38 protein-coding genes, 2 tRNA genes, 6 rRNA genes, 4 pseudogenes and 1 other annotated feature are annotated in these 57,671 nt (G+C 37.9%); of the genes and pseudogenes, 6 read left to right on the top strand and 44 right to left on the bottom strand.

The window, feature by feature from the left end:
• Position 1: 1 nt before the first annotated feature.
• The 12 genes from LBYS11_RS00245 to LBYS11_RS23895 all read right to left on the bottom strand — a co-directional run bounded on the left by LBYS11_RS00245 (position 2) and on the right by LBYS11_RS23895 (position 12,505).
• A complete protein-coding gene (locus LBYS11_RS00245; protein WP_233732265.1) occupies positions 2–952 on the bottom strand; it encodes a hypothetical protein in 951 nt (316 codons plus the stop codon).
• Complete coding sequence (locus LBYS11_RS00240) at positions 930–2,087, bottom strand: acyl-CoA dehydrogenase family protein (protein ID WP_103117236.1); 1,158 nt, start codon at positions 2,085–2,087, stop codon at positions 930–932. Before LBYS11_RS00240 ends, LBYS11_RS00245 begins: the two co-directional genes overlap by 23 nt.
• 6 nt (positions 2,088–2,093) lie before the next feature.
• A complete protein-coding gene (locus LBYS11_RS00235) occupies positions 2,094–2,798 on the bottom strand; it encodes a hypothetical protein (protein WP_066037890.1) in 705 nt (234 codons plus the stop codon).
• Positions 2,799–2,824: 26 nt separating this feature from the next.
• On the bottom strand, positions 2,825–3,751 hold the full coding sequence (locus LBYS11_RS00230) for a 3-oxoacyl-[acyl-carrier-protein] synthase III C-terminal domain-containing protein (protein ID WP_066037889.1): 927 nt from the start codon (positions 3,749–3,751) through the stop codon (positions 2,825–2,827).
• Positions 3,748–4,575 carry a hypothetical protein gene (locus tag LBYS11_RS00225; protein WP_103117235.1) on the bottom strand — a complete coding sequence of 276 codons (828 nt, stop codon included), beginning with the start codon at positions 4,573–4,575 and terminating at the stop codon, positions 3,748–3,750. The genes LBYS11_RS00230 and LBYS11_RS00225 overlap by 4 nt, the downstream gene beginning before the upstream one ends.
• A gap of 10 nt (positions 4,576–4,585) precedes the next feature.
• Positions 4,586–4,843 (bottom strand): phosphopantetheine-binding protein, encoded by a 258-nt coding sequence (locus LBYS11_RS00220; RefSeq protein WP_083225391.1) that lies wholly within the window; start codon positions 4,841–4,843, stop codon positions 4,586–4,588.
• Between the two features lie 18 nt (positions 4,844–4,861).
• Positions 4,862–6,133: a diaminopimelate decarboxylase gene (gene lysA, locus LBYS11_RS00215; protein ID WP_066037887.1), complete on the bottom strand. Its 1,272-nt coding sequence runs from the start codon at positions 6,131–6,133 to the stop codon at positions 4,862–4,864.
• 15 nt (positions 6,134–6,148) lie between these two features.
• A complete protein-coding gene (locus LBYS11_RS00210) occupies positions 6,149–7,525 on the bottom strand; it encodes an ATP-binding protein (protein ID WP_103117234.1) in 1,377 nt (458 codons plus the stop codon).
• A gap of 13 nt (positions 7,526–7,538) precedes the next feature.
• The gene (locus LBYS11_RS00205; RefSeq protein WP_066037885.1) at positions 7,539–8,471 is read right to left on the bottom strand and encodes a ketoacyl-ACP synthase III family protein; all 933 of its coding nucleotides are present in this window, start codon (positions 8,469–8,471) and stop codon (positions 7,539–7,541) included.
• Between the two features lie 536 nt (positions 8,472–9,007).
• Complete coding sequence (locus LBYS11_RS24105) at positions 9,008–9,331, bottom strand: 4'-phosphopantetheinyl transferase superfamily protein (protein ID WP_369823979.1); 324 nt, start codon at positions 9,329–9,331, stop codon at positions 9,008–9,010.
• Between the two features lie 151 nt (positions 9,332–9,482).
• Positions 9,483–10,784 carry an efflux RND transporter permease subunit gene (locus LBYS11_RS23900; RefSeq protein ID WP_103117232.1) on the bottom strand — a complete coding sequence of 434 codons (1,302 nt, stop codon included), beginning with the start codon at positions 10,782–10,784 and terminating at the stop codon, positions 9,483–9,485.
• Positions 10,781–12,505 (bottom strand): efflux RND transporter permease subunit, encoded by a 1,725-nt coding sequence (locus tag LBYS11_RS23895; RefSeq protein ID WP_103117231.1) that lies wholly within the window; start codon positions 12,503–12,505, stop codon positions 10,781–10,783. The genes LBYS11_RS23900 and LBYS11_RS23895 overlap by 4 nt, the downstream gene beginning before the upstream one ends.
• A 484-nt stretch (positions 12,506–12,989) precedes the next feature.
• Here LBYS11_RS23895 and LBYS11_RS00185 point away from each other — a divergent pair, with 484 nt between their 5' ends.
• From LBYS11_RS00185 to LBYS11_RS00170, 4 genes are read left to right on the top strand one after another with little or no spacing between them, the layout of a single operon-like run.
• Positions 12,990–14,270: a sensor histidine kinase gene (locus LBYS11_RS00185; protein ID WP_158651936.1), complete on the top strand. Its 1,281-nt coding sequence runs from the start codon at positions 12,990–12,992 to the stop codon at positions 14,268–14,270.
• Positions 14,271–14,277: 7 nt separating this feature from the next.
• On the top strand, positions 14,278–14,901 hold the full coding sequence (locus tag LBYS11_RS00180) for an accessory gene regulator ArgB-like protein (RefSeq protein ID WP_233732263.1): 624 nt from the start codon (positions 14,278–14,280) through the stop codon (positions 14,899–14,901).
• Positions 14,898–15,017: a cyclic lactone autoinducer peptide gene (locus LBYS11_RS24100; RefSeq protein ID WP_083225389.1), complete on the top strand. Its 120-nt coding sequence runs from the start codon at positions 14,898–14,900 to the stop codon at positions 15,015–15,017. Before LBYS11_RS00180 ends, LBYS11_RS24100 begins: the two co-directional genes overlap by 4 nt.
• 11 nt (positions 15,018–15,028) lie before the next feature.
• The gene (locus LBYS11_RS00170; RefSeq protein ID WP_103117228.1) at positions 15,029–15,745 is read left to right on the top strand and encodes a LytR/AlgR family response regulator transcription factor; all 717 of its coding nucleotides are present in this window, start codon (positions 15,029–15,031) and stop codon (positions 15,743–15,745) included.
• 230 nt (positions 15,746–15,975) lie between these two features.
• On the opposite strand, the gene LBYS11_RS00165 is transcribed toward LBYS11_RS00170, so the two are convergent.
• The 5 genes from LBYS11_RS00165 to LBYS11_RS00145 form a co-directional block, all read right to left on the bottom strand.
• Positions 15,976–18,387: a heavy metal translocating P-type ATPase gene (locus LBYS11_RS00165; RefSeq protein WP_103117227.1), complete on the bottom strand. Its 2,412-nt coding sequence runs from the start codon at positions 18,385–18,387 to the stop codon at positions 15,976–15,978.
• Positions 18,388–18,468: 81 nt separating this feature from the next.
• The gene (gene copZ, locus LBYS11_RS00160; RefSeq protein WP_036121975.1) at positions 18,469–18,675 is read right to left on the bottom strand and encodes a copper chaperone CopZ; all 207 of its coding nucleotides are present in this window, start codon (positions 18,673–18,675) and stop codon (positions 18,469–18,471) included.
• 31 nt (positions 18,676–18,706) lie between these two features.
• Entirely contained in the window at positions 18,707–19,039 is a 333-nt protein-coding gene (locus LBYS11_RS00155) for a metal-sensing transcriptional repressor (protein WP_048390994.1), read from the bottom strand.
• A 66-nt stretch (positions 19,040–19,105) separates the two neighbouring features.
• Positions 19,106–20,059, bottom strand: a complete 954-nt coding sequence (locus tag LBYS11_RS00150) for a cation diffusion facilitator family transporter (protein WP_004233977.1) — start codon at positions 20,057–20,059, stop codon at positions 19,106–19,108.
• A gap of 20 nt (positions 20,060–20,079) precedes the next feature.
• Positions 20,080–20,403, bottom strand: a complete 324-nt coding sequence (locus LBYS11_RS00145) for an ArsR/SmtB family transcription factor (RefSeq protein WP_199768319.1) — start codon at positions 20,401–20,403, stop codon at positions 20,080–20,082.
• 234 nt (positions 20,404–20,637) lie between these two features.
• Between LBYS11_RS00145 and tadA the strand changes: the two genes are divergently transcribed.
• The gene (gene tadA / locus LBYS11_RS00140; RefSeq protein WP_081010911.1) at positions 20,638–21,153 is read left to right on the top strand and encodes a tRNA adenosine(34) deaminase TadA; all 516 of its coding nucleotides are present in this window, start codon (positions 20,638–20,640) and stop codon (positions 21,151–21,153) included.
• A 95-nt stretch (positions 21,154–21,248) separates the two neighbouring features.
• On the opposite strand, the pseudogene LBYS11_RS00135 reads toward tadA, so the two are convergent.
• From LBYS11_RS00135 to pdxS, 7 genes and pseudogenes are all read right to left on the bottom strand, one after another.
• Positions 21,249–22,490 (bottom strand): annotated as a pseudogene (locus LBYS11_RS00135) (amidohydrolase); the annotation flags it as partial.
• Positions 22,491–22,557: 67 nt separating this feature from the next.
• Positions 22,558–22,842 (bottom strand): hypothetical protein, encoded by a 285-nt coding sequence (locus LBYS11_RS23345; protein WP_233732259.1) that lies wholly within the window; start codon positions 22,840–22,842, stop codon positions 22,558–22,560.
• Complete coding sequence (gene brnQ / locus LBYS11_RS00130; RefSeq protein WP_103117225.1) at positions 22,842–24,173, bottom strand: branched-chain amino acid transport system II carrier protein; 1,332 nt, start codon at positions 24,171–24,173, stop codon at positions 22,842–22,844. Before brnQ ends, LBYS11_RS23345 begins: the two co-directional genes overlap by 1 nt.
• A 108-nt stretch (positions 24,174–24,281) precedes the next feature.
• Positions 24,282–25,616, bottom strand: a complete 1,335-nt coding sequence (locus LBYS11_RS00125) for a sigma 54-interacting transcriptional regulator (protein WP_103117224.1) — start codon at positions 25,614–25,616, stop codon at positions 24,282–24,284.
• Positions 25,617–25,757: 141 nt separating this feature from the next.
• A complete protein-coding gene (gene serS, locus LBYS11_RS00120) occupies positions 25,758–27,038 on the bottom strand; it encodes a serine--tRNA ligase (protein WP_103117223.1) in 1,281 nt (426 codons plus the stop codon).
• Between the two features lie 75 nt (positions 27,039–27,113).
• Positions 27,114–27,333, bottom strand: a binding site (T-box leader).
• A 49-nt stretch (positions 27,334–27,382) separates the two neighbouring features.
• Positions 27,383–27,945, bottom strand: a pseudogene (pdxT, locus tag LBYS11_RS00115) (pyridoxal 5'-phosphate synthase glutaminase subunit PdxT).
• 1 nt (position 27,946) lies between these two features.
• A complete protein-coding gene (gene pdxS, locus LBYS11_RS00110) occupies positions 27,947–28,831 on the bottom strand; it encodes a pyridoxal 5'-phosphate synthase lyase subunit PdxS (RefSeq protein WP_103117222.1) in 885 nt (294 codons plus the stop codon).
• Positions 28,832–28,933: 102 nt separating this feature from the next.
• Here pdxS and LBYS11_RS00105 point away from each other — a divergent pair, with 102 nt between their 5' ends.
• Positions 28,934–30,352, top strand: a complete 1,419-nt coding sequence (locus tag LBYS11_RS00105; RefSeq protein WP_103117221.1) for a MocR-like pyridoxine biosynthesis transcription factor PdxR — start codon at positions 28,934–28,936, stop codon at positions 30,350–30,352.
• A gap of 15 nt (positions 30,353–30,367) precedes the next feature.
• On the opposite strand, the gene asnB is transcribed toward LBYS11_RS00105, so the two are convergent.
• The 20 genes and pseudogenes from asnB to dnaA all read right to left on the bottom strand — a co-directional run bounded on the left by asnB (position 30,368) and on the right by dnaA (position 57,671).
• Positions 30,368–32,206: an asparagine synthase (glutamine-hydrolyzing) gene (gene asnB, locus LBYS11_RS00100; RefSeq protein ID WP_103117220.1), complete on the bottom strand. Its 1,839-nt coding sequence runs from the start codon at positions 32,204–32,206 to the stop codon at positions 30,368–30,370.
• Between the two features lie 99 nt (positions 32,207–32,305).
• Entirely contained in the window at positions 32,306–33,637 is a 1,332-nt protein-coding gene (locus LBYS11_RS00095; protein WP_081010913.1) for a D-alanyl-D-alanine carboxypeptidase family protein, read from the bottom strand.
• Between the two features lie 141 nt (positions 33,638–33,778).
• Positions 33,779–35,242 carry an IMP dehydrogenase gene (gene guaB, locus LBYS11_RS00090; protein ID WP_004233999.1) on the bottom strand — a complete coding sequence of 488 codons (1,464 nt, stop codon included), beginning with the start codon at positions 35,240–35,242 and terminating at the stop codon, positions 33,779–33,781.
• A gap of 271 nt (positions 35,243–35,513) precedes the next feature.
• Positions 35,514–35,629, bottom strand: a 5S ribosomal RNA gene (rrf, locus tag LBYS11_RS00085).
• Positions 35,630–35,699: 70 nt separating this feature from the next.
• Positions 35,700–38,627: ribosomal RNA gene (locus tag LBYS11_RS00080) — 23S ribosomal RNA — on the bottom strand.
• A gap of 181 nt (positions 38,628–38,808) precedes the next feature.
• A 16S ribosomal RNA gene (locus LBYS11_RS00075) occupies positions 38,809–40,360 on the bottom strand.
• The 16S, 23S and 5S rRNA genes sit together here, the layout of an rRNA operon.
• Before the next feature lie 302 nt (positions 40,361–40,662).
• Positions 40,663–41,556 (bottom strand): patatin-like phospholipase family protein, encoded by an 894-nt coding sequence (locus LBYS11_RS00070; protein ID WP_048395942.1) that lies wholly within the window; start codon positions 41,554–41,556, stop codon positions 40,663–40,665.
• Positions 41,557–42,162: 606 nt separating this feature from the next.
• Positions 42,163–42,287: pseudogene (locus tag LBYS11_RS00065) on the bottom strand (IS200/IS605 family transposase); the annotation flags it as partial.
• 123 nt (positions 42,288–42,410) lie between these two features.
• Positions 42,411–42,526 (bottom strand): 5S ribosomal RNA (gene rrf / locus LBYS11_RS00060).
• Positions 42,527–42,596: 70 nt separating this feature from the next.
• A 23S ribosomal RNA gene (locus tag LBYS11_RS00055) occupies positions 42,597–45,524 on the bottom strand.
• A gap of 90 nt (positions 45,525–45,614) precedes the next feature.
• Positions 45,615–45,690: transfer RNA gene (locus LBYS11_RS00050), tRNA-Ala, on the bottom strand.
• Positions 45,691–45,702: 12 nt separating this feature from the next.
• Positions 45,703–45,779: transfer RNA gene (locus tag LBYS11_RS00045), tRNA-Ile, on the bottom strand.
• Between the two features lie 94 nt (positions 45,780–45,873).
• A 16S ribosomal RNA gene (locus LBYS11_RS00040) occupies positions 45,874–47,425 on the bottom strand.
• A gap of 391 nt (positions 47,426–47,816) precedes the next feature.
• Positions 47,817–48,899 (bottom strand): HD-GYP domain-containing protein, encoded by a 1,083-nt coding sequence (locus tag LBYS11_RS00035; protein WP_103117219.1) that lies wholly within the window; start codon positions 48,897–48,899, stop codon positions 47,817–47,819.
• Positions 48,900–49,040: 141 nt separating this feature from the next.
• Complete coding sequence (gene gyrA / locus LBYS11_RS00030; protein ID WP_066038361.1) at positions 49,041–51,506, bottom strand: DNA gyrase subunit A; 2,466 nt, start codon at positions 51,504–51,506, stop codon at positions 49,041–49,043.
• Between the two features lie 25 nt (positions 51,507–51,531).
• Positions 51,532–53,466 carry a DNA topoisomerase (ATP-hydrolyzing) subunit B gene (gene gyrB, locus LBYS11_RS00025; protein WP_048395198.1) on the bottom strand — a complete coding sequence of 645 codons (1,935 nt, stop codon included), beginning with the start codon at positions 53,464–53,466 and terminating at the stop codon, positions 51,532–51,534.
• Positions 53,467–53,559: 93 nt separating this feature from the next.
• Positions 53,560–54,675 carry a DNA replication/repair protein RecF gene (gene recF / locus LBYS11_RS00020; RefSeq protein ID WP_048395200.1) on the bottom strand — a complete coding sequence of 372 codons (1,116 nt, stop codon included), beginning with the start codon at positions 54,673–54,675 and terminating at the stop codon, positions 53,560–53,562.
• A gap of 3 nt (positions 54,676–54,678) precedes the next feature.
• On the bottom strand, positions 54,679–54,903 hold the full coding sequence (gene yaaA, locus LBYS11_RS00015) for a S4 domain-containing protein YaaA (RefSeq protein ID WP_004233303.1): 225 nt from the start codon (positions 54,901–54,903) through the stop codon (positions 54,679–54,681).
• Positions 54,904–55,016: 113 nt separating this feature from the next.
• Positions 55,017–56,152, bottom strand: a pseudogene (gene dnaN / locus LBYS11_RS00010) (DNA polymerase III subunit beta).
• A 169-nt stretch (positions 56,153–56,321) separates the two neighbouring features.
• The gene (gene dnaA, locus LBYS11_RS00005) at positions 56,322–57,671 is read right to left on the bottom strand and encodes a chromosomal replication initiator protein DnaA (protein ID WP_004233307.1); all 1,350 of its coding nucleotides are present in this window, start codon (positions 57,669–57,671) and stop codon (positions 56,322–56,324) included.

The raw sequence follows: 57,671 nt of genomic DNA, 5'->3' as shown, positions 1-57,671 counted from the left end.
CTTACCACTTAATGCTTGTTATAATAGGAAGTTCATTAAATTGAAGAATTGCAAAAGAAGTACTTAGATCTCGGTTCGCCGATATTATAAGTATTTTCTCCTCTTTGTTTAATTTTTCTGTAGATAATAATTCGAGAAATGTGTACCAAACATCACCGCTTTGATAATCTTTGGTACTATTTATTTGCCGAATATAAAGGGCATCGTATTCTTCGTAAACCATATGACTAAATAAATTTTGTACAATAACCCTTTTAAGTTGATGTTGTTGTGAAACTAATTCAATAATTTGATTAATAATTTCGGAAAAGATAATCTCGCTATTATTACTATTTAATTCATTATCAGAAGTGAAATAACTTCCTATTTGAAGGACTTGAATCGGTCCATAACCTTTTGAAAAGTGCATACCCATAGCAAAATCTGCAAAAGGTGAATAACCTTCACAATAACGATTTTTTTCAATAATCAACTGTTCTCCCAATAAAAGTATCCCATCTTCCTCTTCATTTAATGAAAGTTCTAGAATTTCTAAACTTTCTATCGAAGCTATTGAACTTAAATGAGAAATACCAAAATAATTTTTCGGTTTTATATCAGACCACTCTAAAATTCTTGGTAAGGCTTGTATTTCTGGTTGACGATCAGAGAATGAATTTGAAAGCAGTAAACATTGGTAGTTGTTCACTTTTGGAAAGAGTTCTATATGGCATTGATGTATCATTTCTGATAAGGTTACCTGTTGATTGTTAATTTTAATTGAGTATGATACGACAGATTCTTTAGGAACATTATTGTAGTAAGCTTCAATTTGTAAATGAGGCTCTAATCTTAAATAATCGGATATCTCTTCTCCATCTATATAATAATTATCTTGATCTATATTGAGAAAAGCTAAAGATGATAATGATAGATTTAAATTACATATGTTATACATAAGAAATATTTCCATTCATGTAACTTTGAAAAACATTTAATTTTAATATATTGGAAGTACCTTCCATATTTTCAAACGCAAATGCATCTCTAAACCATTTATTTAAATGTGGATGGTCAAATAAGGATCCTTCACCAAACAAATCAAGGGCGTATTGAGTGATTTTCTTTACTAATGCCGTTGCTCTAATTTTAGCAATTGAACCAATATAGCCATTTTTAGGATTAATATCTAATTCTATTGCTGCTTGTCGAATAAGATTCCTTACCGTTATGAGCTCATTTTGAAAATGTTCTAATTTTAGTTGTTGATCTAAGGATAAATTTTTCTTATTAGTTATCATATAATCATAAACTGCTTGTGATACACCCAGTGCCATAGCTGCTACTGTGGGACGCATCTTATTAAAAACAGTAATAGCTCCGTGCATACCTCTTTTTAATGGGCTTAAGTGTCTCCCAATAATCTGACTCTCATTTATACACACATTTTGGAACATTAACTTACTAAGCTTCGGACCGCGAAGGCCTAATGTACCCAATGATTCTGCCGAGAAACCATCTTGTCCCTTTTCAACCAGGCACATTTCAATTCCTAAAGGGCCAGTTGTGGTACGTGCAAAAACAACGCCGATATCTGCCCGAGTACCGTTTCCTATGAAATATTTCTCACCATTCAACATCTTCTTTCCACTGTTTCCATCTATTTTCTTTAAATTTGTTTCTATATTCATGGCATCTGATCCCTTTTTAGGCTCAGTTAAGGCAAAAAATGTCCAAGATGGCTTTTCAATCAAAGTACTGTAATACTTCTCTTTTTGCTCCTCATCAGCAAAATCTTGGATAATTATCCCCGATAAGGAAGGTCCTGGACAACCAACAACTACACCTGCGTCTCCATAGGAAAGCCACTCTGTTCCAATGACCCTCTCAATGCAAGATAAACCGTAGAACTTTGTATTATTTACGATAAATGGACGATCATTATATTCCGGAGGAATCATCATGCGTGATAATAATTGAACACTGTCCAAATTGGTAAATTCACCTAGTCTATCTGGTTCTTTATCTATAACAAGACCAATATCCCTAAATTCTTGAGAATATGATTTAATAGCTAGTTCAAAAGCATCTAATCTCTCTCTGTTCAAAGCTTTTCACTCCGTTTCTACAAACAGATTTTTGATGACAAAAGACAAATAAATTTTTCTGCTTACTGTTTCTAATAGGACTCCATGACCTCCAGTAAGATTAATCAAAGTATTCATACATTCATCTATTTCACTATGGAGAAATGCATAAAAAGAGTTATCTTCTATTGCCCTATCTCCGTTGATATAGTTGTTAACAATAGAATATAATTTAATAATTGCTTCTGAAAACTGTCCTTTCACCATTTGATATTGGATAATCGGTAATTTCCCTGAAAAGCGGTTGCTCAAAAGGTTTTTATCATAATTTAGGCAATCCAAAGCAATCCGTAACCGCATTATCAAAGCAAAGTGGTTTTTTGTTAAAAATATACTCTCTATCTGAGATATATTCCGTGTATCCTGTTTAATCGGGACATCTATTTTAAATAAGCTAATCTTTTCATATCCTAGAATAAAATCGTTAATTTTTTCAAATTTAACTTCTGCCATTTTGTAGAGAGTATTTCCCCTAAGGAGCTGAGTTGCTGGATTCTCTAAAATAGTATTGGGGGTAATAAAATAATTGCTGGATGATACAATGACAGGGTTAGTGTAGCTTTTTGAATACCATTCAAAAGTTTCAATAGGACTTAAACCGCGTGTTTCTTCAAAAAAGCGATTCATATAGTTCAATAAATCCTCATTCTTCGATGATAAAAAAGTAGTCATTACTTATCTCCTTCTATAATAAAATCTTAATGTTCAAATAGAGCTGATCCAACAAAACAACCTAGTCCTACACTTATCATTAAAAATTTATCTCCCTTTTTTAATCTATTTTTTGATTGTAAATACGCCAAATTTATAAAACAATCAGTTGTATAGGTATGTCCAATGTCTGGAAGTAAATCTAGGATAATATTTTCAAAAGGAAAATGGGTTAATTTTGAAAATCTCCTCCAAGTCATTTTGTTAACATTATAAGGAAGAATATATTGAACTTCATCGAGAGATACATTCACCTTTTTTAAAGTTTCATGAACTGCTTTAATAATAATTGAAACATATTCCTCATTAAAGAGAGCTGTTTTTTGCGGATTTTCAAAAAATCCCTGATTAAATCTAGTGTCTTTATAAAGACCTATGGACAATAATTTATTTGTTTCAAAATTCTTTTGTAGAAGAATCGCAACAGCTGAGTCTCCTATAAGGGTAGAACCTTCAATATACCTTAATCGATTAGTCATATTGGATTGATCGCCCAAAATTATGAGTACATTGTTAACATTTTCTTTCTTTGTAAAATATAAATTTGCAAGATCCATCGCATAAAAGGAAGAAGCACAAGCCTCTTGAGTAATTCCAAATTTTTTTACGTTATTTAAATTAAATGGCTTAAGCACCTTATTTAATAACCCATAATCGTGAGGCACTTGAGCAAGTAAAGAATGGGCATATAATATTAAATCAATGTTTTCATTCAGCTTTAGATCTAATAAGGCATACCCAAGTGTCTCATCTAATCTTTGTCCCTCTTCTACAATAGGAACTTGTTGAATGTTGTGTAATCTTTTCATTAGCTTAATTTCTCTGTCATTGCCACCGCAATACTCTACTACTTCTTCAATATTTTGTCTTAGATTCGGGATATATGTCCCAATTTTTGCAATACCAAGATTCACATTTTGCCTCCATATATATTAAACTTCATATAATACATTTCATTTCTCACTAAATTTCCATCTAGCAAATAAATAGAGGAATTTCCCTGAACTTTATCCTCGCTTATTAGATTTAAAAGTTTTGCAAACAAAGATGTACATAATTGATTAGGAGAGGAAATAAAGGTAGAGTTGGATGGCATCTCTTCATATATTTCTTCTAAATTAGAAGAAATAATAAATACATTCTTTTTTTGCTTTTGAGTGATTTTATCCAACCATCCACGCAGATTAGGTATAATATCATAACCCCACTCATCTAATTCAAGACAAGGGCTAGTTCCATGTGACTCAACGAGAAAGGCAATTCCGGTATCTTCAATTTCTTCGTATCTTGTAACCGGATAAGATAGGGTAGATTGATCAAGAATTAAAAATATTGCCTTTTTACACTTTTTAGTATTAAATAATTCCTTTATGATTTTCATTGCAGCAAAAGGAGCATAAGTATCAACTCCTGATACGGCAAAACCTGTTGCGTCTAAGGCGTATTTATCAATAAAATAATTAACACTTGAAGTGGAGAGATTAATATCTGGGATGCAATAAACTAAAACAACTAAATCTACATCATCAATTCTGTTACCCATATTTGACAAATGATCTATTAAACTAGATCCCATATAACTAAATGAATTATTCCGCCCTGAACTTAATAATGATTCATCTACCTCAAAGCCATATATACTTGCTAAATCTGTTTGAAATGATATATTTAAACTACTATAACTATAAGGTCTCTTTTCGGGGAAACTTTTATGAATATAAGAATTTATCTTTATCATGCCTATTCATTTATGCACTTACTAAAGAATTATTAATATAATCAACAATGGTCTCTACAGATTCAAAGTACTCAGGTTCTATATCTTCTGGATCAACAGAAAATCCATCAATATTGTCTTCCAAAACCATTAAAAGTTCAAAAATCGAAGTAGAATCCAAGCTCAATGATTCTAATGAGGTTTCTGGCAATATTTCTGTCGCAGTATCAATGTCCAACACTTCTCTTAATGTAGCTACAGTTATCTCAAAAGTATTTTTTTTCAACATTCTCTAAACCCTTTCTATTTACCGTATTATTTTTTCATTAACCATTATTTGTTTATCTATAATATCATCCGAATGATCACGTCTTCTAATTAAATAATGCTCCCCATTTAGAATCATAACTTCAGCTGGAAAACCATGGCTTAAAAATAAACCTGGGGAGGCACTTGGCCCATACGCTCCTGATTGTAAAACCCCTATAAGGTCTCCTTTTTGAACTCTCGACAGTTCCACATTTTTTCCCACTATATCATTTGGAGTACATAGCGGACCCGTTACATTATAAGTTTCTATATCAGTTTCATTTAAATTTGTTAGATTTATCATTGGAAAATTTCTTTTTACAAAACTACCTATCCCCACAGCTGCCATATGACAGTTTGTACCTCCGTCTGTTATTACAAAATTTTCTTCCCTTGATTTTTTTGTATAATTCACTTTGGATACAAATATTCCTGACTTTGCTACAAGATAGCGACCCGCTTCCATTGCTAACCTTGTATTTGGGAAATTAGCTTTAAAATCGGCAATAATTGGCGCTAGCTGTTTACCTAATCTTTGTATATTTAATTCCTCTTCATTACCGAAATAAGGTACACCTAAACCTCCACCAATATCTACAAATTGTAAATACTGATCTGTTTGTTTACTAAACTTTTCTGCCAATTTTAAAATATTCTGTGTGTTTTGACAGATGACATCACCATCTAAGATCCTTGTTCCCATATATACTTGAATTCCTATAATTTCCACATTTTTATATGAATTTAGTATACTTATATTTTGAAATATTTCTTCTTCATCTATTCCGAATTGCCGCGGTTTACCACCCATACTAAGTCTCGACCCTTTTACAGTAAAGGTTGGGTTCACTCTAATAGCCACACGTACTCTTTTTTTTCGAAGTGAAGCAATTTCATTAATTAACTCTAATTCCTGAAAAGATTCACACACAATTGCGTAAATTGAATGATCAATACAATTTTTAATTTCTTCTTCACTTTTCCCTGGTCCTAAAAAGATAATATCGTTTGGATTTGTATTTGCCATTAGAACCGTCTTTAGTTCAGTCAATGAGGAAACTTCTGCTTTTGCACCCAAAGACTTTAGTAAGTTATAGACTGAAATATTAGGGTTGGATTTTAAGGAGAAGAATACCTCTAAATAATCTGGGATATTACTTTTTAATTCTAAAAATGCATTTTTAATTTCGTTCCCATCATATATATATAGGGGTGTACCATATCTTTCTGCTAAATCTATTATTGGTATTCCTTGTATTTGATATACCATTTGCCTTTTCCTTTCTCAGTCTTGAAATTTATCTAGTTGAGTCAGTATAATACTGTCTAACTCTATTAACGAATCCTCATTATTTGCTATTAAAACTCCGTATAATCTCCCCTTAAACAATTTGCCTTCTTTGCTAAAACCTGAATTAACAGTTGCAAAATTATTAATTAAAAGACCTTCTTTACGCTGGTAGTTAATCATATATTTTTCAAGTACAGTTGACACTTCCTTAAAAGTTAATTTGCGTGTTAACTTCAACTCATAGTATTTTGCTAAGGCGCATTTATCATTTTGCAAAAAGTTTTCTTGAATTCTCATTTGGTAGGAAGACATATTTAATCGTGCATTAATTTCGAGATTTGGCCAAAGTGTACCCACTTGATCATATATCGCATCTATTCCAACAACTCCAAAATAACCGTCTTTATATAATTGTGTACAAATTTTTTCTCCAATAATTCTTAGTTCTTTATCCAACTTCCTTGTGATATAGGTTGGATAGAGATGTCCTTGATGAACACCATCTTTTACAATACATTCCTTCGCACCGTAATATGTAATATTTCCATTAACATCAATTAAAAGCTTATAGTTAATATCAGCTACTTTATTAATCCACTTTTCTAATATAAAACTCACTTTACCGTTATTTTTTTTATTTAGACTTTTACTTATCATCTTAATTACTTTTTGAAACTTTTCTTCAGAATCAATAATAACTAATCCTTTTCCTGATACTCCAAGTGATTCCTTTAAAACTAATTTCCCCCCCTCTGTTAGATGATGCTTCAAGGTTTGATAAGTCTCCTGTAAACTATCAATTGAATCACACTCACCACCAGGTATCTGCCTAATATTTACTTTTTCGTTTAATAATCGACTATACACTTTAGTGTTTACTTTACGAAACACATCACTATTCGGTACAGCTAAAGGAATGCCAGTTAATTCTGAGAGTTGTTCTTCATACTCTGAACAACCATAAGGCATAAAATAAATGTTTTTTTTCTTTTCCTTCATTTCTTTAAGATATAAAATAGTTTTTTGGCAATTCAGAATATCCTGTGTAATATTAAGATTTGGATTACTGTTCTCTACATATATAATTGTCGGACATTCTAACACCTGCTGTAAATAATTTAAAAAATCGTTACTTACAGGTCGTTTTAAAATTACTATATCTGTAGGGCTGGAAAATAATACACCTTGTTCTTCCATTCTATTAACCATAATCTTTGCACTTGCTGTTGAAACTGATGGGATCCCCACAATATCCGATGTTTTCCAATATTGTTCTACTTCAAAGTTATTTATATATATAAATGTTGCATTTTCATCGTTCACTAGTCCCTTTTTAAGACTCTCACTAAAAGAATAATTAACCGCTTCCATAATTCACCTCTTTCTAAAACTGAAATAAGCTAACAGCAAATGTAGCTCCTAGACCAACTGAAACCATTAAGAAATAGTCACCTTTTTTTAAAATACCTTCTTCGATCACACTTTCCAGATTTAAAAATGGATCAGCGCAAAAGCAATGTCCATACTTACTCACATTTTTTAAGTAAATTTTCTGAATTGGGATATCTAACGATTTAGACAATTGTCTCCAAGAAGATATATTCACATTATGTGGCAGTATCAATGAAATTTTTGACAAATCTAAATTTTGATCATTGAGCATATCCTTTATTAAAGCAGTTAGTGTTGGGATATACTCTTTTTCGAATTGTTTTTGTTTCTCTTGATTAATACCAATTCCTTCTGCATATCTTCCCAGTACTTTCGTATATGTTTTTATAAATTTTATATTTTTCTTACTATTATTTGATAGAATGACAGCAGCTGAAGCTTCCCCTAAAATAGTTGTATTTTGAATTACTTGCATAATTGGATTGAAGACTTTTTCACCCATTATTAAAAGAACTTTGTCATTTACTTTTGCATTCCTTAGTAAACTATCTGCAATCTCTAATCCTACTAGACTTGAAGCACAATTTTGCTGATTTAACGAAAAATTCACTGTATTATTTATATTGCAAATCTCACTTATTTCATTGAAAATATTTAGCGGAAAAGGATATATATTTTGAATAGTATGACAGTAAATTATATATTTAATTTCTTGTTTAGAAATATTACTACGCTCAAATATCCTTAAAATGGGTGCACTTAATAATTCAGTTAAGGAACCCTCTTCTTTTCTGATTTCTGCCAATCCATGTACTTTTTTAAAAACTTTAATCTGGTAATTCTTTAAATTTAAGTACTCCTGCAGGTCCTCAATATCTACTATTTTTTCGGGAATACCTGTTTCAATGTAATCAATATATAACATATATTGTCACCCTTTGATTGGAAAGGAGAGATAAGAAATTCCTTTCTGAGAGAGTAATTTCTTATCTCCTACCCCTATGTTTTTTAACTAAGTATATTGATCTTTTAGCTTATTAGCATTTACCGCAAGCATTATAACGGTCTACATTTTTTAGGTTCTTAATTTGAATTGGATTCGCTTTAATTTTCATTAGTGGTCACCTCCTTTAATGTAAGTGGTTTGTACAATCTTTTAGCATTTACCGCAAGCATTATAACGGTCTACATTTTTTAGGTTCTTAATTTGAATTGGATTCGCTTTAATTTTCATTAGTGGTCACCTCCTTTAATGTAAGTGGTTTATACAATCTTTTAGCATTTACCGCAAGCGTTGTAACGGTCTACATTTTTTAGGTTCTTAATTTGAATTGGATTCGCTTTAATTTTCATTAGTGGTCACCTCCTTTAATGTAAGTGGTTTGTACAATCTTTTAGCATTTACCGCAAGCGTTGTAGCGGTCTACATTTTTTAGGTTCTTAATTTGAATTGGATTCGCTTTAATTTTCATTAGTGGTCACCTCCTTTAATTTTTCAGCAGTAACAAACGCCGTAACAGTTTTGGATGTAAGGCTTATCGAGTGATGTAGAAAGATCCCCTTTTCTTTAAAATCAATTTTGGTTGAATAAATGTTGGGCTTCCCATTTTCATCAACTATAAATTCAATATTCAAAAAATTGAAATTCCCATAAATCAGTTGATTAATGGCTTTAAATGTTGCTTCTTTAATAGCAAAACATTTACCAACCCAAGCTAATTTATTTTCTCTGCCATTGAGATCTAAGTAATAAGCTCTTTCTCTTTTTGAGAGTACTTTCTCAATAATCCATCTCTCATTCTTTTTAACATTTTCTCTATGCGATCTAAATCAACCATGTCTAAACCATTTCCAACTAACAATAGAAATTACCACTCTTCCATATAGTTAATTAAATACTTCAATATATAAGAAAAACTTGTATTAGCTATTACATCTACTTCGTTACATTTTCTAATTTAGGTGTGAATATGCTGTATAGTACTGGGACAATAAAGAGCGTTAAAAATGTAGAAGTGGATAGTCCACCTATTACAACTACAGAGAGCGATTTAGAAACCATCCCAGTGTCATTAGATATAGCCATTGGGATTAAAGCACCAATTGTTGCAATAGCTGTCATTAAGATTGGTCGAATACGTACAACCCCAGCTTCAATTAAGGCTTCATATTTAGTCATACCACTACTTTCATTTTTCTTTATCTTATCAACTAGGACTATAGCATTTGTTACGACAATACCATTCAACATGAGTAATCCGATCATTGCAGGCATACCAATAGGCTCATTAACAATGTAAAGACCAATTAGTGCTCCAATGATAGAAAATGGTATAGCAAATAAAATTACAAAAGGTGCTTTTCCTTCTCTAAAAGCAATGACCATTACTAAATAGACCAGGAAAATACTAACAATTATAGCTATAGATAGCTCTGTGAAGCCATCTGTCATTGATGCAGATACACCTTCTTTGTAATAATTAACATTATTCGGTAAATCCAAATTATCTATTGTTTCATCCGCTTTTTTAATTACATTTCCAATTTTTTCGTCAACAATTGTCCCATAGATCATAATATACTCATGTCCATTCAAATGAGAAATAGCTGAGATATTATCAACTTTTTTCAATTCGCCAATCTCATTAAGAGCTACTGGTTCCCCCATAATATTATTAATTTTTTGTTTACCAAGTTCTTCCAACGATGTTACGTTATCCATCTTTAGCCCTATATTTATTTCATTAATTTCGTCTCTTACCCTCATAGTCGTTAAAATATCACCACTAATTAGTGTCCGAAGACTTTGCGCCACCATAGCTGGCATTAGACCTTTTTCAGCAAGCTTATCTTCATCTAAATCAATAATTATTTCAGGTTCTTCTCCTTCTAAAGAAGAACCTATATTTTCTATCCCTTCTACTCTTTTTAAAGAAGCAATAATTTGATCACTAGCTTCTTCTATATCTTTTGAATTTGCTCCTTTTACGACAAGAACATATCTACTTTCAGAACCACCAATAATTCCTCCCACACCAGACAGAGTTATGCCTTCTGGCTCAGGAATACTTGTAAACTGAGATCGTAAACCCTTAACAAAGTCATCTATATTTTCAACAGAATCTTTTACAACAAATGAAATCTCTGCTTTTTCGGATTTCCCATCAATACTGGTATTTACTAAATTAATTTCCTTTTGTTCTAATAAGATTTTTTCAACCTTACTCGTGACTTTCAATGTTTCCTCGGGGTAGTTCCCTTTTCCATTGTAATTTCCACATCGAAGTTATTGACGTTTTCTTGAGGAAGGAAAGTTGTTCCTACCTTAGGAACAATTAATGCGACAGAAGTAACTAGAATCAATATTGATGCAAATAGGGTTACAAAGCGATGTTTTAACACTCTAGTTAAAATTTTGCGATACCAAATTTGTAGTATATTTTCTTTATGTTCATTTGGAGTAATTTTCAATAGAAAAATTCTTGACAAGAGCGGAACAATAGTAACAGCAACAATTAATGAAATCAATAGTGATATTACGATAGTCCATGCAAGTGGTTTAAAAAAACTCCCAACAATTCCTGGTACAAAAGCTAATGGTAAAAAAACAGCTACGGTTGTAATAGTAGAAGAAGTGATAGCAGATGCTACTTCACCTGTAGCTTGCAGTATGAGGTGATCATTTCTTTCCTTAGATGACCTAACCCTTCTAAATACATTTTCAATGACAACAATTGAATCATCCACAACTCGCCCGACAGCTATTGCAATCCCTGCAAGTGTCATAATGTTTAAAGTATAGTCCATTGCTTTCATTAGAAGAAAAGATGCAAGTATGGATACTGGTATAGAGATAACAGCAATAAAAGTGGAACGGATGTTTTTTAAAAACAACAAGGTTACAATAACAGCCATTAGTGAACCTAAGATAGCTTCTCTAAGCATAGAGTATACTGATTGCTTAATTTCAATGGATTGATCTCGTAATACTTCTATTTCGTAATCCTGAGGAATTTCTAGTTTCTCTATTTTCTCTTTTACCTGATCAACAATATCAACTACATTAGCTCCACTTTTAGTTATAATTCCTACACTTACGCCCTGTTCTCCATTTATTCGAGTGATATTATTTGAATTTTTACTTTCATACGTAACTTCAGCAATCTCACCTAAAGTAATAGTTTTATGTATAGCTTTATCGTTGTCCCAATTCTCTACCTCAGTGAAAATCTTTATTTGTTTAACATCGTCAATTGATTTAAGTTCTTTATTTACTCGAACTGGCAATACTTCATTTGATACTAAAATATCACCCATTGGCATCGATAGATTGTTTGCTTTAATGGCGACTCTAACATCATCAATTGTAAGTCCTCTCATCACCAATTGTTCTGGTAATAGTCGTACAAACACATATCTTTCCATAGTTCCACCGATCTCGACTTCACTTACACCTTCAATACCCTCAATACTAGGAATGATATTTTCTTTTACGAAAGCTTGAACACCCTCAAAATTTCCAGCATTATAAATACCCAAGGAAAAGACAACAGGATTATCATCAGGACTAGATATTTCAAATTGAGGTTCTTCAGCTAAATCTGGTAGTTGCATCTTAGCCACACTTGTCCTCACTGTTTGCTCTGCTAGCTCCATATCAATAGACATATCGAACTCTATTGTTGAATATGCAGCATTAGCAACTCCATCTGTATAAACATTCTTTGCTCCTTCAAGATTCAGGAATTCTCTTTCCATTTTCTCTCCGATATCATTCATCGATTGTTCTGGCGAAGCACCTGGGTAAGGTATAATCACAGTTAAATATGGAATATTAACCTTCGGATATTTTTCCATATTCATCTCTTTTAGCGAATAAATGCCACCCGATATAATAAGAAGGATTATCAAAAACAAAACTAAAGCATTTTTCATGCTAAATTGAATTAATAATTTCATTTTTCACCTCTATGTTTTTGCCTTGCATTTTTCAACATTATTAATAAATAACCTCTGTATTAATATTAATGCTTCTCATATTGCTAATTCTTATATAAATCCAGCGATCCTTAATGAATAGTTCATTATCGGAAACTTGAAATGTCTCATCGTTTGTGGATTTAACTAATATCTTTTGGATCACTCCAGACAACCGTTCTATTTTTTCACGTATACTTTATAGACTTTATTATCTCTGTATCTAGGATTCAGATATAAAAGCACATCTACCATAAAACCCAATTTTTATTTAATACAATTTAATTTTACCAAATATACTAATTTATTTAATTACCAATGTTTAGTTGGTGCCAATTCTGGCGTATTTAGTACTAATAAGAAAAAAGAAAACCCTATTTCTTTCTTTTTATATAAAAAAAGACAAAAACATGTACTTAATTACATGTTTTTATGTTATATTTGTAAAATCAGGAGGGAAATAGTAGTGGTGCTTGGCGTTTTTGGGGCGTTTTTGGAGACATTTTTTATTATTTGTGTAGGATACAAGTTTATTGGTATATCTTTCAAAACTAGATTAATACCAATATTGGTTGTTAGCTTCTATGGAAGTATTGTTTTGGTAATGATAAAGGAAGTATTGTCACCCGGTTTATACCTAATTATATTAATTTTAATAATTGGATTTTTGTTAACATTTGCCACTAATCTAAATTTTTTAGCTTCTATTACCGCTATATTGCTAGGTTGTATTTCTTTAATAGTATCTGAAGTACTAGGATCGCTTCTTTTAAAGGAAGTTCCATACATATCATTAAATACTTCACCTTTAGTTAGACTTATACCTAATCTTCTTATAATGGGAATTATTTTTATAATACTAAAAACAACTAAATTTAAACTTCCAATTTCGTTTAGAAAAATAGAAAATAAAAACCATAAAATGATGTCTGTATTATTTTTATTATTCGGTACTCTTTTTTTATTTTATATCTTCATATTTGAGTACAATCAGTTAAAATTTTTTCATTTATTATCTACAATTTTAGTAGTAATTATTACATTATCAGTGTTGTATTTAATTCATCATCATATGGTTACTAAAATTGAAAATCTTACCGCTTCTATAGATATTCAATATGAAGAAGATATTTTAAAACAGATTGGAACAATACGTTCGCTTAGACATGACTTTATTCATCACATTTTGGCTTTAAAGAAAATGCTAAATAATGAGAAGTATAGAGAATCAATTGACTATATTAATTCAGTTTTGGATGAAACTTCATATATAAGTGATGTATTACCTGTAGCATCAGAAGCCATTGGTGGGTTATTGCTTTCTTACAAAGAAAAAGCAATTAATAAAGGAATTAATATCTACTACCACATTTCTGACGATTTATCCAACTTCCCATGTAAGTTTTATGAAACGAATAGAATATTAGGTAATTTACTACTTAATGCAATTGAAGCTGTAGAACAATTAGATAAGGAAAAGCGATATATTAATTTAAAAATTTATCGAGATAAAAAATTCTTTATAATAGAATTGAGTAATTTCATGGTTGAAGAAGTATTACAAAAAAGTATTAATAAAATTTTCAATAGAGGTTTCACAACAAAAAATAATGCCTCAAACAATGGACAAGGATTGAGCATTGTTGAGAATATTGTCTTAAATTACGGAGGTCACATTCATCTAGAAGTTATAGATGACATGATTACATTTATTGTAAAAATACCATACGGAGGACATTATGCTTAAACTTCTCATGCCAAATACATTGGCAACAAACCTATCAAATCTTGTAATTGCTGAAAATCCACAGTTTAAAAAAAGTAAAAATAAGATTCGCTATGGCCTAGAATGGATAATATCAGGGCTTAATCAAATTGTAATAGTTTGTTTACTTGTTTGGCCATTTGGAATTTTACCAGAAACCTTAGTAGCTTTGCTTACGGGTGCTCTATTAAGGATGTTTTCTGGTGGCTCTCATTTCACTCGGTATTATTTTTGCCTTGTTTTTAGTACAATACAAATTATTTCTCTGACAATCATTTGTGTAAAATATACAGATTTTTTATCATCTCATAACAAATTACTATTATTGTTCTTACTTTTTAGTTTCTTAATTACTATGGTAAAGGCACCCGTATTGCATAAGAAGAAGCATATTTTTAATAAAGATAGTATATTAAGATTAAAAATAACTGCAATTACCATATATGTAATATTCGCCGGTGTAAGCTTGTTTTTTCCTTACTCAATAATGTATTGCATTTGGTTACCTTTAATTTTCCAAAGTATAACATTAACAGCGTTATGGGAGAAAATTGTATTATCTACAGAGTATTTTATAAATAAAATCACATCAAAGGGGCCAGATTTATTATGATAAAAATAATAACTTATATCATTGGAATTATCTCATTATTTTTTAATTCTATTACAACAGTGAGTAGTTGCTTTTGGTTTTCATATGAGCCAGAACTACCTGATGAACAGGAATAATTTTAGAAAAAATGCGGTCTGTAAAACTTTCCATTATTGACGATCAAGAATTAATTCTTAATGAGATAAATGAAATTATAAAAATATCACCAAATATTGATATAGTATTAAGTACAACAAATGTGAGTGAGTTGTTCATTGCCCTAGAGCAAGGTACGCTAATTGATGTAATATTATTGGATATTAATATGCCTGTTACTAACGGATTTGATGTTGCACAATTTTTAAAAGAAAATCATCCAAAAATAAAAATTATTTTTATGAGTGCATATCAAGACTTCGCTTTACAGGGATACAAATATTATCCTGAGGATTTTATTATTAAGCCAATTAATATAGTACGACTAAAACAGACTCTCGATCGTCTAAGCTATACACATAAAAAGAAAAGAAAAATTGGTATTAAAACAAATGGTAAAATCTCTTTAATTGACATCAGTTCAATTCTATATATAGAAAAAAAAGGTAGGAAAACTATGATCCATTTAAGAGATACAGAACCAATAGAATGTTCAGAGAATTTGAATAAATTGGAGGAAATTCTCAATAGCTCTAATTTTTATCGTACACACCAATCTTATTTAGTATCCTTAAATGAAATTGAATACATAGAAGCAGATCACTACATGAAGTCATACAATGTGAAATTACATCATTGTAATCACATGATTAACTTAAGCCGTTATAGATTTACAGAATTAAAAAATCTTATTGAACAAGATTTTTAGCGTTATACTATAAGAGAATGATAATTTTTTTCTAGATCATTGATAGCTATTTAATTCGAGAATATTTAACTTGTAATTATCTAAGCTAAGATAATTCTGCCTAACTAATACTTCAATAAAACACCCTTTTATAAAAAATATGCATAAGTCGAGATTTACACTATCCATCCAATTCCCATACTAATAAAAAAGTAGTACAAACTCAGTATCTGTGTCTGTACTACTTTTTTCTATAATTTCACTCGTTGTAAACGAAGTGCATTTAATACGACCGAAACTGAACTAAAGGCCATCGCTGCGCCTGCTACCCATGGAGCAAGCAGACCGAGTGCAGCAATTGGAATACCTAATGTATTATAAGCAAATGCCCAAAATAGATTTTGTTTAATATTACGCATTGTTTTTCTACTCATTAGAATGGCATCCGCGATACTATTTAAATCTCCACGAATAAGCGTAATATCTGCTGCTTCCATTGCCACATCTGTCCCTGTACCAATTGCCATCCCAATATTCGCTGTTGCTAAGGCAGGTGCATCATTAATACCATCACCTACCATCGCCACTTTTTTCCCTTGGGCTTGAAGTTTTTTTACTTCATCAGCTTTACCTTCTGGTAAGACTTCTGCAATAACATGATTCACGCCTACCTCTGTTCCAATTGCTTGAGCAGTACGCTCGTTATCACCAGTCATCATGATGACCGTAATACCCATATCCTGTAAACGACGAATAGCTTCTTTTGATGTATCTTTCACGGTATCAGCTACAGCTACTAAACCTGCATATTGCCCATTGATGGCTGCTAACATGGCTGTCTTACCATTTCGTTCTAGTTGCTCCATTGTTGGTAAAATATCATTAATATGAATACCATATTGTTGCATTAATTTACGTGTGCCAATGATAACACCTTGACCTGAGACAGTTGCCTGCACACCATAACCCGGTATTGCTTCAAAGAACTGAACGTCACCTAAAGCTATGCCGCGTTTTTCTATGCCTTGAACAATGGCTTCTGCTAGTGGATGCTCTGACTGCTTCTCTGCTGCCCCGATTAAGGATAAAAAACGTGCTTCATCTTGCTCTGGCGCTAACAGAACATCTGTAAGCTCAGGTTTACCATGTGTCACTGTTCCTGTTTTATCTACAACAACTGTATCTATGCCTTGTGTTTGCTCTAAATGTTCTCCACCTTTAAATAAAATACCAAACTCAGCTGCACGTCCAGAGCCTGCCATTATTGAAGTTGGTGTTGCTAACCCAAGTGCACATGGACAAGCAATGACAAGAACTGCGATTAATACCTCTAAAGCAGGTGTAAATTCCCCTGGACGGACCCAAATAATCCAAATTAAAAAGGTTACAATGGCTATGCCAACAACAATAGGTACGAAAATCCCTGAAATCTGATCTGCTAAACGTTGAATAGGTGCTTTCGATCCTTGAGCATCTTCGACCACTTTAATAATTTGTGCTAATGCTGTATCACGTCCAACCTTTGTTGCAGTCATTTTAATAAAACCATTTTTGTTAATAGTTGAGCCAAATAATAGATCACCTTGCTTTTTATCAACTGGTAGACTTTCTCCTGTTAGCATCGATTCATCAACAGCTGTTGTCCCCTCTATTACCTCACCATCTACAGGAATTTTTTCACCTGGTTTCACTAAAATAACATCGCCAATGATAACTTCTTCTAATGGGACCTCCTTTTCTATACCGTCACGTACAACGATTGCTGTCTTTGCCTGAAGTCCCATTAGTTTTTTTATGGCTTCAGATGAGCGTCCTTTTGCCTTTGCCTCAAATAATTTACCTAATAAAATAAGTGTAATTAATACAGCACTCGTTTCAAAATAAAGATGTGGACCATGATGTGATCCTATCGTTACAATCGCTTGATAGACACTATAGAAATAGGCCGCTGATGTCCCCATCACAACAAGCACATCCATATTTGCACTACCATTGCGTAATGCTTTATATGCCCCTACATAAAATTGTTTACCAATAATAAATTGCACTGGCGTAGCCAATACCATTTGGACCCATGGATTCATTAGAAATTCTGGAACATATAAAAATGACGTAAAGGAAAAATGACCAACCATCGTCCAAAGCAGTGGTAAAGAAAGTATTGCCGATAAAATAAATTTATGTTGTTGCTGTTTGATAGCTTTTTCACGATGATCCACTGTTTCCCGCTCATCTGCCTTTTGATGTGCCCCATAGCCTAGCTTCTCAACTTTTGTAATGATATCTGCGATGGATACTTCCGAAGGATTAAACTCAATCATCGCTTTTTCCAGTGCTAAGTTGACATTAGCAGAGGAAATACCACTTAGTTTATTTAACCCTTTTTCAATGCGAGTCGCACAGGCTGCACATGTCATACCTGTAATATCAAGTTCAGCTTTTTGTTTAACAACACCATAGCCAAGTGCTTCTATTTTCTTTTCAAAATCTGCTTCACTTAGTTTAGTTGGGTCATATTTAATAGATGATTTTTCAAGTGCTAAATTTACTGTTGCATGTTCTACACCATCCATTTTATTTAACCCTTTTTCTATTCGAGTGGCACAGGCCGCACATGTCATCCCTGTAATTTGCAAATTAGCTTCCTTATGATCAGAACTCATTTACCTTTCACCTCTCCTTATACCGACTAGGGGTATATATTTTTGAAAATAAGAGAGTGCCACAGAAGCACTCTACAAATTTTATTTTACTTCATAGCCTTGATCATCAATTGTCTCTTTAATTTGATCAAGTGATACTTGTGCATCGTCAAATGCAACATCAACTAAACCTTCTGCTAAATTTACTTTTACTTGTTCAACACCAGCTAAAGCACCAACGTTTTTTTCAACCGCGTTTACACAATGACCACATGACATTCCTTGTACGTTTAATGTTACGTTTTGCATAATAAAATCTCTCCTTTTGTATGTTTTCAATCTATTTTTTCATTAACTTTTGAATCGTTATTACTAACTCATCTAATACTGCTTCATCGCCCTCTGATAGACGATCCACAACACAGCCCTTTAAATGACCTTCTAATAATATTTTTGCCACACTATTTAATGCAGATTGTGTAGCAGATAGTTGCGTAATAATATCATCACAGTAAACGTCTTTATCAATCATTCCCTTAATACCTCGAATCTGACCTTCAATTCGATTTAAGCGAGTTGTTAAATCCTTTTTCACACGCTCAGGGTGATGACTTTTTCGGCAAGACGTAGCTTCCTCTGTATGACAAGCTTCCTCTTTTACTGTCTCCTCCATTCACTACACCTCCTATTTGTAATTATCATACTATACCCAAGAAGGGTATACAAGTCATAAAAAATTTTATTTTTCATCGTGATGATGTTCATGGTCATTTTCTAATTTACATAAAATAGAATTATCATGTCGATGTAAGGATGTTTCTAATTGAATTGTTACATGCTTAATGCCCTTATGTTGAAGATTATGTTCAATTTTCCGCAAGATATGCTCACTCTCAGCTATTTTCAATTGATCATTTACAACCGCATGACAGGATAATGCATTCGTTCCACTAGTAATTGTCCAGATGTGTAAATCGTGGATACTTTCTATTCCATCAGTCTGCTCTATTAACTGAATAATCTCCTGAACATCTACATTTGAAGGTGTCCCCTCCATTAAGACATGAATGGAGGCTTTTGTGACATGGTAGCCACTTCGTACGACCAATAATGCAACAATAACGCTTGCAAGAGGATCTGCCCAGCCCCAGCCAAAAAACATAATTAATAGTGCCGCAACAATAGCGCCTACAGACCCTAGCATATCACTTAGTACATGTAAAAATGCTCCGCGCATATTTAAATTATCCTTTGTATCACTTCCACGCATCATAATCCAGGCAACTAAAATGTTTACGAACAAACCAATTATACTAATTATAAGCATTCCAGTTGTAGCTACTTCTGGTGGGTTTGTAAATCGTTCAATTGCTTCATAGAAAATAAATAATGCGATTCCTATTAATGTAATGCCATTCAATACTGCAGCTAGAATCTCAAATCGTTTATAGCCGTATGTTTTACTATAGCTTGCAGCTTTTTCCCCAAACATAAAAGCTAACATTGCTATGCCTAAAGAGATAGAGTCGCTTAACATATGCCCTGCATCTGATAAAAGAGCCAAACTATTTGTTAAAAAGCCACCAATGGCTTCCACTACCATATACCCTGTAATAATAATAAACGACAGTAATAATACCTTTTTATTTGCACCATGTGTATGATCATGGCCATGGTCGTGTTGATGTCCCATTGTTATTCCCCCATTTCATTTTAGTTATGAGCCGCATGCTCAATAGCCTGCTTCAATAAATTCATAATGTGATCATCGTCCTTAGAATAATATATGGTTGTTCCTTCTCTCCTAAATTTCACCAATCTTAAATTTTTAAGAAAGCGTAATTGGTGGGAAACGGTTGATTGGCCTAAATCTAAAATTTCTGCAATATCATTAACAGAATGTTCATCTGAACAAAGTAAGTTTAAAATACGAATTCGTGTTGGATCACTCAAGGCTTTAAAAGTCTGAGATACTACAAATAATGTCTCTTCATCTAAATGCTGATCAATATTTTTTGCATTTCTGAACTGTTTAATTTTTCATCCATAGAAGTTTACCCCATTCTTCAATATTTATATATGAGCATATGTTCATATATAAATATATATGGATATATAAGGAATGTCAACAAGTATTTATGCTTCGACATATTACATATCAATCACTTACGCATGGCTGCAATGATTTTAGATGAATATAACATCCGAAAAGAAGTTAAAAGTAGCAATTACCAATTCAGCACGCTACACTACTGTTAAGGAGAGATATGAGTGGATATTTTTGACGCAGATCGTTTATTTATGAAACAAGCATTAGAGGAAGCTCAACAGGCTGCATTACTTGGGGAAGTACCAATTGGTGCAGTACTTGTTTATGAAGGAAAAATCATTGCACGTGCGCATAATTTAAGAGAAACAACGCAAAATGCAACAACACATGCGGAGCTGTTAGTGATTCAAGAAGCCTGCAAAAAAATAGGGAGTTGGCGACTGGAGGATACTACTCTTTATGTTACATTGGAGCCTTGTCCAATGTGTGCAGGAGCCATTCTCCAATCACGTGTACCCCGAGTTGTTTATGGGGCAAGAGATCAAAAAGCTGGCTGTGTAGATTCTCTTTACCATTTATTAAATGATGAACGCTTTAATCATGAATGTGATGTAACAGAAGGGATTTTAGCCGAGGAATGTGGTCAAATTTTAACAGACTTTTTTAAGGCATTACGAGACCGTAAAAAAGCTGAGAAAAAAGCACGATTAGCTTCCAACGATGTAAATGGTCTTTAAAGAAGGTGCCTCCTAATGAGACACCTTCTTTAATATTTAAGGGAATGGCGATATATATGAAATATGTCGTAGCAGCGACCATCTTCATAACTAATTTATTGAGCTTGAATAGTGGATTGTGTAAAAACACATTCTCCTTCGATATATGTAGCGAATGGTTTTACATGCATAAGCTGGTTATGTGAAAGCGTCAACAAATCGTCTGTTAGTACAACAAAATTAGCTTCATAGCCCTCTTTTAACTGACCAACGTTCTCCATACGAATCATCGTCTTGGCATCAACTGTGTATAGCTGTAATGCCTCCTCTACAGAGATTTTTTCTGCGGTACCTAAATCTGTTCCATCATAGGCTGCTCGTGTAACAGCTGCTTGTATCGTAACAAAGGGATTAGCCGCTTCTGCCCATGATGTAGCAGGCGCATCTGAAGAGAGCGCTGTCGCAATCCCCCTCTTGAGAAATGTTTGTACACCATATAATGTCTGTGTTTTTTCTAGCCCTAGATTCTCTAAATAACTCTCAATTTCACAAAATAAGAAGATGGGTTGTGGCACAAAGCCTATCCCCCATTCAGCAGCTTTTTGCAAGGCACTTTTAGATGGCATGGCTGCATGCTCAATACGAACAGACGGTGCATCTGTTAACCAAGCCTTTTCCTCATAAAATGTGTCGACAATTAGATCAATGGCTCTGTCCCCCATTGCATGAACCACTAATTGAATACCATATTCTTTTGCTACCGCAGCAGCCGCTAGCAGCTCCTCTTTCGAAGTCATCGCTATGCCTTTTTCATCACTTCCCAAAAATGGCTCAGAAACAAGTGCTGTACGGCCTGAAACACTGCCATCCGAAAATAGCTTAATGCCTCCGATATAGGCTCCTGCAGAACGATCAATAGTATTTGCTGTCAACAGCTCATATCGTTGAATATCTTCCCAGATATAATAAACTGCTACGCGTTGCTTAAAACCTTTTTCTCGGGCTTTACGATACAGGCCTAAATAATCAATTGGTGCTACCGTGGCCATTAATTCTGTAATACTTGTTACACCATAGGATGCCAAAGTTTGTGATAGCTTTAGAAGCCTTTTGACAATCTCTTCTTCAGATGGTGTAGGTAAATGCTGTAGTACTAGATTACGTGCATTTTCACGCAGTACGCCTGTAGGTTCTCCATTTTCATCCCGATCGATTTGTCCACCCTGTGGATCAAGCGTATCCTTCGTAATACCTGCGATTGCTAATGCTTTACTATTAACCGATATAATATGACCACATGTACGCATAACAATGACAGGTAACTCTGTAGAGGCACGGTCTAAGTCCTCTTTTAAAGGCGCTCTTTTTTCCTTTAGTTTCCCTTCATCATAGCCCCAGCCTAATAGCCATCCCCGCTGACTTGCATCATAAGTTTGCTAATGCATTAATTATATCCTCAATAGAATAAATATATGGAGGTAAACAAGCCACTTGTTCCAAAACATCCGCTAACATAATCGGATGCATATGAGCGTCAATAATCCCAGGAATAATGACCTTTCCTTGTAAATCTATTATTTCTCCCTGATAGGGGGGTAAATCTTCCTGTTGTCCAATCCAAAGTATCTTTCTTCCTTCGATTACCATAGCAGTTGCAGATGGCTGAATAGTATCTGCTGTATATATCTTTGCGTTACAAATAATTTGCATCATTTTTCAACTCCTATTTCTTCTATACCAAAAGTAGATTTTTCAGGATCTTCTGCTTTCAGCACCTTATGCAAAATAGTACCGATAATAAAGCCAACAATAGATGGCATAATCCAAGCAAATCCACTAGACTGCAATGGTAAATGCATGACCAACTGTGTCACACCAGGTATCGTAATTTCATAGCTAGCAAATGTTTCAACGACGCTTACTATAAATGCAAATAGTACAGTTCCTTTATAGGCTCCTGCATTTGGTACAAAACGATCAAAGGCTCCCAGTAGCACAAGTACAATAATGACTGGATAAATTACCAAGAAAATCGGCAATGTAATTTCGACGATGGCACCTACACCTAAGGAGCCAATAGTTGCGCCTACTACACACATAATAAAGACCCACGTTCTATAGCCAAACTTCTCTTTTGTTAGTTCATTTAAAAACTGTGAGGATATGACCATGACGCCAATCGCTGATGTTAAGCAGGCAAAAATAACACATATAGCTAGTAACGCTTTACCCAAATTACCAATGACACTAAAGGCAATGCCCGCTAATAGTTCTGTATCACTGCCAGGATTTGTGATGATGCCACTACTTGTAGCCCCTAAATAGAGCAGGCCACCATATACTGCAATTAACCCTATTGCAGCAATAGCCATTCCACCAAGCGCGACCTTTTTAGATTGTTTCCCTTTATAGCCATAGCCAACTATTGCTGCTAAAAAGATTGGCGCACAAAGAATACCTGTTCCCACATCTCCTGTTTGATAGGCTGCTATTATGGAGTTGGCAAAAACTCTTTCTGCTCCTGTATTAATTGCCGCTCCTATTGGGTCTAATACCCCTTTACCAATGAGGATAATAAGTATAAGAACAAGAACAGGCGTCAACCATTTTCCAATCTTATCAATCACATTTGATTGGTCCATCGCAAAGTAAAAGCAAATCGCGAAAAATGCTAATACTGACACAATTAAAGGTACGTTCGGAATAATTTGTGATACTCCTAATTCATGAGTTGTCGCTGACATCCTCGGTATTGTGACAACCATCCCAATACAAACCATCATGACCGTATTAAAGGCTTTATAAAACCAATTTCCGATTGGTCTTGTGAGCGCTTCCACAGTTCCCCCAGTATTATAAATTGCATACACCGCAAGCACAGGTAAAATAACACCCGTTAAGCTAAAGCCCATCAGAGCGGAGATCCATGATTCCCCTGCACTATTTCCTATGGATGGCGGAAATATTAAATTCCCAGCACCAAAAAATATAGCAAATAAGGCTAGCCCCACGATTATCGTATGCTGCACAACTTTAGACATATCCTCAACCCCTTTATAATCGTTTACAGAAGATTTATCTAAATAATAAAAAATTTAATAACACGAAAAAAGGAGATAAATTTTTATCCCCTTTTTGTAAAATTTTTTTTACAACAATTCATATTTTAAACACTTATATTTTAGTAATTGACGAGAAATACCTAAACGTCTAGCTGTTTCCGCTAATCGTCCATCAGTTTCACGCAACTTTTCCGCTATAATTAGACGCTCGTAGGCTTCCGTTAAATCTCGTAAATGTCCAGTTTGGTTGTTTTGCATGATCGATTGAGTTGAATGTTGAACATTTTTTTTAATCCTCTCTGGAACATGTTCAACAAGTATTTCATCCCCAAGCAAATTATTATATGCCGATTCAAGGGCATTTTTTAGTTCACGCACATTTCCCGGCCAATGATAGGCATAAAATAACTGAATTACTTCATTACAATAGCTTACATTTTTCTGTAGTGTATGTTCATTGTAAAATTGTATATAAAAATCAAGGATAAGTGGAATATCTTCCTTCCTTAATCTTAGCGGTGGCAAATCAATTTGAAGAACATTTAAGCGATAAAATAAGTCCTCGCGTAGCCTTTTTTCAGCTAATAGTTTGTCCACATCTTCATTGACAGTAGTAATATACCGTATATCCAAGGGCTCACCATTTAACACTTTTATATCTACCGCATGTAAAAGTTTCGCTTGCAAAGATATATCCAATAAATTAAGGTGGTCAATGAGTAGCGTCCCTCCATTAGCCTCCTGTAACTTTCCACTTTTTGCTTCATTGTCCGAGCCGTATAGCTGAGTAAATATATTATCCTCTGTTAATGTTGAGCAGTTCAAAGTAATAAACGGCTTTGTATAGCGTTCACTTTCATTGTGTATGCCTTGTGCGATTATATCTTTCCCAGTTCCAGTTTCCCCAGTTAGTAAAACTGGTGCACTTTTTTGAGCACTACGACGTGCCTTTTCAAGTTGAGTTTTCATTTCGGCGTTTGTTGTAATGTAATCCTCTAAACGATAGGTTGTATGATTATCTCGATATAATTTATGTCCCAGGAAATTATCTAAGTATTTAATTTGCTTAGTTTCATAAAAATGTTTTGAAAATTCAATGGCACCAATGGCTTTTCCATGCTCCATAATGGGATAGGTCGAACTCAGTGATAAATAACTAAAACCGTTCAATGTTGTCAGTTGTTGTTCATAGTATAAAACTGGCTGCCCTGTTTGTATGACTTGAAAAACAGTACTTGTCTCAGGTGATAAATTTTGATAATTATCAGTCACTGTGCTGTGAAAAAATTCATCTGGTGTTAAGCCGATTTCCAATAATATATTTAAATCTGCTAAATCATAAAAGATTGCACAGCCTTTATCATCTGTAATTAAAACATTATCAAATTCACTGAAAGCCTGTGCAAATTGTTGCAATTCCATGAATTTCTCCCCCTTGTCCCCATGAATATTACCCATTATAACGAATTTTCAAAAATTATGAGAGATTTCAATTTTAGCAACACAAAAAAGCTATTTTAGAACATCCATAAAGGAATTGTCTAAAATAGCTTTATCTGTTGTTTATTTTGGTGCGATTACTTCTTTACCGCCCATATAAGGTCTTAAAACTTCAGGAATTACTACGCTGCCATCAGCTTGTTGGTAGTTTTCTAGAAGAGCAGCAACTGTACGGCCAATGGCAAGACCTGAGCCGTTTAATGTATGCACATATTCTGGTTTTGCATTTGGCTCACGACGGAAGCGGATATTTGCTCGTCGTGCCTGGAAATCCTCAAAGTTAGAGCAAGAAGAAATTTCACGGTACATGTTTTGTGCAGGAATCCAAACTTCTAAATCATATTTTTTCGCTGCAGTAAAACCTAAATCAGCTGTACACATTTTTAACTTACGATATGGTAAGCCTAGTAATTGTAATACTTTTTCTGCATGACTTGTTAGTAGCTCTAATTGTTCGTATGACTCCTCTGGTTTTACAAAACGTACTAATTCTACTTTATTGAACTGGTGTTGACGAATTAAACCACGTGTATCACGACCTGCAGATCCCGCTTCTGAACGGAAGCAAGCACTATACGCTGCAAAGCCTTGTGGTAAAGCTTCAGCCGGTAAAATCTCATCTCGGTAGAAGTTCGTTACTGGTACTTCTGCAGTTGGAATCATAAAATAATCTGTTTCCTCTAATTTGAATACATCTTCCTCAAATTTCGGAAGTTGCCCTGTACCTGTTAGGCTATCTCGATTAACAATGACAGGTGGTAGCATTTCCTCGTAACCATGCTCCTCTGCATGTAAATCCATCATGAATGTCATTAATGCTCGTTCTAAACGAGCACCAAGACCACGGTAGAATAAGAAACGGCTACCTGTTACTTTCGCGCCACGTTCAAAGTCTACAATTTTTAAATCCGTAGCAAGGTCCCAGTGTGCTTTAATATCAAAATCAAATGTCGGAATTTCACCCCACGTATATTCTTCAACATTGTCGTCCTCTGTTGTGCCTACTGGTACAGATTCATGTGGGATGTTTGGTAAACGCATCATCATATCTTTAAAGCGTTCTTCAACATTATTTAATTGTACATCTAATTCTTTAATTTCATCGCCAACCTGACGCATACGAGCAATGACTTCATCAGCATTTTCTTTGTTGCGTTTCATAACTGAGATTTGTTCAGATACTTTATTGCGTTCTGCTTTTAATTCTTCTGTTTTGGCAATCAATTCACGACGTTTTGCATCTAAGTCTTCAAAGTCATCTAAGTTTCCCAAGTCTTCATTACGTGTTAATAACATCTCTTTAATTTCCGTGAAATTCTCACGGACACGTTTAATATCTAACATCTTCATACCTCCAATAGTTTCTTCATGATGGAAAATCGTTGCAGCGAAATGAACACAAAAAAGCCCTCATCCCTAAAAAGGGACGAGAGCTACCCGCGTTGCCACCCTAATTGACTAGACATATTTCTGCCTAATCCACTTATTTCATAACGGCATTTCAGCCGGCTACAGCCTACTTCATTCACTTCGACTGTGCAACTCCAGGACGGATTCACAAGTGCTTTTATCAGCTTCCACCAACCGCTGACTCTCTAAAAAAAACGTGCTTGCTACTACTTCCCATCATCGTGTTCAGTTATTTAAAATTTAACCATACTGTACTATATGAAAACAAATTTTGCAAGTCATACCATAGAGGTTACAAAATATTCAAGAATTCGTGTATCCTCTGTTAATTCGGGATGAAACGAACAACCCAATAAATGGCCATCTTGTGCCAAGATTATTTTCCCTTCATGTTGTGCAAGAATTTCTACACCTTTACCTACCGCTTCAATATGAGGTGCACGAATAAATACTGCTGGAATCCCAACACCTACTTTAGGAATATCTAGTTGTACTTCGAAGCTATCCACCTGACGTCCATATGAGTTTCTTGCTACAGTCACGTCCATCACAGCCAAATGTTGTTCATCTTCAATTAGATCCTTGGCTAATAAATTAATCCCGCACATGTACCAAGCATCGGTAATCCTTGCTGTGCAAGTCCACGAATTGACTCTAGCAGATCAAATCGATCCAGCAATTTTCTCATTGTTGTGCTTTCTCCACCTGGTAACACAAGTCCATCTAGGTTTCCTAAATCCTTTCTTTGTTTTACTTGAATTGCTTCACAACCAAGAGCTTCTAACATTTGTATATGCTCACGAACTGCTCCTTGTAATGCTAATACACCAATTCGCTTCATGCTACCAACCTCGCTCTTGCATACGCTCGTTGTGTCCAAGCTGTGCAATATCAATCCCCTTCATTGGCACTCCGAGATCTTTTGATATTTCCGCAATAAGCTTATAGTCTTTGTAATGAGTAGTCGCCTCTACAATGGCACGTGCAAATTTTTCAGGGTTCTCAGATTTAAAAATACCTGAACCAACGAAAACGCCATCAGCTCCAAGTTCCATCATTAAGGCTGCATCAGCAGGCGTTGCCACTCCTCCTGCTGCGAAGTTTACTACTGGTAAACGACCAAGACGTTTAATTTCTCTTAATAACTCGAAAGGAGCTCCTAGTAATTTCGCCTCTGTCATTACTTCATCCTCTGTCATTCCTACGACTTTACGAACCTGTGCATTTACTTTACGAATATGGCGAACGGCCTCCACAATATTCCCTGTACCTGGTTCACCTTTAGTTCGTAACATCGAGGCACCTTCCCCGATACGACGGGCTGCTTCCCCTAAATCGCGACAGCCACACACAAACGGTACTGTGTATTCACTTTTTAATAAATGGTACTCTTCATCTGCTGGTGTTAAAACTTCACTTTCATCAATATAATCAACACCCATTGCTTCTAAGACACGTGCTTCAACAATATGACCAATACGTGCTTTGGCCATCACAGGAATAGTTACAGCCCCCATCACTTCCTCAACAATACGAGGATCGGCCATGCGTGCAACGCCACCTGCTTTCCGAATATCTGACGGTACTCTTTCTAATGCCATAACTGCTACAGCACCTGCAGCTTCTGCAATTTTTGCTTGCTCTGCATTAATGACATCCATAATGACGCCGCCTTTTTGCATTTCTGCCATTCCACGCTTTACTAGCTCTGTACCTGTTTGTTTCATTTTCTAACCTCCACCTTTATGATGAAGTTTAGTATAATAGAAATTGACCATATCAAAATATCCAGTTTTTAAAATATTTATAGGGTCAGGAGGTTCCAGATCATGGATATGCTTTTATTCCAGCTTGAAAGAGATAGTGATAAACCGCTTTATGATCAGCTTTATAACGGTATTAAAGAAGCTATTATTTCTAAAAAAATAACTGTAGGAGAAAAACTGCCTTCAAAAAGAAAATTAGCTGATTTTTTAAACATTTCCCAAACAACAATTGAAATTGCCTATGCTCAGCTTTTAGCTGAAGGCTATATTATGTCCAAATCACGTATTGGCTATTTTGTAGAAGAAATAGATGAACTGCCCTACATTCAACAAGATACTGTGGCGTCCATTAATGAACATCCTAAGAAAAAGTCTTACAAAATCGATTTTAATCCAGGATCTATTGATATCGATGCTTTTCCATTTCAAACATGGAGAAAGTATGCAAAAGAGCTTTTTGACGATACCTCAAAGGAGCTATTATTAACAGGGGAACCACAGGGTGAACTGTCTTTACGCACAGAGATTGCTAATTATTTATATCAATCCCGTGGTGTTGTATGCCACCCTGAACAAATTGTTATTGGTTCAGGGACGGAGCAGCTCCTCCCTATGATTCTCCGTCTTTTTAGTGAGGACACCAGCTTTGCATTAGAAAACCCAGGATACCCTGCCGTCCATCGAATGTTTTCGCAGCATAAACGAAAAGTTTATCCAATTGCAGTTGATGAAGAGGGCATAATTATTCATGATCTTGAAGAAACAAATGCTAATGTTGTGTATATTACACCCTCACATCAATTCCCAACTGGGGCTGTATTATCTGCTACAAGACGAGCACAAGCTTTAAATTGGGCGGCACAAAGCACCTCTCGTTATATTATTGAGGATGATTATGATTCGGAATTTCGTTATGCTGGAAAACCAATTCCTGCCCTACACGCATTAGATCGAAACGATAAAGTTATTTACATGAGTACTTTTACTAAATCTTTAATGCCATCCTTGCGAGTAGCTTATTTTGTACTTCCACCTAAACTACTTGCTACTTATAACGATGTCTTTAATTATTACTCATCAACGGTGCCTCGTTTTGATCAGCATATTGTGGCAAATTTTATGGGTGATGGGCATTTTGCAAAGCATCTCAATCGTATGCGTAAAATTTATCGTAAAAAACATGATAAACTAACTTCTATTTTAGAAAAATATTCATCATCCATTAACATTACTGGTGAACAAGCGGGTATGCATATTTTATTAGAGGTTCAACACACATTTTCAGAAAAACAATTACAACAGCTCGCCTCTCAAGCAGAAATCGGTATTTATCCATTATCAGCCTATAGACTAGATCATTATGAATCTTCACAAGCTCAATTTTTATTAGGTTTTGGAGGGATTCCCGTACAATCAATCGAATCATCCATTGAGCAGTTGATGGATTGCTGGAGTATACAAAAAAATGACCCATCTACGTAGATGGGTCGTTTTATATTAAGTCTCAATTAATTGAATTTGATAATGCTCAAACCAAGTATGAATTTGCCCTAGATAAGCTAAAAGCTGGGGACCTGCCATTAATTGCCCATACCACGGAACCTGAAAAGAGCTACCTCCCGATTCAATTAACTCCGCAAGCTTTTGTCGTTCAAATAGTTCATGCAAAATTGAATTTTTATCATGTAGAATTTCCTTCAACCATTTTTGCACTCCTGCTGTATAGACAGGATGATATGTTTTTGGATAAGGATTTTTTTTACGATATAACACTTCATTCGGCAATAGATGTGCCATTGATTTTCGAAGTAATCCTTTTTCTATTCCATCTAAATTCTTCATTTCCCACGGAATATTCCAGGCATATTCTACAAGCCGATGATCTGCAAAAGGGACACGTACCTCTAAACTTGCCCCCATACTCATACGATCCTTCCGCTCTAATAATGTTTGCATGAACCATAGCATATTTAAGTAGGACATTTCACGATGCTTTGCCTCTGCTAGACCTTCTCCATCTAGCAAAGGAACTTCAGCTATTGTTTGTAAATATAGTTGTTGTGCATAGGCTTCAATTTTTAATTTTTTGTTCCACTTCTCTTGGAGTAATGCACTTCTTGCAGACAATGAACGGATCCAAGGGAAACCAGTAGTCCTATCTTTAAACCATGGATAACCACCAAAAATTTCATCTGCACACTCTCCTGATAGCGCTACAGTAAATTCCCTTTTTATTTCACGACAAAACCATAATAACGAAGAATCTACATCTGCCATACCTGGGGAATCACGAACAATGACCGATTCCACTAATAAATCAATTAACTGTTGCTGAGTGATTTCCTCTGCGTGGTGAGCTGTCTTGAAAGTTTCTGTCATTTTTTGAATCCAGTACGTATCCGTGGAGGTCTGGAAAGAATGTGGGTTAAAGAAGCGCTCATTATCTTCATAATCAATAGAATACGTATGCAATTGATGGTTTTGCTGTTGGAATCTATTTGCTGCAATGCCTGTAATAATACTGGAATCTAGTCCTCCTGAAAGAAACGTACAAATGGGTACATCCGAAACTAGCTGACGTTCTATAGCATCCGTTAACAAAAAACCAACATGTTCAATTGTTTCTCCTAATGTTTCTTCATGTCTACAGCTTTGTAGTTGCCAATACGGCCACTTTCTTAAACCTTCTTCTCTAGAGAATCGCATAGCATAGCCAGGTCGTAATTCTTCAATATTTTGAAAAAGGGTTTTACCTGGCGCTCTAGAAGGTCCTACAGCCATCATACTTGCCAACCCTTCAACATTTACACATGCTTGAACCGTAGGGTGTGCTAGCAGAGCCTTCACTTCAGATGCAAAAAGTACACCTTCTTGTTGCTCTGTATAATACAAGGGTTTTACGCCTAGTCGGTCTCGACACAAAAATAAAGACTGTGTTTGCTCATCCCAAATACCGAAGGCAAAAATACCATTTAGAAATTCTACACACTGCTCTTTCCATTCAATATAGGCAGTTAATAGTACTTCAGTATCCGATTGTGTTGTAAAGCTGTGCCCTCTTTTTTGAAGTTCCTTACGTAGCTCCTCTGTATTATAAAGTTCGCCATTATATGTAATGACATAGTTCAAACCATCATGGATTTTTTTCATTGGCTGTTTGCCACCGATTAAATCAATAACAGCCAACCGTCGATGGCCAAATGCAATATGCTCACTACACCAAATATTTTCATCATCTGGCCCTCTCTTATTTAATGTTTGCGTCATCGATTTTAATATTGTGTCACTTGTTCTTAAGTCCTTTTGAAAACTAGCCCAGCCTGTAATGCCACACATTTAGCCACATCCTTTCGCCTATTAGCGTATGCTATAGCATGTAAAAATGTGAAAAAGCACATGAATGCTTAAGTGCATTCATGTGCTCGTATTTAAATATTAAAACAATCCACCAACAAAGTCTGTAATGCCTCCCCATAAATTACCGAAGAAGTTACCTACACCTTGGAAGAACAATGAGATACCGCTAGCACGCTCTACAGCCTCTGTTGTGACAACATCGGATGAAATATCCTTGCCATCGATAAAGCCGTAATCTGTGCCTTCTGTGCGTTCAATAACGACCTTTCCTACAACAGTGCCTTTTTTAACGTCTGCCTCTAAACTCTTTTTATCTAAAACCAATGTAGGTTTATATAAGTCTTTATCAGAAGACTTAATCATAAATGAAATTGGTTCTTTTACTGCAATCGATACTTTGTCTTCTTTACCTTTTGTCACTTTAACTGTTTTTTGATCTTTGAATGTATAGTTCCCTGGTAAAATTTCTTGCTTTGAGAATTGTGAAAAGCCGTAGTTAAATAATTTCGCTGTGGCATCAAAGCGAGCTTCATAGGACCCTTGTCCATTTGCATCAACAGCTTTCATTACAACTGCAATCAAACGAGTACCATTGCGCTCTGCAGTACCTGTGAAGCAGTGACCTGCAAAGTTTGTTGTACCTGTCTTTAATCCATCTACACCTTGATATTCATACACTAACCCCGGTAACATAAAGTTCCAGTTAGACATTTTAATTGCATCTTCTGTTCCTTCACGGAATGTCTTTTTTGCAATTTTAGATGTTTCTAATACCTTTGGGTGATCTTTTAATAAATGATATGCTAATTTTGCTACAGATTTTGCAGGCATCACATTCTCATCTTCTGGGCCTGTGCCTGATGGATGCATACCAAATAAATCAGCATTATTAAGACCAGTAGAATTGACAAATTTATAGCCCTCTAAACCAAGTTCTTCTGCTTTTTTATTCATTAACTTTAAAAATTCAGTTTCAGAACCTGCGATCGTTTCAGCAATAGCTACGGTTGCTGCATTTGCTGAATAGATTGCCATTGCCTCATATAACTCACGAATCGTATAAGAGCCATCTCTACGTAAAGGTACATTACTTAATGCACGATTTTGAGACATACGATACGTATAATCTGTTACGTGATATTCTTGATCCCATTTAACTTTCCCTGCATCAATCGCGTCCAATAACAGGTATTCAGTCATCATCTTTGTCATACTTGCAATACCTAGTGAAGTATCTGCATTTTGTTCAAATAAAATTTTCCCTGAATCTGCATCAATTAAAATCGCAGCATCCACTGTTAATCCTAAATCTGTTTCCGCATTTGCCTTTGCAGGAATACCTGCAAAAATACTAAATAATAAAACAGGAATTAGGAGTAAGCGTAATACGGTGTTCATTTTCTTTTTCACCTTTAAAGCCCTCCAAAAAATAATCTTGTCCTCGACATTTTATCATAGATAACAACAAACGTGTTGACTCTCTACCATAAAAAAATGCTCTCGCGCCATCTTTGTAGACGATGCGAAAGCATAAAAGTTGCAAGTAATATATTACATGGAATAGTTTGGTGATTCTTTTGTAATCTGTACATCATGTGGATGTGATTCACGAAGACCAGCACCTGTCATTCTAACAAATTGTGCATTCTCGCGTAGGTGCTCCAGATGTGGAGCTCCACAATAACCCATTCCAGCGCGAATACCACCAATCAGTTGGTAGATTGTATCAGCTAATGGTCCTTTATAAGGAAGACGGCCTTCAATACCTTCAGGTACTAATTTTTTTGCATCCTCTTGGAAGTAACGATCTTTAGAACCTTTTTCCATTGCGCCGATAGAACCCATACCACGATAAACTTTAAAGCGACGGCCTTGGAAGATTTCTGTTTCTCCAGGAGATTCAGATGTACCTGCTAGAAGAGAACCAAGCATTACAACGTTGCCTCCAGCTGCTAGAGCTTTTACGATATCACCAGAGTATTTAATACCACCATCAGCAATTATTGTTTTACCTAGCTCACGAGCTACTGTAGCACAATCATATACTGCTGTAATTTGTGGTACACCTACACCTGCTACAACACGTGTAGTACAAATAGAACCAGGACCGATACCTACTTTAACAACATCTGCTCCTGCTTCAAATAATGCACGTGCGCCTTCTCCTGTAGCAACATTACCAGCGATGATTTCTAGCTCAGGGTAAGTCTCACGGATTGAGCGAATTGTTTGTAATACGCCTTCTGAATGACCATGGGCCGTATCGATTACAACAATGTCAACTTGTGCTTCAACAAGCTTCTCAATACGTACCATCGTATCTTTTGATACACCAACTGCCGCGCCTACTAATAAACGGCCATGTGTATCTTTCGCAGCATTCGGGAATTCAATCACTTTCTCGATATCCTTAATTGTAATTAGTCCAGTTAATCTACCTTCTTCATCTACAATTGGAAGCTTTTCGATTTTATATTGTTGAAGAATTTTTTCAGCATCCTCTAAAGTCGTTCCCACTGGTGCTGTAATCAAATCTTCTTTCGTCATTACATCTTCAATTTTTAAAGAGTAGTCAGAGATAAAACGTAAATCACGGTTTGTAATAATCCCTACTAGCTTTTGATTTTCCATACTATCAACAATAGGAACACCAGAGATTCGGTATTTACCCATTAGATGCTCAGCATCGAAAACTTGATGTGTCGGAGTTAAGAAGAATGGGTTTGTAATAACACCATTTTCAGAACGTTTTACTTTTTCTACTTGTTCAGCTTGCTCATCAATCCCCATGTTTTTATGGATAATACCGATACCGCCTTGACGTGCCATAGCAATCGCCATTTTAGACTCTGTAACTGTATCCATACCTGCGCTGACCATTGGGATGTTTAATTTAATCTTTGGTGTTAATTGAACAGATAAATCAACATCTTTCGGTAGTACTTCGGAATGAGCTGGTACTAATAATACATCATCAAAAGTTAAACCTTCTTTGGCAAATTTAGTCTCCCACATTTTCGTAACTTCCTCCTATAGTTAAAAGAATATTAATTGTAAGATTAACAACGTGGACTGCTACTGTCAAGGAACTTATAAAAGAAAGACAATTCAGATTTTTAACAAATAACAATTAAGATAAACAATACAAATAATTAACTACATTTTCAAGGCATTTATTTGCATTTTTTAAATTCAGAAAACACTTTTGAACAATCTCTTTAGTAGAGTTAAAAGTTATCAAAAGAGAAAGTAAAAAAACAGCCAGCATACAGCTGACTGTTTTATTGCCTAGCGACGTCCTACTCTCACAGGGGGAAGCCCCCAACTACCATCGGCGCTAAAGAGCTTAACTTCCGTGTTCGGTATGGGAACGGGTGTGACCTCTTTGCCATCATCACTAGACTTTGTATTTAATTGAAAGATTTATTCTTTCAAAACTGAATAAACGGCGCATTGAATGTTTCAAACTTTTTTGGTTAAGTCCTCGATCGATTAGTATTCGTCAGCTCCATGTGTCACCACACTTCCACCTCGAACCTATCTACCTCATCGTCTTTGAGGGATCTTACTTACTTGCGTAATGGGAAATCTCATCTTGAGGGGGGCTTCATGCTTAGATGCTTTCAGCACTTATCCCGTCCACACATAGCTACCCAGCGATGCCTTTGGCAAGACAACTGGTACACCAGCGGTGTGTCCATCCCGGTCCTCTCGTACTAAGGACAGCTCCTCTCAAATTTCCTACGCCCACGACGGATAGGGACCGAACTGTCTCACGACGTTCTGAACCCAGCTCGCGTACCGCTTTAATGGGCGAACAGCCCAACCCTTGGGACCGACTACAGCCCCAGGATGCGATGAGCCGACATCGAGGTGCCAAACCTCCCCGTCGATGTGGACTCTTGGGGGAGATAAGCCTGTTATCCCCGGGGTAGCTTTTATCCGTTGAGCGATGGCCCTTCCATGCGGAACCACCGGATCACTAAGCCCGTCTTTCGACCCTGCTCGACTTGTAGGTCTCGCAGTCAAGCTCCCTTGTGCCTTTACACTCTACGAATGATTTCCAACCATTCTGAGGGAACCTTTGGGCGCCTCCGTTACCTTTTAGGAGGCGACCGCCCCAGTCAAACTGTCCGCCTGACACTGTCTCCTGCCCCGCTAAGGGGCATGGGTTAGAATTTCAATACAACCAGGGTAGTATCCCACCGACGCCTCCTTCGAAGCTGGCGCTCCGAGATCTCTGGCTCCTACCTATCCTGTACAAGTTGTACCAAAATTCAATATCAGGCTACAGTAAAGCTCCACGGGGTCTTTCCGTCCTGTCGCGGGTAACCTGCATCTTCACAGGTACTATAATTTCACCGAGTCTCTCGTTGAGACAGTGCCCAGATCGTTACGCCTTTCGTGCGGGTCGGAACTTACCCGACAAGGAATTTCGCTACCTTAGGACCGTTATAGTTACGGCCGCCGTTTACTGGGGCTTCAATTCGCAGCTTCGCTTGCGCTAACCACTCCTCTTAACCTTCCAGCACCGGGCAGGCGTCAGCCCCTATACGTCACCTTACGGTTTTGCAGAGACCTGTGTTTTTGCTAAACAGTCGCCTGGGCCTATTCACTGCGGCTCTCATGCGCTTGCACGCTCAAGAGCACCCCTTCTCCCGAAGTTACGGGGTCATTTTGCCGAGTTCCTTAACGAGAGTTCTCTCGCACACCTTAGGATTCTCTCCTCGACTACCTGTGTCGGTTTGCGGTACGGGCACCTCTCACCTCGATAGAGGCTTTTCTTGGCAGTGTGAAATCAGGAACTTCGTCCATACGGACTCGCCATCACAGCTCAACGTTACAGTGTGCGGATTTGCCTACACACACGCCTTACTGCTTGGACGCGCACAACCAACGGCGCGCTTACCCTATCCTACTGCGTCCCCCCATTTCTCAAACGGTGAGGAGGTGGTACAGGAATATCAACCTGTTGTCCATCGCCTACGCCTATCGGCCTCGGCTTAGGTCCCGACTAACCCTGAGCGGACGAGCCTTCCTCAGGAAACCTTAGTCATACGGTGGACGGGATTCTCACCCGTCTTTCGCTACTCATACCGGCATTCTCACTTCTAAGCGCTCCACCAGTCCTTCCGATCTGACTTCAACGCACTTAGAACGCTCTCCTACCACTGACATCGTAGATGTCAATCCACAGCTTCGGTGAATCGTTTAGCCCCGATACATTTTCGGCGCAGCGTCACTCGACCAGTGAGCTATTACGCACTCTTTAAATGATGGCTGCTTCTAAGCCAACATCCTGGTTGTCTGTGCAACGCCACATCCTTTTCCACTTAACGATTACTTTGGGACCTTAGCTGGTGGTCTGGGCTGTTTCCCTTTTGACTACGGATCTTATCACTCGCAGTCTGACTCCCGTGTATAAATATCTGGCATTCGGAGTTTGTCTGAATTCGGTAAACCGGGATGGCCCCCTAGTCCAAACAGTGCTCTACCTCCAGTATTCTCATCACGAGGCTAGCCCTAAAGCTATTTCGGAGAGAACCAGCTATCTCCAAGTTCGATTGGAATTTCTCCGCTACCCACACCTCATCCCCGCACTTTTCAACGTGCGTGGGTTCGGGCCTCCAGTAAGTGTTACCTCACCTTCACCCTGGACATGGGTAGATCACCTGGTTTCGGGTCTACGACCACGTACTATTTCGCCCTATTCAGACTCGCTTTCGCTGCGGCTCCGCCTTCTAAAGCTTAACCTTGCACGTAATCGTAACTCGCCGGTTCATTCTACAAAAGGCACGCTATCACCCATTAACGGGCTCTAACTACTTGTAGGCACACGGTTTCAGGATCTCTTTCACTCCCCTTCCGGGGTGCTTTTCACCTTTCCCTCACGGTACTGGTTCACTATCGGTCACTAGGTAGTATTTAGCCTTGGGAGATGGTCCTCCCGGATTCCGACGGAATTTCACGTGTTCCGCCGTACTCAGGATCCACTCAGGAGAGAACGAACTTTCGACTACAGGGCTTTTACCTGCTCTGGCGGACCTTTCCAAGTCGCTTCATCTAACTCGCTCTTTTGTAACTCCGTATAGAGTGTCCTACAACCCCAAGAGGCAAGCCTCTTGGTTTGGGCTCTTCCCGTTTCGCTCGCCGCTACTCAGGGAATCGATTTTTCTTTCTCTTCCTCCAGGTACTTAGATGTTTCAGTTCCCTGGGTCTGCCTTCAAGACGCTATGTATTCACGTCAAGATACTACGCGATTAAACGTAGTGGGTTCCCCCATTCGGAAATCTCCGGATCAAAGCTCACTTACAGCTCCCCGAAGCATATCGGTGTTAGTGCCGTCCTTCTTCGGCTCCTAGTGCCAAGGCATTCGCCGTGCGCCCTTAATAACTTAACCAAGTTATTAAGCCTATAAAAAACTTAAAAAATAAATGTGTTTGTTACAATTTCAATGTCGTTTTATCCAGTTTTCAAAGAACAAGTTTTGAAGTGTTTCATTCAGATAGAATGAACCTTCAAAACTGAACGCAAAACGTAATCTTACAAACCCAAGGTTTGTATTCCGAAATAATCCTTAGAAAGGAGGTGATCCAGCCGCACCTTCCGATACGGCTACCTTGTTACGACTTCACCCCAATCATCTATCCCACCTTCGGCGGCTGGCTCTAAAAGGTTACCTCACCGACTTCGGGTGTTACAAACTCTCGTGGTGTGACGGGCGGTGTGTACAAGGCCCGGGAACGTATTCACCGCGGCATGCTGATCCGCGATTACTAGCGATTCCGGCTTCATGTAGGCGAGTTGCAGCCTACAATCCGAACTGAGAACGACTTTATCGGATTAGCTCCCTCTCGCGAGTTGGCAACCGTTTGTATCGTCCATTGTAGCACGTGTGTAGCCCAGGTCATAAGGGGCATGATGATTTGACGTCATCCCCACCTTCCTCCGGTTTGTCACCGGCAGTCACCTTAGAGTGCCCAACTAAATGATGGCAACTAAGATCAAGGGTTGCGCTCGTTGCGGGACTTAACCCAACATCTCACGACACGAGCTGACGACAACCATGCACCACCTGTCACCGTTGCCCCCGAAGGGGAAACTATATCTCTACAGTGGTCAACGGGATGTCAAGACCTGGTAAGGTTCTTCGCGTTGCTTCGAATTAAACCACATGCTCCACCGCTTGTGCGGGCCCCCGTCAATTCCTTTGAGTTTCAGTCTTGCGACCGTACTCCCCAGGCGGAGTGCTTAATGCGTTAGCTGCAGCACTAAGGGGCGGAAACCCCCTAACACTTAGCACTCATCGTTTACGGCGTGGACTACCAGGGTATCTAATCCTGTTTGCTCCCCACGCTTTCGCGCCTCAGCGTCAGTTACAGACCAGAAAGTCGCCTTCGCCACTGGTGTTCCTCCAAATCTCTACGCATTTCACCGCTACACTTGGAATTCCACTTTCCTCTTCTGCACTCAAGTCCCCCAGTTTCCAATGACCCTCCACGGTTGAGCCGTGGGCTTTCACATCAGACTTAAAGGACCGCCTGCGCGCGCTTTACGCCCAATAATTCCGGACAACGCTTGCCACCTACGTATTACCGCGGCTGCTGGCACGTAGTTAGCCGTGGCTTTCTAATAAGGTACCGTCAAGGTACAGCCAGTTACTACTGTACTTGTTCTTCCCTTACAACAGAGTTTTACGATCCGAAAACCTTCTTCACTCACGCGGCGTTGCTCCATCAGGCTTTCGCCCATTGTGGAAGATTCCCTACTGCTGCCTCCCGTAGGAGTCTGGGCCGTGTCTCAGTCCCAGTGTGGCCGATCACCCTCTCAGGTCGGCTACGCATCGTCGCCTTGGTGAGCCGTTACCTCACCAACTAGCTAATGCGCCGCGGGCCCATCCTATAGCGACAGCCGAAACCGTCTTTCAGTCTTTCACCATGAGGCAAAAGAGATTATTCGGTATTAGCCCCGGTTTCCCGGAGTTATCCCAAACTATAGGGTAGGTTGCCCACGTGTTACTCACCCGTCCGCCGCTAACGTCAAAGGAGCAAGCTCCTTTTCTGTTCGCTCGACTTGCATGTATTAGGCACGCCGCCAGCGTTCGTCCTGAGCCAGGATCAAACTCTCCATAAAAGAAATTTGATTAGCTCAAATTTTGCTGGCATCATGTTTGATGTCCAAAATTTTTGTTTTGTTCACTAGCAAAACTAGCTACTTAAAACTTTATTGATTACGTTTTGCTTGTTCAGTTTTCAAGGTTCATTTTGTTTACTCTTCTGTAAGAGTTAACTTTTATATAATAACATGTTTTATATTTAATGTCAAACAGTTATTTTATTTTATATTTTAGTAGCTGCATATCTCAACAGCAACTTTTATATAATAACACCCTATTTGTCATTGGTCAATAGTTTTATAATTATTTTTTTGAAAAATTATAACCTCAATCTTGGCCAATTTCGTAAAAATTGAATTGTACGGTTTCTTCCTATTTCTAATAGAGTTTCTTTTGTTTCTTCATTTAAATCAAATTGGGTTGCACTATAATCTTCTACAGGAATAAAAATAATGTCTCTTTCGTGTCGTCTTGATATATACCTTTCATCATGTGCATCTTTCATAGTTGAAAATAGTGCCTCAAATAAATTTAGACCATTCTTAATTTCTTGAGGACATTGTTCTTCTCTTCTTCTACTAAGTTTCAGACCTAAAATCGGACGTACTTTCCGACCTTCTTTATCATCGAATATCCATAGTGGAAAATTACTTAAAACACCACCATCCACTATAACCGATTCACCCTTCCCAGTCTTTAATGTAACTGGTTCAAAGAAAAAAGGTATACCACAACTCATGCGTAACGCACAAGCTACTGAAAAATTCTTTGCTTCAATTTGATATTTATGCAAATCGTCTGGTAAAACAATCATTCTACCATTCGTTAAATCTGAAGCTACTAATTTAAGAGAATCTTTAGGCAGATCACCAAAAGTATATACTCCTTTTGCAGCTAGCTTTTGGAAAAACCATTTTTCTAACGCCTTTCCTTTATAGAGACCTAAGTGATTATAAACATTTACCCATTTCATAAAAGGAAAAGGGAAAATTGTTCTTCTTGGATCAAGTAATGAAGGAACATCTAACTCTTCTAGCATCATTTCTATCTCTTTTCCACTATAACCCGCAGCAATAAAGGCAGCTAAAATGGCACCTGCACTTGTACCAGCTACACGTTTAAATCGAAAATGTTCAGCTTCTAATACTTGATATGCCCCTACTAAGGCAAAGCCCTTCAAACCGCCACCAGAAAACACGCCATCAATCCACAAAATTTCCTCTCCTTTTTGATGTAATCTTTACAGTATAAGGATGAAGAATGACGAATAGAACTAAATTTTCTACTTTATTGACGATACTTATGTACATAGCAGCAAACTTTAACGAAGTGTCTAGCTAAAATTCGATTACAGTATCATATAAGAATATGCGGTGAAATATGGTTATTCTAAGAAATGTATAGAGCTACTTAAATGCTAATGTAGTTTCAACAATAATTTTAGTTCCGGAAATTTTTAGTGTAGAACATATTTTTAACAACAAAAATAAAGGGCCTAAGTCCCAAACAATATTTAATTTAAATCACAGCCCTTATCTATATTAACTATGTCTTATAAGAACGTACTGATGGTGATTGATATTATTTAATTTTAAAAAAAGTTACAGAATGTTTAGCTATCCACTAATGCTGGGGTTTTCATAACTTCTAATTTTATTCTTTCACTGAAGGCTTGAAAATTTTAGCCGACTTAGTTAATAGCTTACTAACCCCTTCTATATCTCGCTAAGATTACAATGAATCAGAACCACCAGTCTAACTGGTGGTTTGCTCTCGCGTGAAACGCTGGGGTACTGGTCCGTGTCAAAAGACACACTCAAAACTTCCTGTTTCCATATTTGTATTCAGGTTGGCATGCCGATCGAATATCATTAAGCTACTCTTCCCTTTCAAATAAACAACAAAAGATGAAACAATTATTTTTGCTCGGATACTCACCAACATACCTGATTGTTCGTCTGTTTTTTTCTTGTCCATAGCTAGAAGCTCTTTGGAACCCCTCGCATAGCAAGGTTTTTTAAAATATACAATAAAAAAACAGTCAGCGCACAGCTGACTGTTTTGTTTGCCTAGCGACGTCCTACTCTCACAGGGGGAAGCCCCCAACTACCATCGGCGCTAAAGAGCTTAACTTCCGTGTTCGGTATGGGAACGGGTGTGACCTCTTTGCCATCATCACTAGACTTTTTATTTAATTGAAAGATTTATTCTTTCAAAACTGGATAAACGGTGCATTGAATGTTTCAAACTTTTTTGGTTAAGTCCTCGATCGATTAGTATTCGTCAGCTCCATGTGTCACCACACTTCCACCTCGAACCTATCTACCTCATCGTCTTTGAGGGATCTTACTTACTTGCGTAATGGGAAATCTCATCTTGAGGGGGGCTTCATGCTTAGATGCTTTCAGCACTTATCCCGTCCACACATAGCTACCCAGCGATGCCTTTGGCAAGACAACTGGTACACCAGCGGTGTGTCCATCCCGGTCCTCTCGTACTAAGGACAGCTCCTCTCAAATTTCCTACGCCCACGACGGATAGGGACCGAACTGTCTCACGACGTTCTGAACCCAGCTCGCGTACCGCTTTAATGGGCGAACAGCCCAACCCTTGGGACCGACTACAGCCCCAGGATGCGATGAGCCGACATCGAGGTGCCAAACCTCCCCGTCGATGTGGACTCTTGGGGGAGATAAGCCTGTTATCCCCGGGGTAGCTTTTATCCGTTGAGCGATGGCCCTTCCATGCGGAACCACCGGATCACTAAGCCCGTCTTTCGACCCTGCTCGACTTGTAGGTCTCGCAGTCAAGCTCCCTTGTGCCTTTACACTCTACGAATGATTTCCAACCATTCTGAGGGAACCTTTGGGCGCCTCCGTTACCTTTTAGGAGGCGACCGCCCCAGTCAAACTGTCCGCCTGACACTGTCTCCTGCCCCGCTAAGGGGCATGGGTTAGAATTTCAATACAACCAGGGTAGTATCCCACCGACGCCTCCTTCGAAGCTGGCGCTCCGAGATCTCTGGCTCCTACCTATCCTGTACAAGTTGTACCAAAATTCAATATCAGGCTACAGTAAAGCTCCACGGGGTCTTTCCGTCCTGTCGCGGGTAACCTGCATCTTCACAGGTACTATAATTTCACCGAGTCTCTCGTTGAGACAGTGCCCAGATCGTTACGCCTTTCGTGCGGGTCGGAACTTACCCGACAAGGAATTTCGCTACCTTAGGACCGTTATAGTTACGGCCGCCGTTTACTGGGGCTTCAATTCGCAGCTTCGCTTGCGCTAACCACTCCTCTTAACCTTCCAGCACCGGGCAGGCGTCAGCCCCTATACGTCACCTTACGGTTTTGCAGAGACCTGTGTTTTTGCTAAACAGTCGCCTGGGCCTATTCACTGCGGCTCTCATGCGCTTGCACGCTCAAGAGCACCCCTTCTCCCGAAGTTACGGGGTCATTTTGCCGAGTTCCTTAACGAGAGTTCTCTCGCACACCTTAGGATTCTCTCCTCGACTACCTGTGTCGGTTTGCGGTACGGGCACCTCTCACCTCGATAGAGGCTTTTCTTGGCAGTGTGAAATCAGGAACTTCGTCCATACGGACTCGCCATCACAGCTCAACGTTACAGTGTGCGGATTTGCCTACACACACGCCTTACTGCTTGGACGCGCACAACCAACGGCGCGCTTACCCTATCCTACTGCGTCCCCCCATTTCTCAAACGGTGAGGAGGTGGTACAGGAATATCAACCTGTTGTCCATCGCCTACGCCTATCGGCCTCGGCTTAGGTCCCGACTAACCCTGAGCGGACGAGCCTTCCTCAGGAAACCTTAGTCATACGGTGGACGGGATTCTCACCCGTCTTTCGCTACTCATACCGGCATTCTCACTTCTAAGCGCTCCACCAGTCCTTCCGATCTGACTTCAACGCACTTAGAACGCTCTCCTACCACTGACATCGTAGATGTCAATCCACAGCTTCGGTGAATCGTTTAGCCCCGATACATTTTCGGCGCAGCGTCACTCGACCAGTGAGCTATTACGCACTCTTTAAATGATGGCTGCTTCTAAGCCAACATCCTGGTTGTCTGTGCAACGCCACATCCTTTTCCACTTAACGATTACTTTGGGACCTTAGCTGGTGGTCTGGGCTGTTTCCCTTTTGACTACGGATCTTATCACTCGCAGTCTGACTCCCGTGTATAAATATCTGGCATTCGGAGTTTGTCTGAATTCGGTAAACCGGGATGGCCCCCTAGTCCAAACAGTGCTCTACCTCCAGTATTCTCATCACGAGGCTAGCCCTAAAGCTATTTCGGAGAGAACCAGCTATCTCCAAGTTCGATTGGAATTTCTCCGCTACCCACACCTCATCCCCGCACTTTTCAACGTGCGTGGGTTCGGGCCTCCAGTAAGTGTTACCTCACCTTCACCCTGGACATGGGTAGATCACCTGGTTTCGGGTCTACGACCACGTACTATTTCGCCCTATTCAGACTCGCTTTCGCTGCGGCTCCGCCTTCTAAAGCTTAACCTCGCACGTAATCGTAACTCGCCGGTTCATTCTACAAAAGGCACGCTATCACCCATTAACGGGCTCTAACTACTTGTAGGCACACGGTTTCAGGATCTCTTTCACTCCCCTTCCGGGGTGCTTTTCACCTTTCCCTCACGGTACTGGTTCACTATCGGTCACTAGGTAGTATTTAGCCTTGGGAGATGGTCCTCCCGGATTCCGACGGAATTTCACGTGTTCCGCCGTACTCAGGATCCACTCAGGAGAGAACGAACTTTCGACTACAGGGCTTTTACCTGCTCTGGCGGACCTTTCCAAGTCGCTTCATCTAACTCGCTCTTTTGTAACTCCGTATAGAGTGTCCTACAACCCCAAGAGGCAAGCCTCTTGGTTTGGGCTCTTCCCGTTTCGCTCGCCGCTACTCAGGGAATCGATTTTTCTTTCTCTTCCTCCAGGTACTTAGATGTTTCAGTTCCCTGGGTCTGCCTTCAAGACGCTATGTATTCACGTCAAGATACTACGCGATTAAACGTAGTGGGTTCCCCCATTCGGAAATCTCCGGATCAAAGCTCACTTACAGCTCCCCGAAGCATATCGGTGTTAGTGCCGTCCTTCTTCGGCTCCTAGTGCCAAGGCATTCGCCGTGCGCCCTTAATAACTTAACCAAGTTATTAAGCCTATAAAAAAACTTAAAAAATAAATGTGTTTGTTACAATTTCAATGTCGTTTTATCCAGTTTTCAAAGAACAAAAAAATGGTGGAGCCTAGCGGGATCGAACCGCTGACCTCCTGCGTGCAAGGCAGGCGCTCTCCCAGCTGAGCTAAGGCCCCAAGAGGTATATATGGTGGGCCTAAATGGACTCGAACCATCGACCTCACGCTTATCAGGCGTGCGCTCTAACCAGCTGAGCTATAGGCCCTCTTGGAAGTTTTATTAAATTTCATAAACCTTCAAAACTGAACGCAAAACGTAATCTTACAAACCCAAGGTTTGTATTCCGAAATAATCCTTAGAAAGGAGGTGATCCAGCCGCACCTTCCGATACGGCTACCTTGTTACGACTTCACCCCAATCATCTATCCCACCTTCGGCGGCTGGCTCCAAAAGGTTACCTCACCGACTTCGGGTGTTACAAACTCTCGTGGTGTGACGGGCGGTGTGTACAAGGCCCGGGAACGTATTCACCGCGGCATGCTGATCCGCGATTACTAGCGATTCCGGCTTCATGTAGGCGAGTTGCAGCCTACAATCCGAACTGAGAACGACTTTATCGGATTAGCTCCCTCTCGCGAGTTGGCAACCGTTTGTATCGTCCATTGTAGCACGTGTGTAGCCCAGGTCATAAGGGGCATGATGATTTGACGTCATCCCCACCTTCCTCCGGTTTGTCACCGGCAGTCACCTTAGAGTGCCCAACTAAATGATGGCAACTAAGATCAAGGGTTGCGCTCGTTGCGGGACTTAACCCAACATCTCACGACACGAGCTGACGACAACCATGCACCACCTGTCACCGTTGCCCCCGAAGGGGAAACTATATCTCTACAGTGGTCAACGGGATGTCAAGACCTGGTAAGGTTCTTCGCGTTGCTTCGAATTAAACCACATGCTCCACCGCTTGTGCGGGCCCCCGTCAATTCCTTTGAGTTTCAGTCTTGCGACCGTACTCCCCAGGCGGAGTGCTTAATGCGTTAGCTGCAGCACTAAGGGGCGGAAACCCCCTAACACTTAGCACTCATCGTTTACGGCGTGGACTACCAGGGTATCTAATCCTGTTTGCTCCCCACGCTTTCGCGCCTCAGCGTCAGTTACAGACCAGAAAGTCGCCTTCGCCACTGGTGTTCCTCCAAATCTCTACGCATTTCACCGCTACACTTGGAATTCCACTTTCCTCTTCTGCACTCAAGTCCCCCAGTTTCCAATGACCCTCCACGGTTGAGCCGTGGGCTTTCACATCAGACTTAAAGGACCGCCTGCGCGCGCTTTACGCCCAATAATTCCGGACAACGCTTGCCACCTACGTATTACCGCGGCTGCTGGCACGTAGTTAGCCGTGGCTTTCTAATAAGGTACCGTCAAGGTACAGCCAGTTACTACTGTACTTGTTCTTCCCTTACAACAGAGTTTTACGATCCGAAAACCTTCTTCACTCACGCGGCGTTGCTCCATCAGGCTTTCGCCCATTGTGGAAGATTCCCTACTGCTGCCTCCCGTAGGAGTCTGGGCCGTGTCTCAGTCCCAGTGTGGCCGATCACCCTCTCAGGTCGGCTACGCATCGTCGCCTTGGTGAGCCGTTACCTCACCAACTAGCTAATGCGCCGCGGGCCCATCCTATAGCGACAGCCGAAACCGTCTTTCAGTCTTTCACCATGAAGCAAAAGAGATTATTCGGTATTAGCCCCGGTTTCCCGGAGTTATCCCAAACTATAGGGTAGGTTGCCCACGTGTTACTCACCCGTCCGCCGCTAACGTCAAAGGAGCAAGCTCCTTTTCTGTTCGCTCGACTTGCATGTATTAGGCACGCCGCCAGCGTTCGTCCTGAGCCAGGATCAAACTCTCCATAAAAGAAATTTGATTAGCTCAAATTGTTTTGCTGGCATCATGTTTGATGTCCAAAATTATGTTTCGTTCACTAGCAAAACTAGCTACTTAAAACTTTATTGATTACGTTTTGCTTGTTCAGTTTTCAAGGTTCATTTTGTTTATTTCGTTGTCACCTCTTGGCGACTCATTTATAATATCAAGATTCCAAAACAAAGTCAACAGTTTCTCCAAAAATATTTTAATACAATATATAAATGTTTCAAAAAACAATTATGGTTAAAATGCTCACTATTTAATTGATTACTATTATTGCGAAGTGTTTGTTAAGAAAAAATTATATTAGCACTTGCGTAGAGTACATCTCTTACCTAATAAAAAAAGGCAAACCACATAATATAGTTTGCCCGTCTATCTATAAATTAGTTATGATACGTGAAATATAAAAACTGCGATTTTTCCCTAAATCAAAAATTTCCCCTGAATGAATTAATTTAATAAGTGGTCGTGTTGGGGCAAATTTATTTACAAACATTACTTCCCCACGTTCTAAATTAGAAAGCTCTACAATTGTACCTATCGGAAGATCTGCAACAATATCAATTAATGCACGTACTACTTTAATATCAAATTTACCAAACTCAGATTCATTAATCATTTCAATTACTTTAAATGAAGATTGTTTCGTTCTATATACTCGTTCACATGTCATAGCATGAAAAACATCTGCAACAGCAATGATTTGTGCAAATATAGAAATATTGGCGATCTTTTCGTTCCTCGGATATCCACTACCATTTAAACGTTCATGATGTTGGAAGATCGCTTCTTTCATCGTTTCTTTTAAAATGGTCAAATCTTTCACCATATTATGGCTATAAATCGGGTGTTTATATATCTCATCATATTCTTGCTCTGTTAATGGTGTCTTCTTATCCCTGATACGAGGATGTACTTTAGCCATACCACAATCAGCCAATAAACCACCGATGGCTACTTGAATAGTGGTTCCTCTATCATAACCAAGTTTTTGAGCAATAACTGAGGCAATCAGACCAGTTGCTACACAATGATGATACAGGTAGTCTTTTGGATTTGAATACTCATTTAAATCAAAAATAATAGTACGATCTTCTAGTACCATCTCTACTAAAGGTAAAATAATTGTTCTGGCCTTTGCAATATCTACCTTGGCGCCCGCTTCCCAGTTTTTAAATTCTTTTTTAAACTGTTCAACAGAATGATTATAGATTTTCCTAAAAGTCGGAAGTTCTTCTATTATAACTTCGACATCACTTTCATTCTTTTCTACACGCATATCATTTTCACTTTTATAAACGGGGACGGTGAAAATATTAAATGCATGAAAAACTTGCAAGTGTACATAAGAAATCATTGTATCTTTGAAAATAATCGGATACTGTGTATTAGCAAATATATCTTCAGAAATTACCTTGCCAACACCTAGCTCTGAAATTGGAACATGTATAGTTTCCACAGAATGAACACCTCTCCACTATTTCTTGCTTCAAATAAGGTATTATCATTTTATCATGGAATTCAAAATAATTACTTATTTTTCATTATTTACGTAAAAAAATCCGATGACGACATTCAATAATGTCGTCATCGGATTATATTATTCTTCGACTTCCTCTTCGTCTTCAAAAGACTCTTCTGCTTTTTCCACTTTAGCGACAGTTGCAACCAATTCGTCATCTCCTAGTCGAATTAAACGTACACCTTGCGTACTGCGCCCAATTAATGAAATATCATTTACATCCATACGGATAAGCATACCATTAATAGTTATAAGCATTAAATCCTCAGAACCATCGACGGTTTTTACAGCCACCATTGGACCATTCTTATCTGTAATCTGAATAGTTTTCAGTCCTACTCCACCACGACTTTGTAAACGATAGTCCTCTTCAGAAGTACGTTTACCGTAACCTTTTTCAGTTACTACTAATATTTCTTGCCCTGGTTCAACAATCTCCATGCCAACTACTTCATCACCATCACGTAGCTTAATGCCTCGAACACCACCAGCTGTACGGCCCATAGATCGAATGTCGTCTTCTTGGAAACGAACGAGCATACCATCGCGAGTACCAATAATCACTTGTTTCTCTCCATCTGTAAGACGTACCGAAATAAGATCGTCGTCTTCTCTCAAGCTGATTGCGATTAAACCATTTGTTCGGATGTTAGCAAATTGTGATACAGGGGTACGTTTTGTAATACCTGTTTTTGTGGTAAAGATAAAGTAAGCATCTTCATCAAACGACGCAACACGAATCATAGCTGTTACTTTTTCGCCTTTTTCTATATTAAGCAAGTTTACGATTGGTAACCCTTTAGCAGTACGACCGAACTCAGGAATTTCATATCCTTTTGCTCTAAATACTTTACCTTTAGACGTGAAGAATAAAATTGTATCGTGGGTAGAAGTATTCATTAGATGCTCTACAAAGTCGTCTTCATTTGTACCCATTCCTTGTACACCACGACCACCACGCTTTTGACTACGATATGTATTCGCAGCTAAACGCTTGATATAGCCATTATGTGTTAAAGTAACAACTGAGTTTTCAACAGGAATTAAATCCTCATCCTCAATCATTTCAATTCCACCTGATGTAATCTCAGTACGGCGCGTATCATTAAAACGTTCTTTCAACTCTAAGATTTCAGTACGAATAATATCTACAATTTTCTCTTCATCTGCTAATATTGCCTTTAATTCAGCTATAAGAACTTGAAGCTCTTGATATTCTGCTTCAATTTTTTCACGTTCTAAGCCACTTAATCGAACGAGGCGCATATCTAAAATAGCTTGAGCCTGACGCTCCGATAAGCTAAAGCGTTCCATTAATTGAGGTTTTGCTTCTTCACCACTACGTGAACCACGTATAATAGCGATTATTTCATCAATATGATCGAGTGCGATTCGTAAGCCCTCTAAAATGTGAGCGCGGTCTTCAGCTTTTCGAAGATCAAACTCTGTACGACGACGAATAATTACTTTTTGGTGTTCTAAATAATGGTATAGCATTTCTTTTAAGCCTAATACTTTAGGCTGACCGTTTACTAAAGATAGCATATTGATACCGAAGCTAGATTGCATAGCTGTTTGTTTATATAAATTATTTAGTACAACATTAGCATTTGCATCTTTACGAACTTCAATCACTACACGCATACCACGACGGTCTGATTCATCACGTAAATTTGTGATTCCATCTATTTTTTTATCACGTACAAGCTCTGCAATTTTTTCAATAAGCTTAGCCTTATTCACTTGGTAAGGCAATTCATGAATAAGAATAGTTTCCTTACCATTTGCCTTTTGCTCAATTTCCACTTTCGCACGGATGATAATGGAACCTCGACCAGTTTCATAGGCTCTACGAATACCACTACGTCCTAAAATTAATCCACCAGTAGGAAAATCAGGGCCAGGAATGATTTCCATTAGCTCTTCAGTCGTAATGGCTGGATTTTCAGAAAGTGCTATAACAGCATCAATTGTTTCGCCCAATTGATGTGGTGGAATATTTGTTGCCATACCTACAGCAATCCCTGCTGCACCGTTGACTAAAAGATTTGGATAGCGACTTGGTAAAACTATTGGTTCTTTTTCTGATCCATCATAGTTATCTGTATAGTCAATTGTATCTTTATTAATATCACGGAGCATTTCCATTGCTATTTTAGACATACGTGATTCTGTATAACGCATGGCTGCTGCGCCATCACCATCAACAGAACCGAAGTTTCCGTGACCATCAACAAGCATGTAGCGATAGCTAAAATCCTGTGCCATACGTACCATTGCATCATAGATGGAAGAGTCACCATGTGGATGGTACTTACCCATTACATCCCCAACGATACGTGCTGACTTTTTGTAGGCTTTATCTGCTGTATTACCTAATTCCTGCATCCCATATAAAATACGACGATGAACTGGTTTTAATCCATCACGTACATCAGGTAATGCACGTGATACAATTACACTCATTGCATAATCAAGAAAGGATGTTTCAATTTCTTCTGTTATATTAACTCCTTTAACACCGGAGCGTTCTTGTTCTGACAAAGTGTAGACCTCCTCTCAAGAAAAATTAGATATCTAAATTAGCGTATACGGCATTTTCCTCGATAAATTGACGACGAGGTTCAACTTCATCGCCCATTAAACGTTCAAATGCTTGGTTTGCTTTAATTGCATCATCTAATTCTACTTGTAATAATGTGCGGTACTCAGGATCCATTGTTGTTTCCCAAAGCTGCTCAGCGTTCATTTCTCCAAGACCTTTATAACGCTGCACATTTGGCTTTGGCATTTTTGGTAGCCGTTCTAAAATTTCTTTTAATGTCTCTTCATCATAGCAATACTCAATATGTTTACCTTGTTTCACTTGATAAAGTGGTGGCTGTGCAATATAAATATAGCCTGCTTCTATAAGTGGTCGAAGGAAACGGAAGAAGAATGTTAAAAGTAATGTACGAATATGTGCCCCATCGACATCGGCATCTGTCATGATAATGATTTTATGATAACGAGCTTTCTCTAAATTAAACTCCTCACCAATACCAGTGCCGAATGCTGTTATCATCGCACGGATTTCCGCATTCGATAAGATTTTATCTAGACGAGCTTTCTCAACGTTAAGGATTTTACCACGTAAAGGTAAAATTGCTTGGAAGTGTCGATCACGTCCAGATTTAGCCGAACCGCCGGCAGAATCACCCTCAACAATATAAATTTCACAATCAGCTGGGTTAGTAGAAGAACAGTCAGCTAATTTACCCGGTAAGCTAGATACTTCGAGGGCATTTTTACGACGAGTAAACTCACGTGCTTTTTTCGCAGCTACACGAGCACGGGCTGCCATTAATCCTTTTTCCACAATCTTTCGTGCAACCGTTGGATTTTCTAACATAAAACGCTCAAAGCCATCTGAGAACAAAGAATTGGTAATTTGACTTACTTCTGAATTCCCTAACTTTGTTTTTGTTTGTCCTTCAAATTGCGGATCTGGGTGTTTCACAGAAACTATAGCTGTTAACCCTTCTCGTACATCCTCACCTGTAAGATTAGCGTCAGATTCTTTTAGTAATCCACTTTTTCGTGCATAGTCATTAATAACGCGTGTAAGGGCTGTTTTAAACCCTGACTCATGTGTACCGCCCTCATACGTATTAATGTTATTAGCAAATGAAAAAATATTAGAAGAGAATCCAGCATTATATTGCATAGCAATTTCTACTGTGATGCCATCCTTCTCTCCAAGAACATCAATTGGATCATGAATTGGCTCTTTAGATTGATTTAAATGCTCAACATAAGAACGAATACCACCTTCATAATGGTATGTTGTTGAGCGAATCTCTTCTTCACGTTCATCAGCAATCGTAATCTTAATACCACGATTTAAATAAGCCAATTCTCTAATACGATGAGCTAAAATATCATATTCATAAACAGTAGTTTCTTTAAATATTTCTGGGTCAGCTTTAAAACGAGTTGTTGTACCATTATGATCTGTGTCACCGATAACCATTAACTCTTGAACTGTTTTTCCACGTTCAAATTTTATTTCATGGATATGACCTTCACGATGTACTTGAACAATTGTTTCAACAGAAAGTGCATTTACTACTGATGCTCCAACTCCATGAAGACCACCAGAAACTTTATAGCCTCCACCGCCAAATTTACCACCAGCATGTAAAACAGTCATAATAACTTCAACAGCAGGCTTACCCATCTTTTCTTGAATACTAACTGGAATACCACGACCGTTATCTTCTACACGAATCCAGTTTTCTTTTTCAATTGTTACTTTGATATCTGTACAAAATCCTGCAAGTGCTTCATCGATACTATTATCAACAATTTCCCATACTAAATGGTGAAGCCCTTTAGAGCTAGTTGAACCGATATACATCCCTGGTCTTTTACGTACTGCTTCTAAACCTTCTAATACCTGTATCTGATCGGCCTCATAAGCTTGGTTTTGTAAACCTTCGTTCTCTATAGCCACGGCTTTCATCTACTCCTTCATAACATCATTGTGTGTAAATGAATGAACAGTCAACCGAGCTGACTATTACCATTCTTTTTGTAATCTAAAAAACTACCCTGGCTAACTTCTTTCAATCGCACCTTGTTTCACGTGGAACAGTTGAGCCTGTTCCATCGTTTCATGATGAATTCCTTCCACACTTGTGGTTGTAACAAAGGTTTGGACTTCACCCTGAATGGTATTTAATAAATGCGATTGGCGATAATCATCGAGTTCCGATAAAACATCATCTAAAAGTAGTATGGGTGTTTCATTTGTTTCTTGTTTAATTAATTCAATTTCAGCAAGCTTTAAAGACAATGCAGTAGTACGCTGCTGTCCTTGTGAACCATAAGTTTGAACATCATAGCCATTCACTAAAAACTGTAAATCATCTCGGTGTGGACCAACTAATGTCACGCCTCTATCAAATTCACGTTCTCTCGCTTCAATTAATTTTTGATGTAAAGTATTTTCAATTTCACTAGTAGAGTGTTCTTTTTCAATACCAGCTACCGTACGATATTTTATAACCAGTGTTTCCTTACCTTGCGATATACCTGCGTGTATGGGTTCCGCCCACTCTTGCAATAAATCCATAAATTGAAATCTTTTACGAATAATTTGGGTAGCAGCGTGAATATATTGTTCATTGTAGACCTCATACATCACATCATTTGGCATGGACTTGCCTTGGTTCATTTTTAAAAAATGGTTACGTTGTTTTAAAACTTTTTGAAAGGTTAATAAATCATGTAAATAGACAGGCGAAATTTGCCCAATCTCCATATCAATAAAACGCCGACGTATTTGCGGACTTCCCTTTACAACGTTCAAATCCTCTGGCGCAAACATAACGACATTCATTTGACCAATATAATGACTAAGGCGACTTTGCTCTATATGATTTATCTTGCCCTTTTTACCTTTCTTTGTAATCGTAAGTTCGATCGGTAAAATACCATGCCTTTTTTTAACGGCCCCTTCTATTTTACCATAGTCTGAATCCCAACGTATCAATTCTTTATCGTTCGTTGTTCGATGGGACTTAGCCATTGCTAAAACATAGATGGACTCCATAACATTTGTTTTTCCTTGTGCATTTTCACCAATGAAAACATTAATTTTTGGAGAGAAGTTTAAAGCTAAGGCATCATAGTTACGGTAATTTGTAAGTTTTATTTGCTCAATATACATAATTTATTGTCCAGTTGGTCCTATGATTTGAAAACGACCACATCCAGGAATATTTACAATATCTCCGTTACGTAATTTACGACCTCGACGATCGTCTACTTCTCCATTTACATATACAGCATGTTCTTGTAAAAACCACTTGGCCATTCCACCTGAACTAATGGCATCAGTAATTTTTAAAAGTTGCCCTAACGTGATGAACTCCTCATCAATTTTAATGTCCTGCATAGTGTGTTCCCCTCCGAATACAGACTGTCTATCTCTCTATCATACCTAAAATTACGCCATAAGTAAAAAAAGATAGTCACAATGAGCGACTATCTTAACAGATCTTTTATTCTTTAGTAAGTTCGTACAGGTAAAATTAATTGTAAAATAGCATCATCATGAACGGAACGTAAAATAAACGGTCTCATTGCCCCAGTAAATTGAATAACTACGTCTTGTCCATCTATTGCTTTTAATGCTTCCATCATATATTTTGCACTGAATGAGATTTTCAAACCTTCCCCTTCTAATGCTTCCACAGGAATTTCTTCTTGTACTTTTCCGATTTCAGGAGAATTAGAAGAAACCTCAACTGCTTGGTTATCTAAAATTTCAAAACGGACAACATTATTACGATCTCCTCGTGCAACAAGTGATGCACGGTCAATAGCTTGTAATAAAGATTTACCATTAATTGTTACATTTGTTTGATACTCTTCAGGAATTAAACGAGTTGTGTCAGGATAATTTCCTTCCAGTAAGCGAGAGAAGAATAATACATCACCAGTTTTAAATAATACTTGCTGACTTGTAATAACGATTTGGACAAGATTTGTAGAATCTTCAAGTACTTTATTTAATTCATTCAAACTTTTCCCTGGAATTACTACACTATGTTCAACTTCTGGTAAATTTTCGAGTTGCACTTTACGTCTTGCCAAACGATGACTATCTGTTGCAACACAGATTAATGTTTCATTTTGATCTGCCAGTTTACACCTGTCAACACGGGTCTACTTTCTGAAGTGGCAACAGCGAATACTGTTTCACGGATAATTGTTTTTAAGAGATCAGCAGGAATAGTAAATTTTTGATCTTCTGTAAGCTCTGGTAATAAAGGATACTCTGCTGCATCTGAGCCAATTAAATGGAATTCCGATTTCCCTGAACGAATATGCGTTTGGAAACCTGGTGTTACTTGAATTTCAACATCGTTTGTTGGTAATTTACGTACGATTTCATTAAACATACGTGCTTGTACAACAATTGAACCTGTTTCTGTAATGTGAATAATTTGTTGTCCATCTTCTTCTACTGGAATAAATGTTTGAATAGTTATATCAGCATCACTACCAGTTAAGCGGATCCCTTCCTCTGTTACGTCAATTTTAATACCAGTTAAAATCGGAATAGTTGTTTTTGAACTTACTGCTTTCATGACATCATTTAAACCTTCTAATAAACGGTCACGTAAAATATCAAATTTCATTCGTTTTCCCTCACATATTTATATTATTTATTTATATAAAATAAAAAGATATAGTAATAGGCCCTGTGGATTTGTGGATAAGTATATTTTTATGAATAAAATCAGTCTATCCACATGTAGATAGACTGTGTATAAGTTTGTGTTTAAATAGTTAGTTTGTCCACAGCAATTACTTGCCTAGCATACTACGAATTTGTTTAACATCTTGTTGAAGTTGAACGTCATTTTTCAACATAGAAGATATTTTTTCGTGCGCATGGATGACAGTCGTATGATCGCGGCCACCAAATTCTTCGCCAATTTTGGGCAGCGAAAAATCTGTCAACTCGCGTGATAAGTACATAGCGATTTGACGTGGAAAAGCAATTAATTTAGTACGTTTTTTAGCAGCGAAATCTTCCAAACGTATACTAAAATGTTCCCCTACTGCATTTTGAATGTCTAATATTGTCACTGTTCGCGGTTTTGAATTTGGAATGATATCCTTCAATGCCTCGGCAGCTAATGTCGCTGTAATATCTTTGTTTACAAGAGATGAGTAGGCAACGACGCGAATAAGCGCACCTTCAAGCTCCCTAATATTGGAGTCAATCTGGTTCGCAATATAAAGCATTACTTCATTTGGTACCTCTAGACCGTCTGCTTTTGCTTTTTTACGCAAAATAGCGATACGAGTTTCCAAATCGGGTGGAGCAATATCAGTTATTAACCCCCACTCGAAACGTGAACGGAGCCGATCTTCTAAAGTTGGGATCTCCTTAGGAGGTCGGTCACTTGATATAACAATTTGTTTGGATTCTTCATGTAAAGTATTAAAAGTGTGGAAAAATTCTTCTTGAGTTGATTCTTTTCCAGCAAGGAATTGAATATCATCAATTAGCAGTACATCCACGTTGCGGTACTTATTGCGAAAATCAAGTGCTTTGTTATCACGAATTGAGTTAATAAATTCATTTGTAAATTTCTCGGATGATAAGTACACTACTTTAGCATTTGGATTATGCTCTAATACATAATGACCAATAGCGTGCATTAAGTGCGTTTTACCTAGCCCTACTCCCCCATAAATAAAGAATGGATTGTATGCCTTAGCAGGTGCTTCAGCTACAGCTAGCGAAGCTGCATGTGCAAAGCGGTTACCAGAGCCAATAACAAACGTGTCAAAAGTATATTTCGGGTTTAACATACCTGGTGAAATATCATGATGTTCATTATTTTTTGCTTGGATAATCGGCGCTGGCAAATCAAAATCGTCCGAATCCTGGTTTTTTTGAACAACAAATTTAATAAGCAAGTCTTCGCCTGTTAGCTCCGTTAATATACCTGTAATCAAATGAATATAATGATTTTCAAGCCAGTCTCGAGCAAACGAATTTGGCGCAGCAATTGTCACAGTGGACCCACTACCATTGTAAGATAGTAACTTTGTAGACTTTAGCCACGTTTCGAAGCTTGGTTTAGAAATTTTTTGTTCAACTTGAGCCAGGACATTGTTCCATAGTTCTTCTAAATGTTCCAA

It is taken from the genome of Lysinibacillus sp. YS11, from assembly GCF_002896375.1.
Taxonomy (GTDB): domain Bacteria; phylum Bacillota; class Bacilli; order Bacillales_A; family Planococcaceae; genus Lysinibacillus; species Lysinibacillus capsici.
The sequence above is the reverse complement of the archived record's forward strand: the minus strand, read 5'-3'. Positions and strand labels throughout refer to the sequence as shown.

Excerpts from the sequence above, each read along its gene's own strand:
- LBYS11_RS00245 (WP_233732265.1), bottom strand. The coding sequence starts at position 952 with ATGGAAATATTTCTTATGTATAACATATGTAATTTAAATCTATCATTA.
- LBYS11_RS00235 (WP_066037890.1), bottom strand. The coding sequence starts at position 2,798 with ATGACTACTTTTTTATCATCGAAGAATGAGGATTTATTGAACTATATG.
- LBYS11_RS00225 (WP_103117235.1), bottom strand. The coding sequence starts at position 4,575 with ATGATAAAGATAAATTCTTATATTCATAAAAGTTTCCCCGAAAAGAGA.
- LBYS11_RS00220 (WP_083225391.1), bottom strand. The coding sequence starts at position 4,843 with ATGTTGAAAAAAAATACTTTTGAGATAACTGTAGCTACATTAAGAGAA.
- lysA (WP_066037887.1), bottom strand. The coding sequence starts at position 6,133 with ATGGTATATCAAATACAAGGAATACCAATAATAGATTTAGCAGAAAGA.
- LBYS11_RS00210 (WP_103117234.1), bottom strand. The coding sequence starts at position 7,525 with ATGGAAGCGGTTAATTATTCTTTTAGTGAGAGTCTTAAAAAGGGACTA.
- LBYS11_RS00205 (WP_066037885.1), bottom strand. The coding sequence starts at position 8,471 with ATGTTATATATTGATTACATTGAAACAGGTATTCCCGAAAAAATAGTA.
- LBYS11_RS23895 (WP_103117231.1), bottom strand. The coding sequence starts at position 12,505 with ATGAAATTATTAATTCAATTTAGCATGAAAAATGCTTTAGTTTTGTTT.
- LBYS11_RS00180 (WP_233732263.1), top strand. The coding sequence starts at position 14,278 with ATGCCAAATACATTGGCAACAAACCTATCAAATCTTGTAATTGCTGAA.
- LBYS11_RS24100 (WP_083225389.1), top strand. The coding sequence starts at position 14,898 with ATGATAAAAATAATAACTTATATCATTGGAATTATCTCATTATTTTTT.
- LBYS11_RS00170 (WP_103117228.1), top strand. The coding sequence starts at position 15,029 with ATGCGGTCTGTAAAACTTTCCATTATTGACGATCAAGAATTAATTCTT.
- LBYS11_RS00165 (WP_103117227.1), bottom strand. The coding sequence starts at position 18,387 with ATGAGTTCTGATCATAAGGAAGCTAATTTGCAAATTACAGGGATGACA.
- copZ (WP_036121975.1), bottom strand. The coding sequence starts at position 18,675 with ATGCAAAACGTAACATTAAACGTACAAGGAATGTCATGTGGTCATTGT.
- LBYS11_RS00155 (WP_048390994.1), bottom strand. The coding sequence starts at position 19,039 with ATGGAGGAGACAGTAAAAGAGGAAGCTTGTCATACAGAGGAAGCTACG.
- LBYS11_RS00150 (WP_004233977.1), bottom strand. The coding sequence starts at position 20,059 with ATGGGACATCAACACGACCATGGCCATGATCATACACATGGTGCAAAT.
- LBYS11_RS23345 (WP_233732259.1), bottom strand. The coding sequence starts at position 22,842 with ATGCAAATTATTTGTAACGCAAAGATATATACAGCAGATACTATTCAG.
- brnQ (WP_103117225.1), bottom strand. The coding sequence starts at position 24,173 with ATGTCTAAAGTTGTGCAGCATACGATAATCGTGGGGCTAGCCTTATTT.
- LBYS11_RS00125 (WP_103117224.1), bottom strand. The coding sequence starts at position 25,616 with ATGGAATTGCAACAATTTGCACAGGCTTTCAGTGAATTTGATAATGTT.
- serS (WP_103117223.1), bottom strand. The coding sequence starts at position 27,038 with ATGTTAGATATTAAACGTGTCCGTGAGAATTTCACGGAAATTAAAGAG.
- pdxS (WP_103117222.1), bottom strand. The coding sequence starts at position 28,831 with ATGAAACAAACAGGTACAGAGCTAGTAAAGCGTGGAATGGCAGAAATG.
- LBYS11_RS00105 (WP_103117221.1), top strand. The coding sequence starts at position 28,934 with ATGGATATGCTTTTATTCCAGCTTGAAAGAGATAGTGATAAACCGCTT.
- asnB (WP_103117220.1), bottom strand. The coding sequence starts at position 32,206 with ATGTGTGGCATTACAGGCTGGGCTAGTTTTCAAAAGGACTTAAGAACA.
- guaB (WP_004233999.1), bottom strand. The coding sequence starts at position 35,242 with ATGTGGGAGACTAAATTTGCCAAAGAAGGTTTAACTTTTGATGATGTA.
- gyrB (WP_048395198.1), bottom strand. The coding sequence starts at position 53,466 with ATGAAAGCCGTGGCTATAGAGAACGAAGGTTTACAAAACCAAGCTTAT.
- recF (WP_048395200.1), bottom strand. The coding sequence starts at position 54,675 with ATGTATATTGAGCAAATAAAACTTACAAATTACCGTAACTATGATGCC.
- yaaA (WP_004233303.1), bottom strand. The coding sequence starts at position 54,903 with ATGCAGGACATTAAAATTGATGAGGAGTTCATCACGTTAGGGCAACTT.